The sequence below is a fragment of the Peribacillus sp. NPDC096447 genome, assembly GCF_044762725.1.
Taxonomy (GTDB): Bacteria; Bacillota; Bacilli; order Bacillales; family DSM-1321; genus Peribacillus.
This window is the reverse complement of record NZ_JBIWEV010000010.1, coordinates 1-57,671: the sequence shown is the minus strand read 5'-3', so window position 1 is coordinate 57,671 and position 57,671 is coordinate 1. Positions and strand designations below refer to the sequence as shown.

55 protein-coding genes and 3 pseudogenes (1 of these 58 running past the window's edge) are annotated in these 57,671 nt (G+C 35.6%); 17 read left to right on the top strand and 41 right to left on the bottom strand.

Going from position 1 to position 57,671, the window contains the following annotated elements; all coding sequences use genetic code 11:
- Positions 1 to 709 carry the 5' portion of a phosphotransferase enzyme family protein gene (locus ACIQZD_RS23735; protein WP_402906964.1) on the bottom strand. It extends 296 nt beyond the left edge of the window, so the window shows 709 of its 1,005 coding nt (coding positions 1-709); the start codon lies at positions 707 to 709; the stop codon falls past the left edge of the window.
- Between the two features lie 262 nt (positions 710 to 971).
- On the opposite strand from ACIQZD_RS23735, the gene mntA reads away from it, so the two are divergent.
- Together mntA and hepT are read left to right on the top strand one after the other, a co-directional pair.
- Positions 972 to 1,379 carry a type VII toxin-antitoxin system MntA family adenylyltransferase antitoxin gene (mntA, locus tag ACIQZD_RS23730; RefSeq protein ID WP_402906962.1) on the top strand — a complete coding sequence of 136 codons (408 nt, stop codon included), beginning with the start codon at positions 972 to 974 and terminating at the stop codon, positions 1,377 to 1,379.
- Complete coding sequence (hepT, locus tag ACIQZD_RS23725) at positions 1,369 to 1,773, top strand: type VII toxin-antitoxin system HepT family RNase toxin (RefSeq protein ID WP_402906960.1); 405 nt, start codon at positions 1,369 to 1,371, stop codon at positions 1,771 to 1,773. The genes mntA and hepT overlap by 11 nt, the downstream gene beginning before the upstream one ends.
- Before the next feature lie 115 nt (positions 1,774 to 1,888).
- Here hepT and ACIQZD_RS23720 read toward each other — a convergent pair whose 3' ends face one another.
- The 4 genes from ACIQZD_RS23720 to ACIQZD_RS23705 form a co-directional block, all read right to left on the bottom strand.
- Positions 1,889 to 2,083, bottom strand: coding sequence for a hypothetical protein (locus tag ACIQZD_RS23720; RefSeq protein ID WP_350301425.1), 195 nt, complete (start codon positions 2,081 to 2,083; stop codon positions 1,889 to 1,891).
- A gap of 62 nt (positions 2,084 to 2,145) precedes the next feature.
- Positions 2,146 to 2,409 carry a hypothetical protein gene (locus ACIQZD_RS23715; protein WP_402906958.1) on the bottom strand — a complete coding sequence of 88 codons (264 nt, stop codon included), beginning with the start codon at positions 2,407 to 2,409 and terminating at the stop codon, positions 2,146 to 2,148.
- Positions 2,410 to 2,918: 509 nt separating this feature from the next.
- Positions 2,919 to 3,128 carry a hypothetical protein gene (locus ACIQZD_RS23710; RefSeq protein ID WP_402906956.1) on the bottom strand — a complete coding sequence of 70 codons (210 nt, stop codon included), beginning with the start codon at positions 3,126 to 3,128 and terminating at the stop codon, positions 2,919 to 2,921.
- A 483-nt stretch (positions 3,129 to 3,611) separates the two neighbouring features.
- Entirely contained in the window at positions 3,612 to 4,046 is a 435-nt protein-coding gene (locus tag ACIQZD_RS23705; protein ID WP_048683896.1) for a GNAT family N-acetyltransferase, read from the bottom strand.
- A 175-nt stretch (positions 4,047 to 4,221) separates the two neighbouring features.
- Here ACIQZD_RS23705 and ACIQZD_RS23700 point away from each other — a divergent pair, with 175 nt between their 5' ends.
- Positions 4,222 to 5,088, top strand: a complete 867-nt coding sequence (locus ACIQZD_RS23700) for an SDR family oxidoreductase (protein WP_402906953.1) — start codon at positions 4,222 to 4,224, stop codon at positions 5,086 to 5,088.
- Between the two features lie 52 nt (positions 5,089 to 5,140).
- On the opposite strand, the gene ACIQZD_RS23695 is transcribed toward ACIQZD_RS23700, so the two are convergent.
- The 5 genes from ACIQZD_RS23695 to ACIQZD_RS23675 all read right to left on the bottom strand — a co-directional run bounded on the left by ACIQZD_RS23695 (position 5,141) and on the right by ACIQZD_RS23675 (position 8,572).
- The gene (locus ACIQZD_RS23695; protein ID WP_402906951.1) at positions 5,141 to 5,560 is read right to left on the bottom strand and encodes a VOC family protein; all 420 of its coding nucleotides are present in this window, start codon (positions 5,558 to 5,560) and stop codon (positions 5,141 to 5,143) included.
- A 26-nt stretch (positions 5,561 to 5,586) separates the two neighbouring features.
- Complete coding sequence (locus tag ACIQZD_RS23690; RefSeq protein WP_402906949.1) at positions 5,587 to 6,486, bottom strand: DMT family transporter; 900 nt, start codon at positions 6,484 to 6,486, stop codon at positions 5,587 to 5,589.
- Between the two features lie 510 nt (positions 6,487 to 6,996).
- A complete protein-coding gene (locus tag ACIQZD_RS23685; RefSeq protein WP_402906947.1) occupies positions 6,997 to 7,362 on the bottom strand; it encodes an SRPBCC family protein in 366 nt (121 codons plus the stop codon).
- 155 nt (positions 7,363 to 7,517) lie between these two features.
- The gene (locus tag ACIQZD_RS23680; protein WP_402906945.1) at positions 7,518 to 7,829 is read right to left on the bottom strand and encodes a hypothetical protein; all 312 of its coding nucleotides are present in this window, start codon (positions 7,827 to 7,829) and stop codon (positions 7,518 to 7,520) included.
- A 92-nt stretch (positions 7,830 to 7,921) separates the two neighbouring features.
- On the bottom strand, positions 7,922 to 8,572 hold the full coding sequence (locus ACIQZD_RS23675) for a Type 1 glutamine amidotransferase-like domain-containing protein (RefSeq protein ID WP_402906943.1): 651 nt from the start codon (positions 8,570 to 8,572) through the stop codon (positions 7,922 to 7,924).
- A 661-nt stretch (positions 8,573 to 9,233) separates the two neighbouring features.
- On the opposite strand from ACIQZD_RS23675, the gene ACIQZD_RS23670 reads away from it, so the two are divergent.
- Genes ACIQZD_RS23670 through ACIQZD_RS23660 form a run of 3 tightly spaced genes read left to right on the top strand, consistent with a single transcriptional unit; the run spans position 9,234 to position 10,294 of the window.
- On the top strand, positions 9,234 to 9,599 hold the full coding sequence (locus tag ACIQZD_RS23670) for a DUF2089 domain-containing protein (protein WP_402906941.1): 366 nt from the start codon (positions 9,234 to 9,236) through the stop codon (positions 9,597 to 9,599).
- Positions 9,600 to 9,612: 13 nt separating this feature from the next.
- Complete coding sequence (locus ACIQZD_RS23665; protein ID WP_402906939.1) at positions 9,613 to 10,002, top strand: SHOCT-like domain-containing protein; 390 nt, start codon at positions 9,613 to 9,615, stop codon at positions 10,000 to 10,002.
- Between the two features lie 10 nt (positions 10,003 to 10,012).
- Positions 10,013 to 10,294 carry a hypothetical protein gene (locus ACIQZD_RS23660; RefSeq protein WP_402906937.1) on the top strand — a complete coding sequence of 94 codons (282 nt, stop codon included), beginning with the start codon at positions 10,013 to 10,015 and terminating at the stop codon, positions 10,292 to 10,294.
- Between the two features lie 224 nt (positions 10,295 to 10,518).
- Here ACIQZD_RS23660 and ACIQZD_RS23655 read toward each other — a convergent pair whose 3' ends face one another.
- From ACIQZD_RS23655 to ACIQZD_RS23645, 3 genes are all read right to left on the bottom strand, one after another.
- Positions 10,519 to 12,765, bottom strand: coding sequence for an AAA family ATPase (locus ACIQZD_RS23655; RefSeq protein ID WP_402906935.1), 2,247 nt, complete (start codon positions 12,763 to 12,765; stop codon positions 10,519 to 10,521).
- 13 nt (positions 12,766 to 12,778) lie between these two features.
- Complete coding sequence (locus ACIQZD_RS23650; RefSeq protein ID WP_402906933.1) at positions 12,779 to 13,249, bottom strand: DUF6530 family protein; 471 nt, start codon at positions 13,247 to 13,249, stop codon at positions 12,779 to 12,781.
- 885 nt (positions 13,250 to 14,134) lie between these two features.
- Positions 14,135 to 14,692, bottom strand: coding sequence for a cysteine hydrolase family protein (locus ACIQZD_RS23645; protein ID WP_402906931.1), 558 nt, complete (start codon positions 14,690 to 14,692; stop codon positions 14,135 to 14,137).
- 899 nt (positions 14,693 to 15,591) lie between these two features.
- On the opposite strand from ACIQZD_RS23645, the gene ACIQZD_RS23640 reads away from it, so the two are divergent.
- Entirely contained in the window at positions 15,592 to 15,720 is a 129-nt protein-coding gene (locus tag ACIQZD_RS23640; RefSeq protein WP_255264169.1) for a hypothetical protein, read from the top strand.
- A 180-nt stretch (positions 15,721 to 15,900) separates the two neighbouring features.
- Complete coding sequence (locus ACIQZD_RS23635) at positions 15,901 to 16,149, top strand: hypothetical protein (RefSeq protein ID WP_402906929.1); 249 nt, start codon at positions 15,901 to 15,903, stop codon at positions 16,147 to 16,149.
- Between the two features lie 495 nt (positions 16,150 to 16,644).
- Here ACIQZD_RS23635 and ACIQZD_RS23630 read toward each other — a convergent pair whose 3' ends face one another.
- The 19 genes and pseudogenes from ACIQZD_RS23630 to ACIQZD_RS23540 all read right to left on the bottom strand — a co-directional run bounded on the left by ACIQZD_RS23630 (position 16,645) and on the right by ACIQZD_RS23540 (position 41,130).
- The gene (locus tag ACIQZD_RS23630; RefSeq protein ID WP_402906927.1) at positions 16,645 to 17,847 is read right to left on the bottom strand and encodes an IS110 family RNA-guided transposase; all 1,203 of its coding nucleotides are present in this window, start codon (positions 17,845 to 17,847) and stop codon (positions 16,645 to 16,647) included.
- Between the two features lie 569 nt (positions 17,848 to 18,416).
- Positions 18,417 to 19,382 (bottom strand): carbohydrate kinase family protein, encoded by a 966-nt coding sequence (locus ACIQZD_RS23625; RefSeq protein WP_402906925.1) that lies wholly within the window; start codon positions 19,380 to 19,382, stop codon positions 18,417 to 18,419.
- Between the two features lie 117 nt (positions 19,383 to 19,499).
- Positions 19,500 to 20,513 (bottom strand): glycoside hydrolase family 32 protein, encoded by a 1,014-nt coding sequence (locus ACIQZD_RS23620; protein WP_402907006.1) that lies wholly within the window; start codon positions 20,511 to 20,513, stop codon positions 19,500 to 19,502.
- A 999-nt stretch (positions 20,514 to 21,512) separates the two neighbouring features.
- Positions 21,513 to 22,547 (bottom strand): annotated as a pseudogene (locus ACIQZD_RS23615) (glycoside hydrolase family 32 protein); the annotation flags it as partial.
- Between the two features lie 55 nt (positions 22,548 to 22,602).
- On the bottom strand, positions 22,603 to 23,505 hold the full coding sequence (locus ACIQZD_RS23610; RefSeq protein ID WP_225988884.1) for an ABC transporter permease: 903 nt from the start codon (positions 23,503 to 23,505) through the stop codon (positions 22,603 to 22,605).
- Positions 23,506 to 23,585: 80 nt separating this feature from the next.
- Positions 23,586 to 25,151: a sugar ABC transporter ATP-binding protein gene (locus ACIQZD_RS23605; protein WP_402906923.1), complete on the bottom strand. Its 1,566-nt coding sequence runs from the start codon at positions 25,149 to 25,151 to the stop codon at positions 23,586 to 23,588.
- A gap of 80 nt (positions 25,152 to 25,231) precedes the next feature.
- Complete coding sequence (locus ACIQZD_RS23600) at positions 25,232 to 26,212, bottom strand: substrate-binding domain-containing protein (RefSeq protein WP_402906921.1); 981 nt, start codon at positions 26,210 to 26,212, stop codon at positions 25,232 to 25,234.
- Between the two features lie 547 nt (positions 26,213 to 26,759).
- Complete coding sequence (locus ACIQZD_RS23595; protein ID WP_402906919.1) at positions 26,760 to 27,512, bottom strand: DeoR/GlpR family DNA-binding transcription regulator; 753 nt, start codon at positions 27,510 to 27,512, stop codon at positions 26,760 to 26,762.
- Between the two features lie 609 nt (positions 27,513 to 28,121).
- Positions 28,122 to 28,679: a cysteine hydrolase family protein gene (locus tag ACIQZD_RS23590; RefSeq protein ID WP_402906917.1), complete on the bottom strand. Its 558-nt coding sequence runs from the start codon at positions 28,677 to 28,679 to the stop codon at positions 28,122 to 28,124.
- A gap of 724 nt (positions 28,680 to 29,403) precedes the next feature.
- A complete protein-coding gene (locus ACIQZD_RS23585) occupies positions 29,404 to 29,823 on the bottom strand; it encodes a VOC family protein (RefSeq protein WP_402906915.1) in 420 nt (139 codons plus the stop codon).
- 318 nt (positions 29,824 to 30,141) lie between these two features.
- The gene (locus ACIQZD_RS23580; RefSeq protein ID WP_402906913.1) at positions 30,142 to 31,041 is read right to left on the bottom strand and encodes a DMT family transporter; all 900 of its coding nucleotides are present in this window, start codon (positions 31,039 to 31,041) and stop codon (positions 30,142 to 30,144) included.
- Between the two features lie 316 nt (positions 31,042 to 31,357).
- The gene (locus tag ACIQZD_RS23575; protein ID WP_402906911.1) at positions 31,358 to 32,560 is read right to left on the bottom strand and encodes an aminotransferase-like domain-containing protein; all 1,203 of its coding nucleotides are present in this window, start codon (positions 32,558 to 32,560) and stop codon (positions 31,358 to 31,360) included.
- A 184-nt stretch (positions 32,561 to 32,744) separates the two neighbouring features.
- Positions 32,745 to 34,127 carry an aminotransferase-like domain-containing protein gene (locus ACIQZD_RS23570; RefSeq protein ID WP_402906909.1) on the bottom strand — a complete coding sequence of 461 codons (1,383 nt, stop codon included), beginning with the start codon at positions 34,125 to 34,127 and terminating at the stop codon, positions 32,745 to 32,747.
- Between the two features lie 1,048 nt (positions 34,128 to 35,175).
- Positions 35,176 to 36,012 (bottom strand): alpha/beta fold hydrolase, encoded by an 837-nt coding sequence (locus tag ACIQZD_RS23565; protein ID WP_402906907.1) that lies wholly within the window; start codon positions 36,010 to 36,012, stop codon positions 35,176 to 35,178.
- 296 nt (positions 36,013 to 36,308) lie between these two features.
- Positions 36,309 to 36,915 (bottom strand): annotated as a pseudogene (locus ACIQZD_RS23560) (alpha/beta hydrolase).
- Positions 36,912 to 37,859, bottom strand: coding sequence for a ring-cleaving dioxygenase (locus ACIQZD_RS23555; protein ID WP_402906905.1), 948 nt, complete (start codon positions 37,857 to 37,859; stop codon positions 36,912 to 36,914). Before ACIQZD_RS23555 ends, ACIQZD_RS23560 begins: the two are co-directional and overlap by 4 nt.
- Positions 37,860 to 37,963: 104 nt before the next feature.
- Complete coding sequence (locus ACIQZD_RS23550; protein WP_402906903.1) at positions 37,964 to 38,905, bottom strand: ring-cleaving dioxygenase; 942 nt, start codon at positions 38,903 to 38,905, stop codon at positions 37,964 to 37,966.
- Positions 38,906 to 39,460: 555 nt separating this feature from the next.
- A complete protein-coding gene (locus tag ACIQZD_RS23545) occupies positions 39,461 to 39,907 on the bottom strand; it encodes a MarR family winged helix-turn-helix transcriptional regulator (RefSeq protein WP_402906901.1) in 447 nt (148 codons plus the stop codon).
- A gap of 131 nt (positions 39,908 to 40,038) precedes the next feature.
- Entirely contained in the window at positions 40,039 to 41,130 is a 1,092-nt protein-coding gene (locus ACIQZD_RS23540; RefSeq protein WP_402906899.1) for a low temperature requirement protein A, read from the bottom strand.
- Positions 41,131 to 41,387: 257 nt separating this feature from the next.
- Here ACIQZD_RS23540 and ACIQZD_RS23535 point away from each other — a divergent pair, with 257 nt between their 5' ends.
- The 5 genes from ACIQZD_RS23535 to ACIQZD_RS23515 all read left to right on the top strand — a co-directional run bounded on the left by ACIQZD_RS23535 (position 41,388) and on the right by ACIQZD_RS23515 (position 46,055).
- Positions 41,388 to 41,948, top strand: a complete 561-nt coding sequence (locus tag ACIQZD_RS23535; protein WP_402906897.1) for an NADPH-dependent FMN reductase — start codon at positions 41,388 to 41,390, stop codon at positions 41,946 to 41,948.
- A 173-nt stretch (positions 41,949 to 42,121) separates the two neighbouring features.
- Positions 42,122 to 42,766, top strand: coding sequence for an isochorismate family cysteine hydrolase YcaC (gene ycaC, locus ACIQZD_RS23530; RefSeq protein WP_402906895.1), 645 nt, complete (start codon positions 42,122 to 42,124; stop codon positions 42,764 to 42,766).
- Between the two features lie 208 nt (positions 42,767 to 42,974).
- On the top strand, positions 42,975 to 43,619 hold the full coding sequence (locus ACIQZD_RS23525; protein ID WP_402906893.1) for a hydrolase: 645 nt from the start codon (positions 42,975 to 42,977) through the stop codon (positions 43,617 to 43,619).
- Complete coding sequence (locus ACIQZD_RS23520; protein ID WP_402906891.1) at positions 43,616 to 44,209, top strand: antibiotic biosynthesis monooxygenase; 594 nt, start codon at positions 43,616 to 43,618, stop codon at positions 44,207 to 44,209. The genes ACIQZD_RS23525 and ACIQZD_RS23520 overlap by 4 nt, the downstream gene beginning before the upstream one ends.
- A gap of 13 nt (positions 44,210 to 44,222) precedes the next feature.
- A complete protein-coding gene (locus ACIQZD_RS23515) occupies positions 44,223 to 46,055 on the top strand; it encodes an amidohydrolase (RefSeq protein ID WP_402906889.1) in 1,833 nt (610 codons plus the stop codon).
- Between the two features lie 593 nt (positions 46,056 to 46,648).
- Here ACIQZD_RS23515 and ACIQZD_RS23510 read toward each other — a convergent pair.
- The 5 genes and pseudogenes from ACIQZD_RS23510 to ACIQZD_RS23490 form a co-directional block, all read right to left on the bottom strand.
- Positions 46,649 to 46,837, bottom strand: coding sequence for a hypothetical protein (locus ACIQZD_RS23510; protein ID WP_402906887.1), 189 nt, complete (start codon positions 46,835 to 46,837; stop codon positions 46,649 to 46,651).
- Positions 46,812 to 46,985: a hypothetical protein gene (locus ACIQZD_RS23505; RefSeq protein ID WP_402906885.1), complete on the bottom strand. Its 174-nt coding sequence runs from the start codon at positions 46,983 to 46,985 to the stop codon at positions 46,812 to 46,814. Before ACIQZD_RS23505 ends, ACIQZD_RS23510 begins: the two co-directional genes overlap by 26 nt.
- A gap of 181 nt (positions 46,986 to 47,166) precedes the next feature.
- Complete coding sequence (locus ACIQZD_RS23500; RefSeq protein ID WP_402906883.1) at positions 47,167 to 47,343, bottom strand: DUF4083 family protein; 177 nt, start codon at positions 47,341 to 47,343, stop codon at positions 47,167 to 47,169.
- A gap of 356 nt (positions 47,344 to 47,699) precedes the next feature.
- Positions 47,700 to 48,083, bottom strand: coding sequence for a YkvA family protein (locus ACIQZD_RS23495; protein ID WP_402906881.1), 384 nt, complete (start codon positions 48,081 to 48,083; stop codon positions 47,700 to 47,702).
- A 240-nt stretch (positions 48,084 to 48,323) separates the two neighbouring features.
- Positions 48,324 to 48,806, bottom strand: a pseudogene (locus ACIQZD_RS23490) (ABC transporter substrate-binding protein); the annotation flags it as partial.
- Between the two features lie 657 nt (positions 48,807 to 49,463).
- Between ACIQZD_RS23490 and ACIQZD_RS23485 the strand changes: the two are divergent.
- Entirely contained in the window at positions 49,464 to 49,997 is a 534-nt protein-coding gene (locus tag ACIQZD_RS23485) for a DinB family protein (RefSeq protein ID WP_402906879.1), read from the top strand.
- Positions 49,998 to 50,434: 437 nt separating this feature from the next.
- On the opposite strand, the gene ACIQZD_RS23480 is transcribed toward ACIQZD_RS23485, so the two are convergent.
- Positions 50,435 to 51,397: a polysaccharide deacetylase family protein gene (locus ACIQZD_RS23480; RefSeq protein ID WP_402906878.1), complete on the bottom strand. Its 963-nt coding sequence runs from the start codon at positions 51,395 to 51,397 to the stop codon at positions 50,435 to 50,437.
- A 489-nt stretch (positions 51,398 to 51,886) separates the two neighbouring features.
- On the opposite strand from ACIQZD_RS23480, the gene ACIQZD_RS23475 reads away from it, so the two are divergent.
- Positions 51,887 to 53,218, top strand: a complete 1,332-nt coding sequence (locus tag ACIQZD_RS23475) for a glycosyltransferase family 2 protein (protein ID WP_402907004.1) — start codon at positions 51,887 to 51,889, stop codon at positions 53,216 to 53,218.
- Between the two features lie 94 nt (positions 53,219 to 53,312).
- Positions 53,313 to 54,248, top strand: coding sequence for a polyisoprenyl-teichoic acid--peptidoglycan teichoic acid transferase TagU (gene tagU, locus ACIQZD_RS23470; protein ID WP_402906876.1), 936 nt, complete (start codon positions 53,313 to 53,315; stop codon positions 54,246 to 54,248).
- A 451-nt stretch (positions 54,249 to 54,699) separates the two neighbouring features.
- On the opposite strand, the gene ACIQZD_RS23465 is transcribed toward tagU, so the two are convergent.
- The gene (locus ACIQZD_RS23465) at positions 54,700 to 54,900 is read right to left on the bottom strand and encodes an aspartyl-phosphate phosphatase Spo0E family protein (RefSeq protein ID WP_402907002.1); all 201 of its coding nucleotides are present in this window, start codon (positions 54,898 to 54,900) and stop codon (positions 54,700 to 54,702) included.
- A 196-nt stretch (positions 54,901 to 55,096) separates the two neighbouring features.
- On the opposite strand from ACIQZD_RS23465, the gene ACIQZD_RS23460 reads away from it, so the two are divergent.
- Positions 55,097 to 55,309 (top strand): hypothetical protein, encoded by a 213-nt coding sequence (locus tag ACIQZD_RS23460; RefSeq protein ID WP_402906874.1) that lies wholly within the window; start codon positions 55,097 to 55,099, stop codon positions 55,307 to 55,309.
- Between the two features lie 313 nt (positions 55,310 to 55,622).
- On the opposite strand, the gene ACIQZD_RS23455 is transcribed toward ACIQZD_RS23460, so the two are convergent.
- Positions 55,623 to 56,705, bottom strand: a complete 1,083-nt coding sequence (locus ACIQZD_RS23455) for an ABC transporter permease (protein WP_402906872.1) — start codon at positions 56,703 to 56,705, stop codon at positions 55,623 to 55,625.
- Positions 56,695 to 57,399 carry an ABC transporter ATP-binding protein gene (locus ACIQZD_RS23450; RefSeq protein ID WP_402906870.1) on the bottom strand — a complete coding sequence of 235 codons (705 nt, stop codon included), beginning with the start codon at positions 57,397 to 57,399 and terminating at the stop codon, positions 56,695 to 56,697. Before ACIQZD_RS23450 ends, ACIQZD_RS23455 begins: the two co-directional genes overlap by 11 nt.
- Positions 57,400 to 57,671 lie beyond the last annotated feature (272 nt).

Genomic DNA, 57,671 nt, shown 5'->3' with positions numbered 1-57,671 from the left:
ACAGAGGTATGGCCAAATCGCTGGCAAACCAATGATAAGAACAGTCATCAAAGTCAAAAACATGAATCTTCCCCTCATGATAATGGAAATTGCCGTTATGTATATCAGAATGAATCAAGCCAAAATTATCTTGATGAACGGGAAGGGCATTTAATTTCTCCTTGATTACTTCTTGTTGGTGCATCATTTGCTCCGGTACATCGGATTGATAGAGCTGGACATTCAATAATTCTTCTTCATGCCAATCCAGCCTTTTATATTCCGCTTCTGGCTTATAACTTTTAGTTTGTTTATGCATTTGGCCAATGGTTCTTCCCCATTCAAAAAATAAATGTTCGTTGAATTTTTCATCGGTGACTTTCATTCTTACACCAGGAGCTTTTTCAAACAGGCAACAATAAAATTCCGTACCATCCGAGCCCTTTACAATTTCAACTAAGTTATTATCTTTCGAAAAGAGAACTTTAGGAATTTCACTACCATTATTCTGTAAATGCTCAATCCACTTTAACTCAGCAAGCACTTGAACTTTTGTACGATGTGATTGATGTGTCATTCTTAAGATGTATGGCGTTCCATCCCTGTAAACCTCAAATACGTAGTTCTCTGCATCTCCAAGTTTAACCGGATTCCCCGCATTCACTTGAAAAAAATCTCCAGCCAACTTCACCAATTCATTAGAAAAAATCCGCTCTACCGCTGCTTCCATGATACTCACTCCCAATATTGATATTGCTAACTTATTAATAAAAATGATTTATACTATGCTTTATACGATACCAAGATGCCTTTTCCCTTTATTTGTATATTATTGTTTTTTATAAATCTTTGGACTTTGCTCCCTTCCCTGAAGCAACGCTCGCTCTTCAGCCAACAAAGAATCCATATTTTTTATAGGATTCTTTGTGGCCAGTACAAAGGAAAACTAATGTTTGTTATACTATTCGTATTATCATTAGGGAGCGTGTCTTATGAAAACAGAGATGTTTCAAAGTATCCAAAAGTTCCTAATAGACAAAATTGATCCTTCCTTTATCATTGTGTTTGGTTCTTACGCAAAGAACACTACACATAGTGATAGTGACATCGATGTGGCGTTCTACAGTCAAGATTCATCACATATTACATATGAGTTATTCTTATTGGCCCAGGAACTGGCAGATACCCTTAAAATAGATGTGGACCTGATTAATCTAAGGACAGCATCAACCGTTTTTCAGGCACAAATTTACACAACCGGTATAGTAATTTATTCAAAAGATGACACACTTCTAAAAAACCAACAAATGATTGCTCTTAGCATGTACGCTAAATTGAATGAGGAACGTGAAATCATCTTAAAAAAAATATGGGAAAGTGGGTCCATTTATGAAGAATGATGTGATTTTGAACAAGATCAGTATAATCGAGCGGTGCATAAACCGCGTTAAAGTTGTATTCGCGAATAATTCAGAAAACCTAAAGGACTATACGAAACAAGATTCGATCATCCTTAATATACAACGTGCATGCGAATCCTCGATTGACTTGGCCATGCATATTGTAGCTGATCAAAGACTTGGGTTGCCTCAATCAAGCAGGGATGCTTTTGATATGCTGAAGGATCATTCGGTTATTGATGAAGATATAGCTTGGCGCTTAAAAGCTATGGTTGGATTTAGAAACATTGCTGTACATGATTACCAAAACATTAATTTAGACATTTTAGAACAAATCGTAATAAATCATCTCAGTGATTTCACAGCTTTTACAAAACAAATCCTGAATTTCTAAGGCGATTTCATCTCTCGTCTTATTAAGCGGCATCCGGGTGAAAGAAGTATTCAACGAAAAGCTCTTACTTTTTCATACTTCAAAAAAAAAACGCCCTATAGGGCGCGTCCAAAAATCAAGTTTCCTTTTCTTCTTCATTCGCTATTTTATTGAACTTCAAGATCGTTTCTTCAATTACTGGATTATTGAATTCCTCTTGGATGGCTGATTGTACAAATTTATCTTCACCATTCATTTCATCCCAAGCATTAACTCTGTAATCTGGATCCCGACGATTTGATTTACCGTTTTGTTCCTCATTATTTGACAACTAATTTCACCTCTTCAACATAGTGGAGTTCGAACCATTCATAAGCAGGAAAAGTATAACTTTTAATAATCTTCCTTGATTGAAATCGGTGAACCCGTTGAGGTATGTTGATTAACCCAGTCGAGCGACACTTTTGAAACGGCATCCCACTCAGGTATTTGGGCTTTATGCTGTTCCACCCAACTCATGCAATATTGCGGATCTATATTGCTTTCTTCAGATTTTGCCAAGAATGACTGAATTGTGGTTTCCGTACAATTTTCCCATGATCCACATGTATCCTGCCAAATATGTTCCATTTTCATTTGTATATTTTCGTTAGCCATTGGGTTTCCTCCTTAATTAAATGTTACTTATTGATATCTTAATTAAGTATGTCCAAGGCTAAATAAATCATTACAAAAATTTGGGTTTTTCAGTGAAAGAATGAATTTTCAGTCGTAAAAATGATGAATAAACTGATTACGATAAACAAAATCCGCCAGAACCAATAACTGCTTATGAAAGGAAAATCATTGTCTTCTTCAATCTCCTTTACACCTTTATACAGCCAATTGTATTGAAACAAACCAAAATATAGAAATACGACTCCCGTTATAAAAACAAAAAACAAACTAGCATTTCCAACACTTCATCGAACTCCTCACTTTTCATCCTGACGTAATTTTTAGTATGTACGATGTTCCATATGAAAAAAGGCTGCCGCAGCAACCTGAAGCTTAATTAACTATCTGGCTGGCTTCTACGTAGAAAATTATTCATTGTGTCCCTTGGAACCTTCGTCATCTTTCATTGGGGCGAACCCATCCCTCGAATCTACACACTAGCCCATCAATTAGTACTCCCTTTTTTGAATCGAGCTGAACTTTTCCTCAATGCGGTTAAATTGTTCTTTTTTAATTTTGGATGAACGCCAAAATACCAATAAAATTATTTTAAAAAATACCGGCACTCCAATGGATAATAATTGAAAAATAATATCCCCGACATTTACTCCTGCAATCATCGTTCCCTCCACTTTCGTATCATCAAATTTTTTAGGCATTCAACATCAAAATAAGGACTTTTGTTCAAACTCTGCAGCAGAAGGATATTCTCGTTAGTAAGATGAGTAGTTCAATATATTTTTTCAAAGGAATTGGATTCGTTATTATTTTTGCAATAAACGTGCCAATTTCTATAAGGGGTTGAATTTCGTGGGTTTTGGAGCATTTGCTGTGAGTTTGGGGCTTATTCTCGTGAGTAACTTTTACTTGCGAATCGGCGTTTACTCGTGAGTTTTAGCGATTTACTCGTGAATTTAGCCGATTTACTCGTGAATTTTGGCAATTTACTCGTGAATTTTGGCAATTTACTCGTGAATTTCTCGCTTTTACTCGTGAATTTATTTTTAATTGATTTATTCTTACTAAAAATGTTTATAAACAAATACACATAGTGGACAATGTGTCTTACATTCACTCCATTTACTCCATCAATGGTACAAAAAAAAGCTGAATACTCAGCTCTTTTACGTCGCTATACCTACTCACAGCGTTTTTCTAAATGAGTAGCACCATTTATCATAATCTAATTTCTCTTCATAGAAACGGTGGGCTTCGTTTCGCTGGATCCCAGATTCCAATGCCACATATGCAGCTCCGTTTTCTTTTGCCCAGTTATGAATATAACTTAATAACTTCTCTCCATATCCAAATGAGCGGTGTGCAGAATCAGTTACAAGGTCATAAATAAATACATGACGTTTATTATAAAAGTTAACTCTCCAGCTTAAACCAGCCAAGGATACAACCTGGTTATCCTTATATAATGCATACAGACAATACCCGTCCTTCCTCATTTCTTCAAGTAACTCCAAATATGTCTTTTGAGTTAAGTCAGTACGCAACTGATTCATGATTGGAAAGGCTTCTAACCATTGTTCTTTATTTGTTAATTCTTGTATTGTTTCTATCGAATTCACATTAACACCCCTGAAAGTTTTATTTAAATGTAATTCAACTTTGAATACCGTAATTCCTTCTACACTATATTTTTGTAACCGTTTGCAGTTGGAATCGGTGGGAATGACGATGTTTAACCGTACTTTTTAACGGCTAAAGTAGACTAGATCAATAGTTTAAGAGGAGGAGATTTCTTTGAATATATATGAACAGCAAAAAAATGGACAGCCCGGGCAAACACAGGACAGACAGCCTGGCATTGAATCTGAGATGACTCCACTTCCGATTCAGCCAAAGGATTACATTGGGAGCGGTAAGCTAAAGGACCGCGTTGCCTTGATTACAGGCGGAGATAGCGGCATCGGACGTGCGGTTGCCATTGCTTATGCAAAGGAAGGCGCCCATGTAGTTGTGAATTATTTAGATGAGCACGGTGATGCCGAAGAAACAAAGCAGCTGATTGAAGCGGAAGGCGTTCGCTGCCTCCTACTTCCAAGTGACGTTTCCGTGGAGGCGAATTGTAAGGAATTGATTACGAAGACGCTGGACGAGTTCGGAAAGCTGGACATCCTCGTCAATAATGCTGCGGTGCAATTCCCGACGGAAAACATTGAGGATATCACGGACGAGCAATGGGATAAAACGTTCCGTACCAATATTTATTCAGTATTTTACATGAGTAAGCACGCGGTTCCTCATATGAAACAAGGCAACTCGGTCATCAACACAACATCGATCAATCCATACAGAGGTCATGCAACTTTGATGGATTATACAGCGACAAAAGGGGCAATCGTCGGATTCACACGCAGCCTTGCACAGAATGTGGCTAAAAAAGGGATCCGGGTCAATATGGTTGCACCAGGACCGATTTGGACTCCACTCATCCCGGCGACGTTCGACGAACAATCCGTTGCCGAATTTGGTACCGAAGCACCACTTGGCCGCCCTGGGCAGCCGGCAGATCATGCAGGTGCCTACGTGCTGCTAGCATCTGATGAAGGTGCTTATATTACAGGACAGTGCATTCACATCAATGGCGGGATCACGATGTCCTCATAAACCCAAAACGACCGAAAAGCATGATGCTTTTCGGTCGTTTTCATTTCGAAATTTAATTTCCAATGCCGGGAGTATTCATCAATACAATTCTCCAACCATCCGGATCTTCAATAGTAACACCTAATTTTTCCCAATATGGATTTTCCGGAGTAACCGGTTCATAGCCCATACCTTTCAACCTATTCGTGATTTCCTCAATGGTTTTACGTTCAGGAATATAAAAGACAAGCAGATTATCTTTTGATGGGGCAGGACAAGGACTGCCATCCTTATGTTGGGTAAACTCCAGATGATAGCTGGAATCAGGAAGCCCGATCATGATACCGTCATATCCCTCGTGCCCTTCAAAAGAACCGATTTTTTTCAAACCTAATCCTTCACAATAGAATTTTACAACCTTTTTTAGTTGATCAGTAGGACGTGCAACCCGCATTTGCGCTACTTTCATATCATTTGGCCATTTACTTTCCATTGTCCCATCCCTCTCTGTAAATCGAATTAAATTTCTTCTTTCAAATTACTTTTACCAATATTCATGCCAAAACCTAATGCAATAGCGGCACCTAAACAACTGAAAAGACAGCCAACTCCCAAGAAAATGGATGGATCTGATTCGCCAATCATCACTGAAGCTATACCTCCAATTGCCGGAAAAAGGGCGACCATGTATCCACTTTTCGCCCCACCTATTTTTTCTACAAGCTTAAGGTAGAATAGCCAAGCTCCAAAGGAAGCGAATATAGTTAAATAGAACAAAGCAGATAAATATGTAATAGATGTCGGTAAAGTGACTGCTTGTCCTTGAATGAACACAATTGCCGCTAAAAGAAGTCCTCCTGCTGTAAATCCAAGTACATTAGCATAGATTGGGTTCACTTTCTTCCTGGCATTTCTAGCTGAGCTTGCATCGCCCAATGCAGTAAGGATGGTACCAAGAACAGCCATCATGATACCCTTTATATCATTGAATCCATGAATATTATTTAAACTCGGATAAATAACAATACAAACAGCCAGCACACCAATTATCCCCCCAATTAAGATACGTGAATGTAATGGTTCCTTCAAAAAAACACGAAGGGCAATGGGTGTTAAAATGACTTTCAATGAAAATATTAAAGTAACCATTGCCGCTGAACTTAAGATAGTGGCGTAATAAAGGCATAAATAGCTTAAAGCAAAATTAAAAATTCCAAACACAATTATAAATGGAACATCCTTTTTCTTGGGTTTCCCTTTAGGTCTAAGAATGCACAATAAAATGAAAAATAGGATTGCCGTCAAACCTAAACGATATGTTAAAGATAATTCTAAACTCACAGGTGTACCTTGAATCTTAACAGCAATAAAATTAAGTCCCCATACTAATAAACAAAATATGTACATAAAGTTAGTCATAATAAAATGACCAATTTGCGATATTGCCCACCTTCTATCAGTTTATTAAACTCGTCGTAAATGACTTTCCCATCCATAATTTAACCGCCTTATATTAAAAATCAAATATGTAATAAAGTAAATATTACCAATCCATAGGGGATTGTCAATATATATAAATACCGAAAAAGCCCTCCAGTTAATTTGGAGAGCTTATCATTGGCTAACGACTATTAACCTCAGACTGTAGACAAACTCGGTAATAATTAAGTTTGTCTACAGTTTTGAAAAACTTTGCAGTTGATTTCAAAAATCCGCTCCCTTTCCGCCGACTGTCTGCCAAGCCTCCTCGACTCAGGCGTCTGTGGGGTCTTGACTAGCCAGTTATTCGGCAGTAGTGTCGCAAATTTCTTCAATCTATTCAGGGTTTCATCTTATATAAAACAGTAAAAAAATCATGTAGTATAACCAAGTCTTCTTTATGAGCCCATTCCGAACTCCCTTTTGTCTATAAACTGCGGCTAACGACTATTAGCCTTTATAGCTAACTTGTCCAGTTTCAACTAATTCCTTCAGTCCCATAAACATTAAGTTCCAGCCATGTTCAGATCCATCGTGATACTCTCCAAGAGCTTTTTCGATATCAGATTCTATCCAATTTTCTTCATGAGGAACGATGATTTTTTGTGAAAATGTCATTTCACAGCCCTTTTGAAGTTCTTTCAGCTCAACTGTAATTGTATCTACTGATTCACTGAATTGCGGCATTTTAAAAGTGAACACTATTTTATTGGGAGGGTCCATTTCAAGGTACTCCCCTATCGCCCGATAATCTTTTCCATCGCGATGATCAATAATTTCCCAAATACCTCCCACTTGAAAATCATTTTGTGCCACCTTATTTGTCCTTCCAATGTAAAAAACCATTTTCTCATCATCTCAGGGTTCAACAACCATTGCAGGCACTACATCAAAATTTCTTTCATCTTTAAAGTGGTTGTTGAGTATTTTTCCATTTACATACTTCTAACGTCATTAATGGGTTTACCTTTTTACATACTTTTCAATTCTTCTTTTGAGACAGCACGCCAACCGTTTGCTTCCAGTTTCTCTATATAGGTTTCCATCCTGATTTCCTCAATCTCAATCGCAAGCGGGTGAAGTGATACAAAACATTCATTCGAAGCATAATTTATGGTAACCTTTACAACTTCATATCCATTATGAAAACCTGGATCGAACCCAGGATCATCTATTATATCCCCTTTAACAGGACGAATATCAGATTCAAATGTTTTCATCATTAGCATATTCTTTTCTTGTTCTTTTATTGTTGTAATGAAAATCATTAAATTTATATTCATCGCGTTCTCCTTTTCGCTATCCTTTAGCGCCCGGCGACCTTGATTCTGAAATAGGAAAAATGCTGCCGCAGCTTATTGGGATAAAGCGCCTGCTAGTTCTTTATGACTTTGGAATTCACTATTTCCTTTTTCATATTTTGAAAGGAATAGATATCATTTGCAACTTTAAATAGTTCCCCGTTCTTGGAGAAAATCGCACTTCCATTTGGTATTGCATATATCTTTCGTTCATTTGATAGGGGAAATAATTCTCCATCTATACTTTCATTGTAATGGACCTCAACGCTAAACCCAACTAATCCTAAGCCGTTGATCACTACCGTTTCTGGATAGTCTTTATCTTTTGTTATTATGCAATCATTACAGAAGGCTAATGAACCCGCACTATATCCGATGATTAAACCTTGAAAGTCTTTGATAATTGGGACAAGTCCTTTTTCTTCTATAACATGGATTAACCTTTCTGGCTTTCCACCAATAAAGTAAAGAATATCATGTTCTTTTATAGACTTTTTCATTTCTTTGTCTGAAAGGTCTTCGTTTAATAATTCAATACTTAAATTCTCCATGATTGAAAAGGCTTGTTTGATACTTGCCATCCAACTTTCATACCTGGAATTGTCGGTTGCAAAAGGAATTATTAAAAGCTTAGTATCACGTTTAATCATTTTTGAAAGTTCCAGGAACACTTCACCTAATTCATTATTCGTGTGATTTCCGCCACCTATAAAACAAATATCCATATATGTCCTCCATTTATTCACATGCTATTCTCTTAAAATATTCTATGTAAATAGGACAATACCTTTATATGTCACTACTCTTCTAATATGCACTTTTGGCTGCATTAGTGAAGGCAGCCCGAGCAAAATTCCTTATTTAACCAAAGGTCCACTATTTCGCTTCTATACCCATAAAGAAAAAGCTGCCTTAAAGACAGCTCTGATCTTAAGCTACGCACCCGTTAGTTAATTAAGAAAAGAGATTCTTATTAAAGAATCGCGCCCTATACTGGAATAACTAAAATAAAGACTAAGTCCTCAAATCACTGCATAATCGGAGATTAATCAACCCGTAAGCTTAATAATTTTCAAGTTCTAAATCAATAAATAATACATCAATGCCAACGACTGCTGAATCATCATAGTTGGAATATTAATATCAAATATCTATGGATTATTAATCAGCATCTCAAAGACTAAGTAATCGTGCTCATTATGTAACTTGGTATTTCAACCATTATGGTAAATATAATACCTGAATGAATAATAAAAATGGATAATCAATAATATTAAATGTTAAATTAATATTATTGATTTTTTTTAATAAAAATTTAAATTTAATTATTTATATTTTTAATTCCTTGATTTATAATCGAATTAACTAAAAGGAAGGGATTTCATTATGGCTTATAAATTAATCACAAATTGTCCTGTCTGCTGTAAAACATTGAAAATTACAAAGTTGCAGTGCTCTCATTGTCACACTACGATTGAAAATGAGTTTGAAATATCTAAGCTGGCCTCCTTATCAAAGGATCAGCTTCATTTTGTGGAAGTATTTTTAACATGCAGAGGAAATATCAAAGAAGTTGAAAAGGAACTGGGGATTTCGTATCCAACGGTTCGAGGCAAGCTAACAGACATCATTTCATCCCTTGGATATGTGCAGAAGAAGAAAAATGAAGTGGACGAGAAAAAAGTTGTCACCATGTTGGAAAATGGCGAAATAACACCAGAAGAAGCCATTAAGCTTTTAAAAGAGGAATAGGGAGGAATTTATCATGAAAGAGGAAATTACAAGAGTGTTAACAATGGTTCAAGAAGGGAAGATTGATGCAGATAAGGGATCAGAACTGATTCAAGTATTAAAAGAGAAAGAAGAAACAGGTAATAAGCTTCTTGAAAAACCGACTAAATATTTAGATAAAACCTTAAAAGTTCGTGTTGTATCAGCCGAAAATGATAATGTCACGGTCAATTTGCCTATAAAACTTGTCAAGGCAGTATTAGTGGCTGGACACAGCATCGCAGCGAGTATTCCTCAATCGGAAAAATACGTTAAAGATATAGACATGAGCCTTATTATTGAAGCAATCGAAAACGAATTAGATGGCCAAATTGTTGATATTAAATCGGCAAACGGGGATACCGTTTCGGTCATCATTGATTAGTAATTTGCTTATGATGCATGTAAAAGTGAAAGCGAAAGGCGTTCGGTTTACCATCCCAATTCCATATGCTATTTTAAACATTGTTATTTCAATTTTATCTTCAAAATTTATTCAGCAAAATGCAAACAAATGGACAAAAGAGCACTTCGAAAGAAAAAAACTGGACTTTAGCTTTCCACTAATAGACAAAAAAACGCTAAAGCCTATCGTCAAGGAACTGAAAAATTATAAGGGGATCGTGCTAGTAGATGTTAAAGCTAAGGACGGCACTGAGGTTAAGGTTAGACTATAATTTATCATGGAATACACCGACCACTGACTGGCATATTGAAGGAAAGGCCTATTTCTCGTTTACAATACCGAGAAAATTGTAAAAAGACAATAAAGTTATTTAATTTTAAAAGCTCAAACAAGCATACCCCGTTCTAAATTAGGACGGGGTTAAAAAAACGGAAAAATCTTCATTGATACCGTACCAGTGCCTTTTTGCGTTTTCCATCCATTTTTAAATCCCTCCTATAAAAAGCGACTGATTGTTTCCACTAATTTTTGAGGAAACGATTTAAGGTCTGTCATATCGAGAAATCTCTCTCTACCGTGTAATTCTGCAATCTTTTCTTTATCTTCTCCAATAGCAACAGATAGGAATAGCACGTCTTTTCTTTCATATTCTCTAATAACTGATTGGATATCCACCCTCGCTGCATCTCCAGAATAATTAGGCATGGCTTTTGGTTGTCCATCACTAATATTTATCAATAGCTTGGTAGAAGCGATTTGTTTCGATAATTTTTCTGCCAATATTCGTAAATTAACACCATCACGATTATTTTGGCGAGGCTTCATTGTCGCAATTTTTCCTATAACACCTTCGTACCCATCATCAAACTCTTTGTACGAGTATAGTGAAGTCATTTCCCTTTTACTAATATCTGCAGTGTCTCCATAAATCATCAAAGGAACATTTAACATTCTACAAAACTCTGTTAAAGCGATTATTGCTTTTTTGGCACTCTCCATTCGTTGAGCCCGAACCATGGAACCAGATTCATCTATACGTATTGCTACAGCTAGAGAGGGATTTTCAGTTGGAGGATTTTTTTTATCAAAGTAACGATAATCTCCTATCACAACTTTAGAAGCGTTAAATCGCGTACCGTAGAACTTCCCTTGAGTATATGTTTCTGACTCTTCTTTTTCTAATACAGCAAGAATTTTTCTTGCCATACTCTCTACAAGAGGTGTTATTTCCTTTTTAATACTTTCTGCTTCACTCATACTTTCCTTCGTTGCAGGAGGACGGTGGATAATGATCCCTTCTTTTTGATGAATCGTGTTTTTCATAAGCGTTCGAGCTTCTTTATTCAACTCTTTTTTCTTATCAGCTTCTTGCTTCTCTAGTATTTCCGGTAACTGTTTTACTTGTTGCTGAGAAATGCCTGTTTGAGATTCCTCATGCTCTTTTCCTTTATTACTATCGATTTCAATGTCCTTTGATCTCTTTTCAGAAAAAATTTCTAATGGTTTCCCTTTTTCTTGTTGAGGCAGAGCGGAATCACTATTTTGGATTTTCTCCTCTTCTTTTGGAAAATCAAAGGAAGATGTATCTTTTTGAAGGTCCTCCTCACCTTCTTGTTGTTCCTCATATTTATCTACCATTGGTGACACTAGAGGAGCTTGCGGTTTGTTCATTGGATTCTTTTGATCCAGTAAATAAGATTGAATACGCTCCAATAATTGACTGCTTTCTAATTCTTTTTCTAGAATTCTAATCTCAGTTTCATCGGTAGTGATTTTATAGATAACCTTTTGATAAATAGAATCAAAGATATTTTCTCCTTGATGCACTGCATTCACCCAATAGAAATAACTTCTCATTCCTGCTACACCTTTGATTCCATTAGCTTTTGAAGTAGCATCTAATAAAATAATGATTTCAGCCATCATTTCTAATAGCACTTCATCTGCAAAACCGACTTTACTGAAAGCCCGTTTGACCATCACTTCCTTAGAAGGAAGATTCATTCGTTCCGTGTGTTGAACTCGATCACGTAATGATTCATTAAGAGGTCTATTCCCCTGATAATTTCTATTGGTTGTAATAACTACTACAGCATCATGGTGCCGTTTGATCATTCCAGTTGGAGTATTTAAAATACCATCAATTTCAAGAGCGGAATTCAATGCAACTAGAACCGATGCATCTCTAATGACAGTAGGTTCTTGTATCTCTAGCAAGTAGCCTTCTTGTAGTGCACGAACGATTTCTGATGGATAGTACTTATACGTGACATTCTTACCGGTGCCTTTGATTTTCCTTTCAAGTTTTTCCAGGTATTCTTTCGTTCCTGCCATATTTAACTGTAGATAGGAAGACAAATTTTCTAAAAGCTGCTGCGTCGTGCTATTATTTTCAAAAAACTGAATTATTTTTTTATCTTCCACTTGTGCTTCTTCCATTACAGGCAAAAGTGAGCCGAAAACATCTGATTTATCCATGTCGGCAAAACAGGTAATTTTCGTATATGGCAATTGAAGATCATGAGAGAGAGCTTTGGCAAGTTGTGTTTTACCTGAGCCGGCATCCCCCTCTAGCAGTACATTGATGACTCGCAGTTCTCCATTATGCCAATTCCTATTGATTGTATCGGCAACACGTAATTCCTCCACACTTTCTTGGTGACTAGGAGACTTTTTCCAAATCATTTGTTTTTCTTCTTCTGTAAATTTTCTGCCATCTGAAACGACAAATCCTCTTATCATTTTATAATTCTCCTTACCGATATCCCATATCTTTCATAATATCGTTGATGATTCTAAATCTTTCTCCCAAAATTTCGCCATCCGATTGCAACATATCATAAAAATATTGAATATCTTTATCTAAATTCTCATTTTTTGTGTCAATTTCTAATTGCATCTTATTTCCCTGCAATCCTAAAGCAGTAACGATTGGATCTTCAGGATCATACAGTTTTTCAAATTTATAAGCATCTCTAAAATATAAGTTGGTCGATAAAATAAGGATGGCTAAATCTAAAATTCTAGTGGCAGATAGCTCAATTTCTTGAGCAGAATCATCAGTCATTACAATTTTCCCAACGATATCTCCAGTCCTAGGAGATTTTCCCTGTAGCATTCCTGCGCTTAACGAATCGATTTCTTTACCATAGGCAGTCTTACCATCTACTTTGTCGTAATTTTCAACAGTGATAATTGAGTTAAACTTATATTCATCTCTATTCAAATCATTGCTCCTTTTTTATTTTTTCGTTTTAGTCCTTCACCCAATACGATGTTCCGTCAGAATTTCTGCTTAGAGATCCTTATTATCTTCTTATTTAAGATTTCTTCGAGACTTTTAGTGATTTCTTACGTTTCGAAATAGACTGTATGATAAACATAATGTAAATAGGGCAGGTGAAATTCTATTTTAAATACCACATTCTACCTCCGTTAATTAACAAACATTATATTACTTTGTTTGTTAAATCGCAAACAAAAATTGATTCCGTTTATTATTATGCGTAATAAAATTGATTATGCTTCAATAATGAAGATTTCAGATTTTTTTGGAACGCATTATTAGAAGAATTTAAACGGGGTATATTCGAGAGTCTGATTTATATATGTCTCTTATATGATGAAAAATTTGAAAAAGGAATTATTTATCCTCATGAGAGTATTCTTATGAATCTGAAAGATATACAGGTATGCATATTGAAACAACTCACCAATAGGTATTTGAATACTTAATCGGACTTGATAAGAAACTGACAGGTCTTACTTATCAGCAGAATCACCTAATTTATCTCTTCTATCAGGAAAAAAGTTATAAAGAATAACAAGAGAAAGGTCACGCACATATTTTAGTAGCTACAAATGTTAAAAATAATGGGAAGTTTGTTCTTTTCGCCAGCGATGTAGGATATGCACAAAAGTCTTGGGAGCAGATGATTCTTCAGAGGGTGTCCTTGTCAACAAGGATGAAGCTATTGAGTCGCTAAACTGGGTTAAAGATATGAGCAAAAAGCCAACTGCACAGAAGTATTAGTTAATCATGACGCCGAAAAAGCTGCCTTAAAGACAGCTCCGATCTTCAGCTAACGCACTCGTTAATTAAAGATGATTATTATCGGTAATTATTGTGAACAGGTTTAAACAATTCTTCATTAGAATTTCTAACAAGTGAAAAATTGTCTACATTATAGTGACCGTGAAGGGTTTCATTGTGATGAAGGATTATTTGTTTTGCAGATAAGTTTTTGGAATCAGAAGTAGAATGTCCATCACCAACTAATGTTACATCAAAATGATTGATTGTTGCTGTTCTAACAGCTGAATCTATACAATGTTCCGTCTTACATCCCATTATTACAATATGGTCTACATTGTTTTTACTTAAATGGTCGTGTAATGGAGTTCCATAAAATGAATTTGTGGCAGCTTTATCAAATATGATAGCAGTTGATGGTATTTTAATATCCTTGTGTATCTGGAATCCAGGTCCTTCTCCATTTGAAACATCTAAATCTCTTATAAAAACAACGGGGATACTTTCATTTATCGCTTTTTCAATTACAGTATTAATGTTATTAACGATTTTTTCTTTCTCAAAGACTCCTTGTTCTTCTTTATTACCTTCTATTAATTCCTGTTGAGCATCGATTATCAGTAACGTTTGTTTCAATATTTTCCCCCCTAAAGTTTTTAGCAGTTAGTTTTTTCCTTTTTTGAAAAAATAGTATTTTAAGCGCTTCTTACTAAGCTCTTTATATTTTCGTCAAAAGATTTACTAATACCTTCTTGAACTAACCTGCCCCTTTAGTTTAAGTACATTTTTTCACAATCTCAATAGTGTAGAGCCTTTTTAGACACAATCCAATCACCTACAAAATAGAGTTCATAATGTCCATATGACTTGTATTAGAATGCTTATCGTTGTAAATACGCATTATCCTGATGCTATCCCTATATAAGGTAATGAAGGTAGGTTGCTACTTATATCTAACTGCTACAGCTGATACAGATATGCTATTTATATGTATAGAGTCCTGGGTGGTGCTCAGAGGTACAGTGATGGCGAATCATATGTTTTATCAGTATGCTTCAATGAGTGAACAAGCAGTGACTGTGAGGTGCAGTCTGTTGTGTATCCCTACCAATGATAGATGATATGTCTAATGCGTTATGTCGTTATGCTTATGATGGTTGATGTATCATGCTATGAGTAAGCATGGAGCATGACGTTATGATGATAGGTAGTTCAATCGATGATGGATACAACATAGAGAGCACAAGAAGAGAAGCAGTTCAAGGTAAACAATGTTTACCCTCCATTGATAGAAGATTCAGTTACAAATCCGCAGAGATCCAAATGAGTTCGAGGAAAGACTTAAAGGTACGCCCTACCACTTTCATAAAAAATCACTTTTTTACCTATAATAACGTGTGAAGTGTCGTTCACACTACAGGACCCAAAACGCGGTTTGACCGTGAACTTTAAAAATCTAATCTTTACATTTTCAAAGGAAAAAACACATAAAAATATGTTATATTATGGAACAACGAAGAAGGAGGAATTGTTCAATGAAATACCATTACAATTTTATAATTGATGGAAAGCTCATCGAAGTTGAGGAAAGAAATTATGAACGTGCTGAGCAGCGTGCTAAAGAAATTCTGGCAGAAATGAATCAAATAAAAGCCAAAAAATAAAAGCCTAATCGAGACTAAAAATCTTGGTTAGGCTTTTATTTTTGCTTTTTTTTAAATAGGGCCATATCGTCATGAAGATAAAAAATATGGAGCTATACTGCTTGGGTTAAATTAAAAAGTGCAGGGGTCACTGTTGCTACCTTAAAATTAGGTAATCATTATTCTGTTGGTGATTATGGGTTGAAAATGAGATATTGTGATGTAGGAGTAACAAAAAGTACTGTTTGGACAAGTGTAGATGCTTCATGTGAAGTTTCTGATTCAAAAGCTGAAAAAGTAGGTTATGATAGGAATTCTGTAGGAACTTATAAAATAAATGGTAAACTTAATAATGGCTATATATTTCTTACTAGTTATCTCCAACTTACTTATTTAAAGAAAACTAGTAAAGTTGCTCGTGTTTATCAAAGATACACATATAGAGATTAAAATTTTTAATGGGGTTGAATTAAAATGAATGTATCTTCTTCTTATTTTATATTTGGTTTAATAAACATGATTTTAATGATTGGAGCTATACCAGCTATCATATACGCTTTATATTTATTACGAAAAATTTCAAAACACTTCCTATTATAAAATCGTAATTTTATGCCCGTAATCTCCCAACACACAAGGTGTTAAAGGTACATTCGTAAAACGTATCAATGACGGTAAATGGAGAGCTCGTGTCGATGCTGATGATGCAGGTGTTACAGCATCTGCTATTACTGGTTGGTTCACTACTGTATATAACAAAGTAATATCTATGGACTACCTTCGGTTATCTCTCTTTTTATTTGTAATCAACTAAACCAGCTAATAGGATGTCAATATCTTTCTCTAAAAATTTCATTTCCATTATGATATACTTTTTTTGGCCATGCCAAATAACCCTCCAAAACCCTTTTGGAAGGATTTTTCTCTGTTTCACAAAACCGTTAATCAGGCTAAATCTAGGAACGTTTCTTTTCTCTTTAATAGAGCGTAAATCCAATGAAGTAACTTATTTATACAGGCAACGATTGACACTTTGGCCGGTTTTCCTTCTGATTTTTTCTTATCATAGAAGGCTTTAAGCTTTTTGTTCCTTGAACTTCTTATGCCGCATAGTACGGCAAGATACAGAGAATGACGTAATCTGCTCGAACCTCTTTTAGTCATACGATTAATGGTTGCCGTAAACTTACCGGAAGAGTGAACACTTGGATCTACTCCAGCGAAGGCAACCAGTTTTTTCGGATGATTAAACCGATCGATTTCACCAATTTCAGAGATAATCGTGGCTGCGATTTTTTCTCCTATACCGGGAATCGATTGGATGATCTTATATTCTTCCAGTTCATTTGCCAGGGCCACTATACGATCTTCCAAATCAGAGAGGTGTCCCTGGTAATGAAAAAGCAACTCCATATACATACGAAGATTGATTACGTGACTTTCATACACGTTTTTTTGGAATGGATTTCGAGATGCGGAGTCCATTATTTTTTTTGCTTTTTCCCATGCCCATTGACCCGATCGGCTAGGACAGAACTCTATAACACTCTCTGCTAGCTTACTTTCCCCGGCTGTTAATACCGCCTCTGAAGTGGAATATTCCTTTAATATCAATAAAGAAACCCTTGAATATAGATCCCCAAAAACCTTCCGGTATTCAGGAAACACCTGATCTAAAATGGTGTGAAACTGAAGTTTGGCTTCCACATACATATTCGTTACGATTTCCTGTTGTCTTGACAAATTCCGAAGGTCTAATAGCTGAATTCCTCTAATTTTATGAGGGGCAAAATCCTCTTTGTAATACAGCACACACAACTGGTACGCATCGATAGCGTCTGTTTTTACCTTCCGTAAACTGGTCTTCTTTGCCTGATAAGAAATAATCGGATTTAGTAAGATATATAGAATCCCTTGTTCCTCCAAGTATTGAATAACAGGGGTATGGTAATGCCCTGTAGATTCTAAAATGACCATAGGCATCTGCCCTGTCACCTCTTCAATCTCTTTTAAAAAGTCTAAAAAATGATCTAATTCCTCTTTAATGTGCTTCATTGAAAAGCTCTTCCCATACGGTTTAGATTGATCTAAAAATGCCTGAACTTGACTCTCTCCTTTTGCCACATCCAGACCAACAACTGGATTCATTGTTTTTACCTCCTCTACTTACTAACCAGTACCCCTAATCCTCCATGTAGTGTCATAGCTTCGCTTGTTATACGAGATCTACGTCCCAACCAGCCTCAAACATGTTTCTACAAGTAGGGGGCGGACAGTTTAGTTCACGGGATCAAATCCCACGCACCCGTACGTCCTACCCTGGCTACTGATATAATAGATTCTATTAAAAAAAGGTCAACCAGTAAAAACTGGCTAACCTTATAATACGAACGCACCCGTTAGTTTAAGTACAATATTTCACAAAGTTCACATTAAGTGGGCTCATTTTTCTTAAATCACTAAATAGTGCCTTATGGGCGAGGCACTATTAGTAATTACCTAATTACTGTTCTAAGTAACGATTAAGGCATGATTTTGTTATTCATCTGTTTTTTACTAGTTAATCAAAATAAAACCTAATTCACTTCAGTTCACGGTTCTTCTTATTTATATATATATAATATTTATCCGCTAAGGGACCAATATAAACTAAAAATCGCGATGCACCTAGACCTCCTACCGCGATTTTTTCACAATCCGAAACAATACGATAGAGACTAAATCTTATATATATCTTCTTCGTTTGGTAGAGAAGAAATCGCTCCTACCTTCGTACACACGACGGCACCCACTTTATTTGCAAAAAGAATGATCTCTTTAAGTTTACTAAAATCACTAAGAATTGTGTCATAGGACTCAAGATTTGCAAATTGAAATAAAGCAGCACCGACAAATGCATCACCAGCCCCAGTTGAGTCAATTGAATTTACTTCGACGCTGTTTATTACACTCATTTCACTTCCATTTGAAAGAAGAGTGCCTTCCCATCCAAGGGTGACAGCCACTATTTTTACCCCTAAATGATGGAGCATTGCTATTCCATCATATTTATCAATTTTTCCCGTGATTAGTTCAAGCTCTACTTCGCTTAGTTTTACAAAGTCAGCCATTGATATACCCTTTCTAGCTAAACTAATAAATTCAGCCACTCTATTTTTCCATAAATCATGTCGGAAGTTAGGGTCAAACGATAGAAATATCCCCCTATTTTGTGCAAATTCCATTGCCTTTAAATAAGTTGTTTTAAAAGGGTTTTCCAGAAATGCAGTTGCAGATCCAAAGTGAATGATCTTTGCACCACTTAATCTATCTAGGTATATGTTATCCTCTGTTAAATTTCCATCCGCTCCTCTATTGAATACAAAATCCCTTTCACCATTTGCTTGTAAAGAAACAAATGCTAAAGTAGTTGGTGCTAAATCGTCAGTAACAATCATCGATGTATCAACCCCCACCTCTTTTATCGTTTCTATTAAAAATAATCCAAATGGGTCATTTCCTACTTTTCCAATAAGACTCGCTACCCCACCTAGCTTTGAAATAGTAGCTGCGACATTCGCTGGTGCACCCCCGGCTTTCTTTAGAAAATGATTACCTTCTATTAAATTAACATCAATATCTGTACAATAAAAATCGATCAAAAGCTCCCCAACGCATATGACTGCGCGGTTTGTTTTATTCATTTATATTACACTCTCCATTCTTGTGATTTAGGTAAAATGAAAGGCTATCGATCATTTTCGACAGCCTTCATAAACTCTTACTATCAACCCCTCTTTAATAGGATTGAAATATAGTCTTTATCTTTTCCAGATACTCTTTAAAGGGTATATTTTCAAAGACTTTAATGTAACTTCTCCACCCTTACTATAAATTTGTAATCCTTTACTTGATGAATCCGGGAAAATTTGATCAGAAATAACCGTTCCACCTTTGTTTCCAAACACTTCTACAGCAGATCGGTCAATGAAAACATGCATTTTCAGAGTCCCATTTAATGCATTTAACGGTCCGTCATGCTTACCGACTACATTGTTCCCATAATCAAAGCTTCCTGAACTTGAACGGTCTACGAATAACTGTTTGGTGGCAACATCATAGCCAATAGTCGTATATTCAGTTGCACCTTTACGAACTTGAAAGCCGAATTCAGTTGCTTTTATATCATCAACATCAAACTCAGCAATCATTTCAAATGTATCTTCTGATAGTTTAGATAGGAGATTACTTTCACCAGATATGACTTTATTTTTATATGAAATTTTTTCACTCTTATCTCGAATGGTTTTTAAAGAAACTGGTGTTTGTTTTAAACGTAAACCTTCATCTGTCTGGGTTAGCTCCATCTTTCTTGGCAATGTCGTTGAACTTCTCCAAGTCGAAGTTGGTGTATTATTTGCATATTGCCAATTACTCATCCAGCCAATCCAATATTTTTCGCCATTCTTACCTTCAATTCCGCTCCAATCAACTGCGGCATAATAATCTGCCCCGTAGTCAGTCCATAACACTTGATCGGAAGGGTTTTCATTCTTAAACGTTTTCCCGTCAAAGGTACCTACAAAATATTGCATACCTGACCCGCCTGCAGGAGCGCCATCATTAATGCTTACCTGTAGTACCCATTTTGTTTTTGAAGGGTCACCATCAATTGGTAATTCGATTAGAGTAGGACATTCCCAAATCCCTCCGTTACTACCATGAGTAGAAGGTATCCACTCTCCAGAAACAGCAGACCAGTCTGTAAGGATGCCGCTTTCTTTCGAATCGTCTTTCTCAGGCTCTTTGGCAACTTGGTCTACTTCATTTGGCATGGCACCTTCATTATAAACATTAACATCATCCATGTTTAAATGACCCCAACCACCTGTAGCTTGGTCTACAGCTTTAATATATAAAACTTCTCCAATGTATTTAGAAGCATCCCAGACGTATTTTTGATATTTTTCTTCTTTAAATTTGGTATTGGCTTGTCGAATTAATTCTTGATCATCAGAGGCTCTCACTAACGAAACATAGCGGTTGTTGATATCATTACCACCGCCCAACAGAAAGTTGATTTCTCCAGAGCCATCTAGTTTAAAATATGAGGAGTGCAGTTCACCTGTTGCGTCATCTCCCTTTTGAAGATCAGTAAACCCCCATAAGTGGTAGTTTCCTTGGTGGCCGAAATCCCCTCCCCAGTATGATGGTACATTTGTCACATGATCTTTTGTGAAAGCATTACCTTCGATTGTACTCCACCCAGTTAGATCACCTGTCTCAAAATCATGATTAGTAATTTCCTTCTCATTTGTCATGATGTTCTTACCAACTTGAACATCTTGGAATAACGTGGATGAATTCCAAACATTTAAGCCAAAATGCCCTGATGAAAAAGTTGAATCATTTACATCATGAATGAGATTACCATCTAAAGAAATTTTAATATTTTTCCCATGAGTGCTTGCTTTCAAATGGTACCTTTTATCTGTATCTAGATTTATTGTTTTTTCAGCTAGAATGGATATTTCTCCATTTTCGATTTTCATGATTTTTATTGTATCGTTTAAAGCATCGATATTCGCCATATAACCGTTTGTTGCATTAGGATCTGCACGAAAAACGAGCGAGCCAGCTCCATTGCCACCTTTTTCCCCAGATATCTCAATGTTTGCTTCATAAAAAAAGTTATCCCCTGTTTGACCACTCATTACAAAAGCATCCTCGGTAGAGGTTCCACTTTTTCCATTCATCGTGTTCTCCCAGCTTCCGTTTACATCTGTCCATTTTGATAAATTGGTTTCAAAGTTAGATGTATTCTTGAACTCCACATTTCGAAAGGCAGCCGTTGAATTCCACGCTGACAATCCATAGTATCCATAATCGAATTCTATATCTGTTTTTTTTATAACAGATTGATCGTTTACAGAGACTTGAATTTGATCCCCATCTGTTTCCACCTTCACATGGTAGGTAGTTGAAGTTTTGAGGGTAAAAGGTTTTCTCTCAATTTCCTCGTTTGTTCCATCTACATTCTTACTTAATGTTATGACATCGTTTTTGGCATCTAAGCTCGCAACATAGCCGTTCTTTGCACTCCTATCTGACCGAAAAACTAAACCGCCTGCCCCTTCTCTCCCATTCTTCTCATTAAGGGTAATATCTCCCTCATAGCTAAATGATTCACCTTTCTGGGATGACATGGTATAAGAAGTTCTGTCTAAGCTATTTGCTTGTATTCCACCATCTTCGCCGAATTCACTTGCATACTCCCACTCTTTTAAATTAGGTGAGGTATAAAACATGATCTTATCCTTAGCCGCTAACGACATAACCCATTGGTTTGATTCTTCATGCCAAAATACTTTAGGATCGCGCCAATCTTGTATAGGAGGGTCTGGCATTACGGGATTCCCTTTATACTTTTCCCAAGTTCTTCCTTTGTCTAGGCTATACGCTATACTTTGGACTTGCTTATCTCCTGCATGCGTAAAGATGGCAACCATTGCTTCTTTTCCAAAGCCAGCTGTATTGTTCCAATCAATAACAGCACTCCCCGAGAAAATCTGACCGTTTTCATCCGGCGATAAAGCAATCGGCAAATGCTCCCAATTAACAAGATCTTTACTGACAGCATGTCCCCAATGCATAGGTCCCCATGTCGTTCCATACGGATGATATTGATAAAACAAATGATATTCACCTTTATAAAAAACCATACCATTCGGATCATTCATCCAGTTAGCTTCAGGAGAAAAATGAAATTGATTACGGTATGGTTCATTATAATATCCAGGGTCTTCTGCATTTGCACTATTAAATGGTAAACAAGCAACAGTTGAACCTATTAGTAGAATACTAATAATCCTCTTCACTTTTATTTCACACCCCTTTTTTAAAATCTAAAATGACATGTGATCGTTATGCTGGACTATTTCCGCGCAATCGATCTAATAAAACGGCTGCTACAATAACTCCACCTTTTACAACTAACTGCCAATAATAGTTGACATCCATTAGAGTTAACCCATTACTGATTACCCCCATAATTAAAACCCCAATAATTGTTCCTATTATTTTCCCTTTTCCACCTGTTAAACTTGTTCCTCCTAGAATTACAGCAGCAATTGCGTCTAATTCATACATTTGACCAGCAGTTGGCTGTCCGGAAAACAACCTTCCCGCTAAAACGACTCCTCCTAAACCAGCTAGTAAACCACTAATCGAATACACATTGATTAAAGACTTTTCAACCTTAATTCCAGTTAACCGAGCTGCCTCTTCATTGCCACCAATCGCATAAATATGACGGCCAAACATCGTATATTTAAGAACAAAAAACATCACAACATATACTAAAGACATGATATAAATAGGAGTCGGGATTCCAAAAATACTTCCACCACCGATGAATTTAAATGTTTCGTTTTGTAAAACAATTGGATAACCGCCACTAATGACATAAGCGAGTCCACGAACATATGTGAAGCTGCCTAGTGTAACAATAAATGCTGGTAACTTTGCTTTGGCTGTGAGAAATCCATTAATCAGTCCTACTGCATACCCTACTAGTACGCCTGATAACATCGCAATTATAGGATTAACTCCTGCAGAAGAGACCATGACTGAGATAACGCCAGATAGAGCAACTGTTGCACCAACTGATAAATCAATACCACCAGTTAAAATAACAATTGTCATCCCAGCAGCTAAAATAGCAATAATAGAAACTTGTTTTAATACATTCAATAAATTAGCTGTATCTAAAAAATTTGGTGCTGTAAATGAAAGTACTACACACAATAATAATAAAATCATGATCATGCCAAGCCTATTCCATAAAGAATAAAGGACATTTCCTATATTTAGGCGTTGTGAATGTGTAATAGTTTGCGTATTCCCTCTCATTTCTCTCTCCCCCCTTTGGTAGCTAAACGCATAATTGTTTCCTGTGTAGCTTCTTCCTTCGAAAGCTCGCCTGTTAACCTTCCTTCACTCATGACAAGTATTCGATCACTTACCCCCAATACTTCAGGAAGTTCAGATGATATCATTAAAACGGCCAATCCTTCATCTGCAAGCTTTGAAACAATCTTGTGGATTTCAGTCTTGGCACCTATATCAACCCCTCGTGTTGGCTCATCAAGTAGTAATACCTTTGGTGCAATTGATAGCCACCTAGCGATCACTACCTTTTGTTGATTCCCACCACTTAAGTTTGATACTTGCTGTTCTGGGGAAGCTATTTTTATATTTAAGTCTTCAATATATTGGTTAGCGCTTTCATTTGCTTGCTTCCAACTAACAATTCCTGCTTTAGCATGTTTTTTCAATTCAGCCATTATGATGTTCTCTTTTACGGACATTGATAAAAATAACCCTTGTTCTTTCCTGCTTTCAGGTACATGTGCAATCCTATTAGCAATAGCATCTATTGAGGATTTGATTCTAACAGATTGACCATCAACCAATATTTCGCCACTTTTCAACTCGGACAATCCGAAAATGGCCCTAACCAATTCTGTTCTACCAGCTCCAACAAGCCCCGCCAAACCAACAATTTCACCTGGGTAAATTTTTAAAGATACATTCTTTACAATTGTGTTATCAGAAACATTTTTCAATTCAAGTACAGGTGAAACTTCCTTTGGATTTTTTGTGCCAAAAGCTTTTGAACGATTAAACAAGTCCTTTAAATCCCGTCCTACCATTAGCTTTACGAGATGATCAGGATTTGTCTCTTCAATCGGCCCACTTGTAATCCATTGACCGTCACGTAATACAGTGAACCTATTAGAAATTTTAAAGATTTCTTCCATTCTGTGAGAGATATATACAATAGCAACTCCCTGCTTTTTCAAATCATCAATAATTTCAAACAGCTTTTTTATTTCTTTATCTGTTAAAGAGGCGGTTGGTTCATCCATTATGAGTACCTCTGCATTAAAGGATAATGCTCGAGCGATCTCGACCATTTGTTGTTGAGCAACACTTAAGGTCGAAACCAATTGGCGTGGATTTAGATTCGACCCCATTGAATCTAACACGTCTTGGGCACGTTCATGGACCTCATCCCATTTCACCATTCCTAAACCATTTCTAGGAAAGTTCGAACCCATTAAGATATTTTCACTTATTGTTAAATTAGGAGAAAGGTTTAACTCCTGATGAATAACACTAATTCCTTTGTTCCTTGCATCAGTAGGGTCCTTCCATAAAATCGGTTGACCTTTTAAGTAGATTTTCCCACCATTGTCATCAGGTGTATGAATGCCTGCGAGGATTTTCATGAAAGTTGACTTTCCAGCGCCATTCTCTCCCATTAATGCATGTACTTCACCTGGATAAAGTTCAATTCTCACATTGTTCAATACGGTTACACTTGAGAACGTTTTACTAATCCCTTCCATATTTAACACTGGCTTTTTTAGACTTTGTTGGCCTTTAAGGGACATTTCATTGACAGCCATACCTTTATCTCACCCCTTATATTGATTTGAATAGGCTGAATAAAGGAGGAATCCTTATCAGCCTATTTATTGAAAGATTCTTACCAACCTTGGTAAGAATCTAATGTATCTTGAGTTACAATCTCAACTGGAACTTTAATAAGCTCCTCAACTTCTTCACCATTTTTCACTTTCATTCCGATTTCAACAGCTTTTTTGATCATGTTACTAGGTGACTGAGCGGAAGTTGCAGCAATTGTACTTCCTTCCTTTGCCATTGCTTTTGTTGCTTCAGGAGCACCGTCTACTCCGACAATGAAAAATTCATCTTTACGATTCGCTTGCTCTTGAGCAATTTCAACACCAATTGCTTCTGGATCATTAATCGCAAATACAGCGTCAATAGAGCCTGATGAATTAGCTTGTAAAATACTTTCCATCACCGTTAATGCCTTTTCGCGATTCCCTTCTCCATTTTGCTTCGCGATAACTTTAATTTCGGAATCCTTTATTGCATCTTCAAATCCTTGAATACGATCAGATACCGCCGAAACAGGAGGTCCATCAATAATGACTATTTTTCCTTTTCCATCTAATTTTTTAATCACATATTCGCCGGCTAGTTTACCAGCTTGATAGTTGTCTGAAGTAACAGTGGCATCGACACCACCTTCAGCATTGGTATCTACAGCAACTACTGGAATATCAGCAGCTTTGGCCTGTTGAACAGCTGCCGCAATTCCTTTAGTATCAACAGCATTTAAAAGAATGATATCTACCTTTTTCGTAATAAAGTTTTCAATTTGAGCTGCTTGTTTTGCTAAATCATATTCAGCGCTTTCAACTAGAACTTCAGCACCTAATTCTTTTCCTGCTTCTTCAGCACCTTTACCCATGGAGACGAAGAATGGGTTCGCTAAACTCCCCACCGCTACACCGATCGTTAATTGTTTGTTACCTTTTTGTCCTTCGTCACCGTCTGTTGATCCATTTGATGATTCACTAGCCCCACTACATGCCGTCATCGCGGCAATTACAAACGTCAAAAATATTATTCCTATTATTTTTACATAATTCACCATATTAATCCCCCTAGTTTTTGAAGATGAAAATAATTAGCTGCAGAACGAGAATTTGTTACCGCTCTCAACCTCTTTAACTAGATCACCTCCTTAAATGAATATTTTTGGTTGAAATAATGGAAGTATGGTTGATTTTGATAGTTATTTCACATTGACTATTTATTGATAACGCTTTCATTCCTTACAAAACAATATAATTACCCTTTAGACATTAGAATTATAATTGAATGAATTTGGTTGGTTTTGATTGATTTTGATTATATTAAAGCTGTTTGTAATTGTCAATGGTTCCAATTATTACAAAAAATATATTGATAAAATAAAATATTAAACGTTTCAAATGGAATGTTTAATAGATGGAGCAGATTTTCCCTCATTGTTAATTGGCCACATTACAATAATTTCAAGCATTCTTTATTATATTGATACAACAAAGGGGAAAATTTTCAATAAAAAATTTCAGAATTTTCAAAAAAGCTGGTATTCAAACTGTCTGAATCAGACAGTTTGAATACCAGCTTTCCTTCAACGATAGCAAATTTAGTTTTTAGTCCCTCACAATAATTATCTCCGTTTTCTCCTTATATTTTCCTAACGTTATTGTACCTTCTTCATTCGTAATAACTTTTGTCTGGTTTAAATCTGCAAACTTAGAAAATGATACTTCTCCAAATTTTGTATGATCTGCTAATACAAAGGCCTCACGTGACAAAAAAATGGCTCTTTCTTTTATTTGCGCCTCTTCTGGATCTGGGGTAGTCAATCCAAAATTATAATGAATAGCGTTCGCACCCATGAAACACTTATCAAATCTATATTTTTTTATACTTTCGTATGCATAACGCCCAACTGTTGCTTTGGTAATCTTTTTAACAAATCCACCAATAAAATATGTACAGATATCATTTTCAAGTAATGCATCTATATGATCAATTCCGTTTGTAATGACAACGATATCTTTTTGTCTTAAATGTTTGATCATCTGATACGTTGTTGTTCCAGCATCAAGATAAACACAGTCGCCGTCCAAAATTAGTTCTGCCGCATATTTTGCTATCTTAGCTTTTTCCTCAAGGTTCTGCGTTATTTTCTCAAACACACTTGGTTCGTCTCGTTTACTATGTAAAAGTGAAGCTCCACCATGTACACGTTTTAAGTAGTTCTGCTTTTCTAATTGATCTAGATCACGACGCAAAGTAGATTCTGAAGTATTTGTTAATTCTACTAGCTCATGAATCTTAACATTCTCCTTTTCTTTTAACAGCTTTAAAATTAATTGATGCCGTTCCGTAATAAGCATGATATCTCCTCCTCGTATTACACTTCTATTTAAAGGTTCTTCGTGTATTCTAGTTTAATTAATTTTAGTATATAGAATTTTGCAGTGACATGTGAGAACTATTAGGGTACCCCCATAAGAAAAAGGAGCTGTTGATCAGCTCCTGGTAATTTTAAGTAAGCACCTTTTTGTTGAATAAACAATTTAAAACCCATTACCTTGGAATATTATTCTCATTAATTCAACAGCCATAAAGTAAACTAAACCAACAAATATACTAAGACCTAAAGCTAATTTTCTCCAAAGTCCTTTCTCACTGAGAAAAGAGAAAGAGAAAGATATAATGATTCCACATATAATCAATACACGAAAAGTTGTTACTCAGGGTCAATTACTTGTGTTATATTTCCAGAAAAGAAACAAATAACCAAGGTAATTAAAGCAAACGAAATAACCCCTAAATATTTTTCATGATTAACCACCCTTCTCCTCAAGTTAATTTTACCAAATATCGTTATATATGTATTTTTTATTATCGGATTATCTTCCCCCTTTAGTTGCATAAAGAAAAAGCTGCCTTAAAAATAGCTCCGACTTTCGGCTAACGCACTTGTTAATTGAAGATCATCATTATCGATAATTATTGTGAACGGGTGCAAACAAATCTTCATTAGAATTTCTAACAAGTGAAAAATTGTCTACATTATAGTGACCGTGAAGGGTTTCATTGTGATGAAGGATTATTTGTTTTGCAGATAAGTTTTTGGAATCAGAAGTAGAATGTCCATCACCAACTAATGTTACATCAAAATGATTGATTGTTGCTGTTCTAACAGCTGAATCAATACAATGTTCCGTCTTACAACCCATTATTACAATATGGTCTACATTGTTTTTACTTAAATGTTCGTGTAATGGAGTTCCATAAAATGAATTTGTGGCAGCTTTATCAAATATGAGAGCAGTTGATGGTATTTTAATATCCCTGTGTATCTGGAATCCAGGTCCTTCACCATTTGAAACATCTAAATCTCTTATAAAAATAACGGGGATACTTTCATTTATCGCTTTTTCAATTACAGTATTAATGTTATTAACGATTTTTTCTTTCTCAAAGACTCCTTGTTCTTCTTTATTACCTTCTATTAATTCCTGTTGAGCATCGATTATCAGTAACGTTTGTTTCAATATTTTTCCCCCTAAAGTTTTTAACAGTTAGTTTTTTCCTATTTTTATTAAATGGTATTTTAAGCGCTTCTTACAAAGCTCTTTATATTTTCGTCAAAAGATTTACTAATACCTTCTTGAACTAACCTGCTCCCTTAGTTACATAAAGAAAAAAACTGCCTTAAAGACAGTCAATCGCTAACGCACCTGATATTTCAACAACGTATAAATAATAAGTTACTAAAGACCAGAATTATTTTTTAAATAAATAATACGTATTTTCCTTATATTTGCGCATATTAAAAATAATAACATTGAAAGCGAGATGGATACTTATTGTCTAAACAAGGGATGCAAAACAAGGATCAAACGAGAAAGCAAATCGAGAAACAGGATAAAAGAAATGATGTTGAACTAGGTAATGAATTTCAAATTGGAAACACAAGTTCACAGAGCACCAAAAAAAGTGGACGTCAAGTAAATAAAAAATAGCCTCGATCTATCGGGGCTATTTTTTCTATTTTGGTAAAATATCAATTATCTGAAATCAAACCGACAGCGCTGATCTTCAGCTAACGCACCCGTTAGTTCATTAAGAAAAGGGATTCTTAATGAATCCCTCCCTTTCGCGGAGTACTAATTAATCATTTGTTCGAGTAAATGATTCTGTAAAATAAATTGTACAAACCAGCGATGCGAGTAGTACAAACTGGACATGCATTAAGCTGAGTGCCCACAGTACGAATCACGCTTTTCTGGTCGATCCCAGAACCTCCAAATAGTGCTGATTGTACATAATGCCTAGGATGTTCCCAAAGGGATCAACCACTGAGGCAGTAATGAACCCCTGACCGCGAACTGTGGGTGCCTCGTGTTCTTTCGCCCCCATAGACAGCAGCTTCTCGAAAGTTGCTGTCACATCGTCGACGTGCCAGTACACGACTGCACCACCGGCCGGGCAGATCGACGAACCATCGGGCGCGTAACGGCTATCGATCAGGCCCAGCTCGTGCTGGTAGTCCCCGAGGCGAAACTCGGCATATCCTGGGCGTTCGAAGTATGGGTCGATACCCAACAGCTCGGCGTACCACTTCTTTGCCGCCACTAGATCAGCCGCCCAAAAACTGACTGTGGTGAGTCCTCGTAATGTTAATGTGTCGCTCATAATCGATTTCCTCCTTTATGTTGAGTAGTACGTCCCGATGCTAAACTAAATAATATCTTCTGATTAACTTCGACTTACTTACAAAAAACCCCTTCTCTTATTCAAGAAAATGGCTCATTTGTTGAATAAAGATCAAACAGTACTCTTCAACTATCCTGCCCCGTTAGTTCATTAAGACTTATTGTAGAGTGACATAAACTGTGCGACAGTTAAATAAAGAAGTAGTTTAGTGGAAGTAGGGTGATTAACAAAACTTAGACTTTTTATTTGGAATATAGTAAAAAGCAGTGAGGGATTTCCCCTCACTGCCCCGTTTCTTTATTTTGTTAAAATCTTCGTGTGTCGTTTCCGAAAATTAATTGAATTATTTTCACTAATAAAAGTTGAACCTAAAAGGAGTGTGCCACCTATGATTTGAACAATTGTCATTTTTTCCTGTAAGATTACAGCGGAAATCAGTATAGCTACAAAAGGATCTACATAGCTTAGCATAGCAATACTTTGCCCCTTTAACTTTAGCATACCAGAAAAAAACAACCAAAAGCCAATACCAGTGTTAACAACGCCTAAGAGTATTATGAAAGGAATGGAAGATCTTGTTGATACTTCCAAGATACCAAATCCCTCAGTGAATAATACATAGGGAAAGAGAAATAAAGCAGTCGTTCCAAGTTGAATGATTGTAATCTCTAACATGCCCATGTTTTGAATGAATTTATTTAATAACATTAAGGCTGCGTAAAATGCAGCCGCAACTAACCCGAAAAGGATTCCAAGTAGATCATCTTTACCAGAAGAGGCGCCAATGCCGTTTCCAATAATCAATAACATACCTAATATCGCTACACCAATACAAACAATTTTTTTAATTGGTAAAAGCTCCTTAAGCACAAATGGCGAGAGAACCATGACAAACACTGGCGCAAAATAATACCCAAGTGTTGCATTAGCAAGTGTTGTATGATCGTAGGATTGATAAAGAAAAATCCAATTCCCTCCCAATGCAATCGCAGAAAGAAAAAGGGTAGAAGCATTAACTTTCACTAATTTCCATGGAATGGATTTCTTCATAATGAAAAATACAAACACTAAAAAGAGACACCCAATTGAACTGCTTAGAAAAGCTGTTTCACTCGAAGATAAATCAATGTATTTCACAACTAAACCCATTGTACCGAAAATAATCATTGATAATATAAACTGAATTTTAGATTTCATCGTCTACTCCTTCGAATCTGCGAAACAGCTTATATATTTCGCAGATTCTTAATCTGTTTTATATATAAGCGTATATAAAGGAGTAAACGGTGGTGGTGGTGATGTCGAAACGGGCTTTGTAATGTATGGATTTATAAATGATATTGGCATAATAAGCCTCCTGATTATTCAAATGTAAGATTTATTAATAATACAATTAAAATCTTATTGTTTGAATTGGATTTTTTTAAAAATAGTGCTTCATTAAACATTTAGATGGTAAATATATTTATTAATGGTTTTGGTGTTTGATTTAATTATTTTTTGTTTCCTTTAGTTACAAACATATTGTCTCTTTATTTAGTTCACGATGTAATACATCACCCATACGCTTCATGCCTTCAATGATTTGGTCTTCAGGCATATTCGAGTAATTTAAACGTAAAGTGTTCTTCTGTGTGCCATTTGGAAAGAATGGAACACCAGGAACACAAGCAACATTATTTTTCAAGCACTCTGTAAATATATGTTTGGAATCAACCCCCTCTGGGAGCTCAACCCAAATAAATAAACCACCTTCTGGCTTACTGTAAGACAAATTTTCCGGAAAGAATTCTTTTATGCATTTTATCATTTTTGTACATCTTGCTTTATATACTGCTTTGATTTTTTTAATATGCTCTTCCATATCGTATAGTTCCATATACTTAGCTGTTATCCTTTGAGCAAAGCTGTCGGTATGTAAATCAGCTGTTTGCTTGAAAGCCACGTACTTATCAATAAATGATTGATCTGCACAAATCCATCCAATTCGCATGCCTGGAGTGAAAATTTTAGAGAACGTGCTCATATAAATTACTCTGTTCTCTGTGTCAAAATGTTTCACTGGCGGGATTCCCTCTCCAGCAAACCTAATAGCTCCATAAGGATTATCTTCTACAATCAGTACATCGTATTGATTAGCAAGTTCGATCATTCTTTTACGTCTTTGAAGTTTTAGTGTACGACCTGTAGGGTTCTGGAAATCGGGAATAGTATAGATGAATTTTGCGCTAGGTTGCTCTTGCAGTTTCCTCTCTAGCTCTTCCATTATCATCCCATCATTGTCCATAGCTACCTCCACAAAGTTTGCATTGTATGATTTAAATGCATTAATTGCTGCAAGATAGGTTGGGCTTTCACAAATTATAGTATCTCCTTCATTGATAAATAGTCTTCCAGTAAGATCTATTGCTTGCTGGGACCCTGAAGTGATAAGAACATTGTTAATAGCAGAGTTAATCCCAATGGCTTTCATCCTTTGACAAATAGCTTCTCTCAACGGACCATAACCTTCAGTAGTACTATATTGAAGAGACGCCGCGCCCTCTTCATTCAATACAACATTGCACGCAACTTTAAGGGCTTCAACAGGAAACAGCTCCGGAGCTGGAAGTCCTCCCGCAAAAGAAATGACTTCTGGCCTTTCTGTTACTTTTAATATTTCACGGGTCTCAGAAGAATTAACTAGACGGGCCCTCTCAGCAAATTTATTTTCCATTTGTAAACATTCCTTCCTTTAACATTTCAATTTTTTTACCTACCACTTTTAATTTTATTTGAATATTCAGATTTTTATATAAAGGGATAAGCCTATGACATCATCCCCAACTAAGTTTGAATTATCATAACACGTAAAAAAAAAGCCATACAATATAATTATTGTATGGCAAACAATATTTATTTTACATTTCAATTATTTTTCTAAGTATAATAAGAGCTTTTTCAAGTTCCTCTCTCGTTTCTGGAGCGCAAATCCCCACACGTACGGCATTTGCTGGTGCGACATTACCTACCGCAAATCGCCCTCCACTATATACCTGTACACCTTGTGCTGCAGCTAGTTGTTCAAATTGGTCACCTGTATACTGATGCGGCAGATGTAACCAATGAAAAATCCCTGTTTCTTCACCTAAACAGTTCTCTTTACCTAAATATTGATTGACCAACTGATTGCGGGCTTTTGTTTCCTCTTTATGAAATGCAACAATGTTTTCAAACTGATTCGATACAATTACTCGTGATGCTAACTCTGCAAGTAGTGGCGATACGGAAATATTCAAATTATAAAGAGCTTTTCGAGTAGAATCCAGGTATTTTAAAGGAACTGCCACATAAGCAAGACGGAGTCCAGGTGCCATCGATTTCGATAAACTCGCTATATAAATCGTATGCTCAGGGGCATATGTCGCTACAGCCGGCAACACTTTTTCTTGGATTAAATGATACGCTCCATCTTCAATAATAAATAAATTATACTTTACAGCAATCTCAGCAATAGCCTTACGAGTTTCAACGCTCATCGTATAAGTCATCGGATTCTGATAATCTGGAATAATATATAATCCTTTAATATTTTCATTTTTACATGCATAAAGAAGTGCTTCCGGACTCATTTCATCAGATTCTGAACGAATCGGTACAAGCTGAATTCCCAGCATGGCGGCTGCTGTCTTTAGGCCTGGATATGTATGGTGATCTACACCAATTCGATCTCCATGCTGACAAAGGCTTGCAAGTGTTGCTGTGATGGCGTTTTGTCCGCCAGTAGCAAGTAAGATATGTTCTCTAGTCGTTTCAAAACCGGCAAATTTCAATAATTTGACGCCTGCATCTTTTTGCCAAATCGCATCGCCTGGCCGACTGTATCCAAACCATCTCGCACAATCTGATTCTTGTAACATCGATTGCAATAAGTCAAATAAAGGTCCATACGACACACGATCTGGTAAAATTGCTCCCATTTCAATTAAATGCTTTGGCTTTTCTTCTGCAAGCAAATAAGCGTTCGAAATCGCATCATACGAAACATAAGTGCCACTACCAATGGTCGCACTGACCAGTCCTTTTAACTCAGATACTTTAAAAGCTTTCGAAATCGTACTTAGATTCACCTCTAAGTAATCCGCTAGCTCTCTTTGTGGTGGAAGTTTCGTGCCAGGCACTAAGCGTCCCTCTATAATATCATATTCTAACTGCTTAGCTAATGCCTGATAAATCGGTCTATCTTCTCGATTTATTGTCGGCTTCCATGTCATTGGATAATCCTCAAACGAATTAATCGGCACATTCCTCATCCTTTTTCACACAATCATTAATCATACAATTATAAAATTGTATGGCAACAAATTCAAATCCATAAATTCTTTTAAAATTTTTTACTAATAGAGTGCGGAATGCTCGTTGCCCCGGAACATACATGCAGCATGGATATTCCGGAAGGGAACCCATTAGTGGAAAAAACTGTGGAGTTACACGCAGCCTCCATATTACCTTTTTTATCCATAATCAACATTCCTTATTAATTAATAAGAGCATACTTAATAACATTTATTTCAAATTTTGATCATTTGCACAATTAGTTACTCCAGAATATGGCTCATTTAAAGATCAAACAGCACTTTACAACTATCCTGCTCCTTTAGTTCCATAAGAAAAAGCTGCCTTAAAGACAGCTCCGATCTTCAGCTAATGCACCCGTTAGTTTAAGTGTATTAAAATACAAACTTAGTTGGTTTTGTTTAATAAGAGAGGTGTGCTCATTGAATAAGAAAAAGGCTTTACTCTTTATTGAAGTAAAGCCACACGTTGAACAAGTAAATAAGATTAGTACATAAATCAAAACTATAATTCCTATTAACATAACAAAAAGGGAACTCAAGAACCCATTATTTATTAAAGATTTCCATAAATTCTTTTTCTCATTCTCATTAATTCTCATACAAAACCTCTTTCATTTTACTATTTCTTAATGAAGTAAAGCACCCGTTAGTTTAAGTACAAACCTTCACAATCTTGCTAACCTGCCCCTTTTGCATAAGAAAAAGCGATCCTTCTTAATCAAGAATCGCACTCAGTTGAATTTATTTGGATTGCGGTCAATAAACTCCTCGACATCTGCTTTTAACCTATAGACAAGGTCGAAATAACCCTCTTCTGAAAGGGAACCTTCATATCCTTCATCTAATGCTTCTTGCATTAGAATAAATTGGATATGTTTTAAAACCTAAGTGGCAACCTAACGAAAGTTGACACTTAGGTTTTATTTATCCTCATAACAACCTTGTAAAAAAGAAAGATGGCGCTTCTTTTTTAAGTAAAACTGTCATTTCTTTATTAGTCTTTTAAAAATGTTAGTAACGCTTCATTAAATTCTTTTGGATGAGTTGCGTTTAATCCATGCGGACCACCCTTTATTAGAGCGAGCTTACTACCAGGAATGGAATCATATGTACGTTTTCCACTTAACTCAAAAGGTACAGTTGCATCAGAGTCACCGTGAATAATAAGAGTAGGTATATTGAACTTTTCCAAGTCCTTTCTAAAATCTGTCTTACTAAAGGCCGTAATACAATCGAGCGTTCCCTTAGGTGATGCACTAGCTGCAATATCCCGATTATATAAACGGAATGGCTCACTAACTAAATCTGTTTGATTACCAGCCGAGAAAAATCCCTTTGTAAAATTGTCAAGAAATGCAAGGCGGTCATTTATCACGCCACTTTTGAATTCTTCAATTGTTGCATCATCTAATGCTCCTTCAGGATGATCCTCTGATTTGTATAAATAAGGAGGAACTGCTCCAGCAAAAACAGCTTTTTCAATACGATCTATTCCATATGTACTAATGTATCGAGCTACCTCACCTCCACCCATAGAAAAACCAACAAGTGTGACGTTTTGAAGATCTAAATGTTCTAACAGTTTATGTAAATCAGAAGCAAATGTATCATATTCATATCCTCCCCACGGCTGAGATGATTTTCCAAAGCCTCGACGATCATATGTTATGACTCTGTAACCTGCTTCAATAAGAGCTGGCACCTGATATTCCCAAGATCGCCCACTTAAAGGCCAACCATGTATTAAGACAACTGGTTTCCCTGAACCATGGTCCTCATAATAAAGTTCAATTGGAGCATGATTTTCATTACCTACAGTAAATTTTGCCATAAAAATTCCCTCCCATATTTTCATTATTAAACCTATATTCTTACTTTTCTGATCAAAAAAACTTTTTACTCCAAAACATTTAAAATATTTTTTTGCAAAATGTTTATAGGGTTATTATATTCCCTACTATCAAAATTTCAAAATTATGTAAGTGCATTAAATCAATTAATATATTAGATTTCAAAGCAACTCCAAATAGTTGGAATCAGGAATCACACCCCTGCTTAAAACATCAAGTCTTATTTGTCGATTTCCTCTGCAATTTTAAGTTATTACAAAAAATTTAATTTGTATTCCTAAAGTTTAAAAACCCTACGATACCAGTGAGCCGCAGCTTCAACTTCATCAACAGTCAATTGATGCCCCCTATTTTCCCAATGAATTTCAACTTTCACATTAGCCTTTTCAAATAAGGATTGAAGTTCAGTAGATTCCATCGGCGAACATATGGGATCATTTTTACCAGCAGCAATAAATACTGACTTTCCTGACAAATCAGGAAGAATAATTCCTTTTCTCGGTACCATCAGGTGATGGAGAATTGCTCCCTTTAATGCATTTTGATAGTGGAATAATAAACTAGCAGCTATATTAGCTCCATTTGAGTAACCAATAGCAATCATGTTTTCTCGATCAAAATTATACTTTGCAGCAGAATCATCAAGAAACTCATTTAATTCTTTTGTACGGAAAATCAGATCTTCCTCATCGAATACACCTTCAGCTAATCTCCGAAAGAATCGAGGCATTCCATTTTCCAATACATTTCCGTGGACACTTAGCACTGAAGCCTCGTCATCAATTCTTCCTGCTATAGGTAATAATCTAATTCATTTCCGCCAGGACCATGTAATAATACGTTGGTTTCGTTGAATCTTTACCCTTATTAAATATATGTTTCATGTTTGATCTCCCTCCAGAACGCGAACTTCCACAGTAGGTAAGGCTTCTTCTAATGCTTCACGTTTTGGCTCCAGCCAAGATGGTAACATCAGTTTATTACCAAGCTCAGCGACAGCTTCATCAACGGAAAAGCCTGGCGGATCGGTCGCTATTTCAAAAAGGATACCGCCTTGTTCATGGAAATACACAGCTTTGAAGTAGTTTCGATCACGAATCTCAGTCGGATAATACTCCTTATCTTGAAGAAGTGTTCTCCATCTCAAAAGATCTTGGTCATCCTTTGCCCTCCATGCGATATGGTGAACAGTTCCAGCCCCTTTTAACCCGCGTACCGAAGGAGTTAACTTAATATCAATTGTATTTCCAAACTGACCATCCGATTTAAACCTAAGGAAGCTCGCTTCTTGCCCAAGACATTCGAGCCCTAATACGTTTTCAAGCACATTCGCAGTTTTATTAGGCTGAGTTGAAATTAAAATAGCTCCACCAAAACCTTTAATTGCAACCTCTGAATCGACTTCTCCAAAACTCCAATTATTTTTTGGTCCTTCATTTCGTTCCACTAATTCAATTTCGAGACCATCTGGATCTTGAAATTGTAAATATTTTTCTCCAAAACGTACTGATTGAATAAACCTAATTCTAAATTTTTTCAAACGATTTTCCCAAAATTTAATTGATTGATTCGGGATGATAAAACTGGTTACTCCAACCTGTCCTGTTCCAATTCGACCTTTTAACTGCTTTGGCCACGGAAAAAAAGTTATAACAGACCCAGGTTGACCAGTTTCATTTCCAAAATAAAGATGATAGACTTCTGGACGATCAAAGTTTATCGTCTTTTTTACAAGTCTTAACCCCAGTATGCCAGCATAAAAATCAATACTTCTTTGGGCATCGTTCACCATTGCTGTTATATGATGGATCCCTGTTGTTTTTTGCAACCTCACCATTCCCATTCTTTTCATTACTTTGATCAAGAAATTAATTAGGTCTCTCTATGGAAAAAATCTCACCTAATTTTGCATAATTTGTCCAGCTAACCAACTCACAACTTTAATTCTCTTACCTCAAATGGTAATAAACTTTGTTTAATCTGCCCTCTAAACTGTTCGTACTGCTCTGGCAACATTAATTTTTCTCCCATCGTCGCTTCGGATTCATCGTGGGCAAATCCTGGAGGATCTGTTGCAATCTCAAAGAGAATTTCCCCGTGTTCTCTAAAGTAAATCGCATTAAAATAGTTTCGATCTCGTACAGCAGTTACCCCATATCCGTTTTCCTCAACATATTTTTGCCATTCCAATTGGTCTTGATCATCCTTTGCCCGCCATGCAATGTGGTGTACGGTTCCAGCACCCATTGTCCCGCGTCCTATTGGCGTTAATTTTAAGTCAATGACATTGCCAATTTCTGCTGAAGAACGGTAACGTGCAAAGTCGCCTTCCTTGCCGATTAATTCTAGTCCCAATATGTTTTCTAACAATGCAGCCGTTTTGTCAGGATGGGTCGATAATAAAGTAGCACCGCCAAAGCCTTTAATAGCTACCTCAGGTGTTACCCCGCCAAAGGTCCATGTATTTACTTCTCCTTCTTCCCTTTCAACAATTTCCAAGTGTAGCCCATGAGGGTCATCAAATTCCAAGTATTCCTCACTAAAGCGCTCCTTTATAGTAAAAGGAATATTGAAGGATTCCAGTCTTTTTTTCCAGAACTTCATAGATCCTTTTGGAACAACATAAGATGTAACGCCTACTTGACCATCACCAATTTTCCCTTGACTAGCTCCTGCCCATGGAAAAAATGTCATGATTGTTCCTGGTTTTCCACCCTCATTACCAAAATAAAGATGGTAGGTACCTGGGTCATCAAAATTGACAGTTTTTTTCACTAAACGTAAACCTAATACACCTGCATAGAAATCAACATTCTCTTGAGGATGACCAACAATTGCAGTAATGTGGTGAATACCCATCGTTGTTTTACTCATTTTATTTTCACTCCTATTTTTATTTCTGGTTAGACAACTAACCTTAAAAAAAGCATCGCCAATTTGTCGATAATTGTATATACGACTTTCAGGGTGTTTTTTCCTCTGTCTGAAGTTTTTTCCTTTGTCTGAAGTTTTTTATTTCTATAAATATTGGATCTCTATTTTTATTGAAAACAGAATCATGAAAATTATTCACAATATCTATTATTAAGTTAGTTATTAGCCATTCGTAAAACATTAAGATAATAAAGGGAGTATCGCCCAACATTTTGGATATCAAAGTGAGTATTAATGATATATGATTTCCAATGATTCATATGAAATAGGTCAGAAGGAGAAAAAGTTATAGTTGGGGTTGACATTATTGAAGTTTTCACAGGAAGCTATATTGAATTAGCGATTACTATTTGAAATAGCAAGAAAATTCACCTTTATTCAATCAGAGAATAGATAGCTTCGCAACAAAACTCCTTTTTATCACTTACCAGAAATTGAAAAGTGGTTTTAAGTTTACAGGTGCTTTTACCATTAATGCTGATATGTCATTACCTCCTATGGTTTTTGAATTTTCCTAAGTAAATCTAGAAGCTGTTTTTTTTCCTTGTAATTTAAGTTGGAAAATTGTGATGCCTGAAATTGTTCTTGTTTTGAAACAATTTCATAAAAAAACTCTTTTCCAACCTCAGTCAATGAAAGGTATTTTGTTTTCCATTCCTGTTCCCGATTAATCAATCCCAACTCTTCCATTTTCTTTAATAGTTGAGTGATATTGCCTTTCGTCACAAAAAGCTTGTTTGCAAGTTCTTGTTGAGACAAGCGCTCATGCGAACCCACTTGAACCAAGATATCGAATTGTGCTGTCGTTAGATTCCATTTCTTTAAATGTTGATTGGATTCCCGGATACTCTGGTTATATATTCGAGTTATTCGAAACCATAACATTAATCCTAGTCGTTCCTCTTTTTTAGTTGAGGAGCGATTCGTTATATTATCTTTCATGAATGTCACCTCATTCTAATTTTATTACAATCAAATTATGGATAAACAGATTTAATGTCAAATGTAAAAAATACTATATATACAAATAAACCAGCACTATAGTTTGATACTGGTTTAATTGATGCTTTTATTTATGTAGTTGTTAATTTAGCATAGATGATAAAAAACAGGGTTAATTGTCCTATTATCATAATATTTGGTATTACTACAATCAAATTAATAACAAAAAAGACTGCTAAAATCCCTAAAAATAAGCATAAATGATAAATTTTCAAACGGTGTTGTTCAAACCTGTATTGATGAAAAACAATTGTAGTTGACAGGAAATAGAGCAATACAGCACCAAAAACAAAATATAGGATAAAAGAATATTGGACCTCATCTAAAAATAATAGTCTAATGGATGCTGCAACCATACTCAAAGACATTAAAATAAACAGATGACCGTAAATAATAATTTGACCAGAAGTTTGTCTAGACTTGTTGAGTTTCTTCTCCATGTTATCGAAATATTGCCACCACATCGAAATAATGAGGATAAATGAAATGATCGCAAAGCTTATTGAATCCCAATTTCCTTGTTTAGGTTGAATGACCGCAAGAGTGCTTATAAGAGCTTCCCCAAAGAGAATAATGGAAAATAGACCAAATCTCTCTAACAAGTGGGCTGTATTAGTTGGGACCTTTTCTAAACACTTTCTTCCAAGCAGTGGAATAATAATATCGATAAGAATTCCGAAATACAACACAGCATACCGAATCCAAGAATCAAAAAAGACGGATAATAATGAAATAACGATTCCAATCCAAAAATATCTTCCTAGAAAGAGTGCTGCTTGCTTACGAACTCCTGCTTCTATCCGCTGGACAATAAGATATTGGATCGCAGTCACAGCCCTTAACCCAATATAACCTATTAAAAAAGAAAGATAATGAGGATCAAAATCAGCTGATAAGCTTGATGTCATTATTAGGACAAAAAACATTTGCAGGATCAAAAAGATTCGTTGATAAAATAAATCTTTTCCGAATCGGTTAACAAAGATGGTTTGCCCTACCCAAGCCCACCAGATCGGAATAAAAATTAAGACAAACTTTACTAAATACTCTACATGGATATGACCATCTTCAACATGAAGTAAAACATGAGTTGCAGCCGCAACCGCCGCCACAAATAACAAATCATAAAAGAGTTCTAACCACGTGACTTTCTTTTCTTCCATTTCTGCACTCCCTCCAATTTTTTTATAGTTACTAGTATGCTGGAAATATAAAGTGATTGGAAGAAAATAATATAGACATAATCTATTTGGCATAGTCACAAAGACTAGAAAGAAAACTAATGAGAAATCCTTACATCCTAGATTTTTTGTAATAAATACTTCATTAAATTAAACAGTTTAAGATTAGGCATAATGCCACTTTTTTCAGTTTGTTATATCATGGTAGGATGAGATGATTTTAACAAAGTAGGAAATATATGACTAAGACCATTGGCCTTATTTGTGGTAGTTTACGACAAAACTCTTATAATCGAATCATTGCTCAATCATTAACTGAGATGGATGATTCCCATCAATTTCGTTGGATTGAGATAAATAACCTACCTTTTTTTAATGAAGACTTAGAAATAAGTGTTCCAGAAACAGTGACATCATTTAAATCTGCTATCCAGGACGTTGACGGTATCATTATTGTAAGTCCAGAGTACAATTCTGGAATTCCAGGCGTATTAAAGAATGCATTGGACTGGGCATCAAGACCTCGGGAATCCGCTGTTCTTAGCAGAAAACCGGTTGGCCTAATTGGAGCAACTCCTGGGGGGTTAGGTACTGTTTATGCTCAGATGCAAATCAGAGAAATACTAGAAACTATGCAAGTTCATGTTCTTCCATTTCAAAAAGTGCTGATTTCTCAAGTACATGAAAAGATTGATTCCGATCAGAAAGTGCTTACTGACGAACAAACAAAACGTTATCTTCAGCGTTATTTACAACAATTTATAAATTGGATAGATAAAACTCTTGTTTTAGATAAATAGAAGTAGAGCAAGCATTTTTAAAAATAAATCTGACGTTTTTTCTGATTTTCAAGAAAATTATTGACGTCAATATAAGTTTAATTATAAACTGATTGGGAAAATGAAGAAATTCAGGATAAATACTCCAATGTTTAAACTTTCTTCATTACCTTAATTATTAGGAGGAATACATAATGTCTGATCTCTATTCTCGTATTCGTAAAGATGATGCTGTCGTTCTTTTAGTGGATCATCAAACTGGCCTTATGGCTGGACTAGTTCGTGACTATGGTGTTGATGAATTCAAGAACAATGTTTTGGCTCTTGCTCACACTGCTAAGTTTTTTGATTTACCAGTTATTTTAACAACAAGCTTTGAACACGGACCTAATGGACCATTAATGCAAGAATTGGTTGATCTCTTTCCTGATGCACCAAAAATAGCTCGACCTGGACAAATTAACGCATGGGATAATGATGATTTTGTAAAAGCAATCGAAGAAACTGGAAAAAAACAACTTATCATCGCGGGCGTAGTTACAGATGTTTGCGTTGCGTTCCCATCACTTTCCGCTATAAAAGCTGGGTATGAAGTATTTGCTGTTACTGATGCTTCAGGCACTTTCAGTAAACAAGTTGCAGAAGCTGCCAATACGCGTATGGCACATAATGGCGTGCAACTTATGAACTGGTTTAGCGTAGCGTGCGAACTACAACGCGATTGGCGCAACGATGTCGAAGGTTTTGGCAATTTGCTTGCTAGTAATCTTCCAGGTTATCAAAATGTAATTGGAAGCTATATGGGAGCTCAGCGAGATCTTAGTAAACAAAATGCATAAATTTATTCCTAAGAAATAGCTATCAATCACTTTTTTTAAAGTGGATAGCATAAATTTAGCGCTGATTTAATCAGCGCTCCTTTTTTCAATAAGAAGTATAGCAGGGCTTTTATTTTTACGATTACAGCTGAAATTAATAATTGCCTTTAAGAAAACATTAAAATTGTTTCAAAAAACTTTATTATTTTAAAAAAAGGAGTGTTTTATTATGAGTAATTTAGAATTGTTAACTCCGGAGAACAGTGCATTAATTTTGATTGATTTTCAGCCTCAAATGACTTTTGGAGTTGCAAGCATTGACAGACAAACATTAATGAATAACGTTATGCTGCTTGCTAAATCAGCAAAAGCTTTTAACGTACCTACTATTCTTACTACCGTTGAAACACAAAGCTTTTCTGGTTATTTTTGGCCACAAATTCTTGACATATTCCCAAACCATGAAATTATAGAACGTAGTTCAATGAACTCTTGGGAAGATTCAAAATTTGTTGAGGCAGTTAAAGCAACAGGTAGAAAGAAATTGATATTTGCAGCACTTTGGACTGAAGTTTGCCTTGCATTCCCTGTGCTTGAAGCAATTAAAGCTGGCTATGAAGTTTATGCAGTTGATGATGCTTCAGGTGGTACTAGTTTGATAGCACATAACGCTGCTATGCGTCGTGTAGAACAAGCTGGAGCAATTCCAGTGACAGCAATTCAAGTTTTACTTGAATACCAACGTGACTGGGCACGCAAAGACACTTATGATGCTGTTATGGAAATTGTAAAAGAACACACTGGCGCTTATGGTCAAGGCGTGGAATACGCATATACTATGGTACATGGCGCGCCTCCAAGCAGGAAAATATGAATCAAGAAAGAGTAACTGCCGGAGAAACTCATAAAGGGAACACTATGGATGCTGGTGGTCCAGTAACAACAATTGTTACATGGGAAATCCAAGAAGGTAGAGAAAAACAGTTTGAAACGTGGAGACATGAAGTCGAAGCTGCCGCTACTAAATTCCCAGGGCATTTAGGCGTAAATCTAATAGTCCCCAATAACGGATCCAGAGAGTATACTGTTGTTTTTCGCTTTGATACGTATGAGCATCTACGTGCTTGGCAAGAATCAGATATTCGTCGAGATTTGTTAAAAAAGGCAGAACCATTTCAAGCTACTAATCCAACTTACAAAACTGAAAGCAGTTTGGCTTATTGGTTTGTTACTCCGAAAACGCCAGTTCCACCGCCAAAATGGAAAATGTCTATTGTTACCGTTCTTGGTGTATGGCCTCTTAGCAAGTTGGTTCCTATAGTGATAGGGCCTATAATAAAAAATATGAATCCTATTATGTCAGCCTTTTTTGTTTCTGTATGTATAGTGTCCTTGCTATCATGGGTAGTAATGCCGATTCTCGGTAAAATATTGCATCCATGGTTACAGAATAATAGGAAGTAGGCGAGGTGTGAACATGAATTTACCGGATATGATTTTATATAACGGAAAAATCACTACTCTTGACCCATCTCAACCTGAGGTATCGGCTATCGCCATAACTGATGGTTTAATCACTGCAGTAGGTGGAGATGAGCTTCTTAATAGTGCCACAGAAAAAACAAAAAAAATAGACCTTAAAAGAAAGAGAGCTATTCCGGGCTTGAATGACTCTCATATACACGTTATTCGTGGCGGTCTTCATTATAATATGGAATTGCGCTGGGAAGGTGTGCCATCACTTGCTATTGCTCTGGAAATGCTTAGAGAGCAGGCAAGGCGTACACCTGCTCCTCAGTGGGTAAGAGTAGTTGGAGGTTGGTCTGAATTTCAATTTAAAGAAAGACGGATGCCAACTTTGGAAGAGATTAATGCTGTCTCTGAAGACACGCCTGTCTTTGTGCTACATCTTTACGATAGAGCACTTGTAAATCGTGCAGGGCTGCGTGCACTGGGATACACAAAAGATACCCCAGACCCTCCGGGCTGTTTAATTGAGCGAGATAAACGAGGTAATCCAACGGGTCTTTTAATTGCCAATCCTAACGCTTCTATTCTTTATTCAAGTTTGGGTAGAGCTCCAGTACTTAATTTTGACGACCAGATTAACTCAACTCGCCATTTTATGCGCGAATTAAATAGATTAGGTATCACAAGTGCCATTGACGCAGGTGGTGGATTCCAAAATTATCCTGATGATTACAAAGTTGTTGAACATTTAGCCGAGAAGGATCAATTAACTTTGCGTATTGCTTATAATCTATTTACACAAAATCCAAATCATGAATATGAAGACTTTGCTTCATGGGCAAAAATTGTTTCTCCGGGTCAAGGAAATGATAAGTATAAAATGAATGGTGCCGGAGAAATGTTAGTATTCTCGGCAGCCGATTTTGAAAAATTTCAAATGCCGCGGCCCGACCTAGCTACGGTGATGGAAGCTGACTTAAAGAAAGTAATTTCTCTATTGGTGGAAAACCGTTGGCCATTCCGTTTACATGCAACTTATGATGAGTCAATAACACGTTTCTTAAATGTTTTTGAGGAAGTCAACAGCGAAATTCCTTTTAATGGTCTACGCTGGTGGTTTGACCATGCAGAAACAATCTCAGATCGTAGTATGGAACGTGTTAAGGCTTTAAATGGCGGTATTGCCATCCAAGACCGCATGGCTTTCCAAGGTGAATACTTTGTTGATTTATACGGAAAGGAAGCTGCAAAGCATACTCCTCCGATTTATCGTATGCTAGACTTGGGTATTCCAGTTGGCGCCGGTAGTGATGCAACGAGGGTTTCCAGCTATAACCCTTGGGTTGCTCTTTACTGGATGGTTGCAGGAAAAACCATTGGTGGTCTTTCGATATATGATGAAAAGAATAAACTTGACAGAAAAGTAGCCCTGGAACTATATTCCAAAGGAAGTGCATGGTTCTCTGGTGATGAAGATAAAAAGGGAACCCTTGCAGTAGGTCAGTTTGCTGATATTGCTGTATTGTCTGCTGACTACTTTACAGTGCCAGAAGAAGAAATCAAAGACCTTGAATCATTACTCACCATTATGGGTGGGCAGGTTGTTTATGGAAATGATGAATTTAAAAATTTATCACCTGAATTGCCGCCAGCATCACCTGATTGGGCACCGACGGGAGTTTATGGTTATGGTGGTACTAACCTAGCCCACAATATACTTTCTCACGATGCCCATGATCACAAACATAGTTGCAGTAACCCTCTCCATCAACACACTCATACCGTAATAGGAAAAGATGGAACTAAATGGGGGATTGGTTGTACTTGCTTTGCTTTCTAATAAGGGTTTGGGGCCGAGGACGGACCCAAACATAAAAATGAAAAAAGCCTAACTTTCTCTTTAAAGAAAAAGTTAGGCTTTTTATATTATTTTAAATAAAGTTTTACATTTTCTATTTCAGTCCGTGATTATCTCAATTATTTTAAAATATTTAGGGATTTGTTTGATGAGATAAAATTGAAAAAACCCTGTATATCAACTAAAACACAGGGTTTGATCGGTTGTAAATTTTATCAAAATATACAAAGGTATGTAACTTCGGATGATTGGTGCATCCTTTTTAATTTTTGTATAAGAAACATTTACTTCATTTAAATATTGAAGAAATTTTATTCTAATTCCCAATTATCACTGTATCAAGAGAAGGAAAGAAAAAGTTTGCAAAATATAGTTCATCCACTGAAAGTTTTGTTAAAAAGATAAGGGCTTCCATATCACCTATTTTGTAATTTCCCTTACTAGTGGAAAACAATTTCCGAAAGATATTCGCCTCTACTCGATTTAAGCAACTTAATATATATTTGAACACTTCTTTTCCCAAACCTTTTTTATAAATGTGTACATACACCTCATTCTCTTCTATATGAAAAAGATTACTTTAAATTATGACTTCTCCCCAATAACTCACTTGCCTCTTCTTCATTAAGAATTCGATTATATACATCCATAATATCGATATGATTGTATAACTCACTTGGTTCTTCAAGAAGATGAGTATTGAATTTTTTAAACTTTGAATGCAGCATATTAATTTCTTCATTTGTTGCCAATTTTATATTCACATTTTACCCCCGATGTTAATTTTGTGACTTGATAAACTACTTTTCCTTCTTGATTATGAACTTCTTCTGCTTGAACACTTTCTGAAAAGATTAGAAATACTGCACATAAAAGAAGTACTTTTTTCAAGGTTACCTTCAACACTGACATAAAACCTCCCCCTTTTATAAATAGTTCATGTTTATTGTGTGGGGTTTATATATTTTATGTCTCTTATTTAAAAAAAGCTGAATAGCCTTATGCAACTAACCTGCCCCGTTAGTTCCATAAGAAAAGAGCTGCCTTAAAGACAGCTCCAATCTTCAGCTAACGCGCCCGTTAGAGAAAAAGATTAATTTTTCTTATCCTTTTCAAGTAAATCAATAATTCTATCAAGCTTTTGTTCGATATTTTCTGACTTGCTTGGTTGTTTAGTAACGAGAGAACGAACAAGAATAAACACACCAAAAAATACCCCAAATAGACAAATAAACGTAAATAGTTGAAATATTACATCACCAATATTCATATTAATTCCTACCTTTCCCTAGTTAAAAAAATAAAGACTAACCAAAATGATTAGTCCTATGAAGAAGAAATTAATTGTTACCAAGTTTTTCTTGGTAATAACTCCAAGCTGAAATTGCCCATGCCGTTGTTATTTCACCAACAAAAGATAGTAGTCCGACAACAAGTTCCATAGTTATCAACTCCTTCAATATTATTATATGTGGTGTTTTTTATTCGTTTCCTTTATTAATTTTAGTTTAGATTCTAAGAAAAAGTTATTGTGTCACAGTTCGAATACACTACGCTTATTGAACTAACCTGCCTCGTTAGTGCCATAAGAAAAGCGTCACTTCCTTCTAAAAGTAACGCCACCCTTTAATTTAAGAAATTATAGATTGTAATAATTCCCCATATTAAAATTAAACCCCAAATTAATATTATTATTGAGCCGACTATCCAATTCTTAGGTTTACCTTTTTTCATCAACTCTTCTGCCTTTTCTTCACAGTCGGTTAATACACTCGCTGGAATCATCTTTAATCCAAGCATTATACCTAATGGAACGATAATTACATCGTCTATATAGCCAAGAATCGGTATAAAGTCAGGTATTAAGTCAATTGGACTGAATGCATAAGCAACTACACAAGCAGCGAATAACTTTGCATACCAGGGTACTCTATTATCTTTATAAGCAAAGTAAAGTATAAAAACCTGTTTCTTCAAATTCCTTGTCCACGCTTTAATTTTTTTAAGCATTTTATTCTCCAAATAACATTTATTTTTATTCAATTATATCAAAAGTAAGATTAATAAATGTTTTTTCTTATAGAACTAACCTGCCAGTTAAATAAGGTCTAGCATCAATCTAAGGATATCTTTGTCACCCACATTGAAACAACACTTCTGTTAACTAATAATTTGCGAAAAAAGAGCAAAAACCAGAAAGTATGAATATACTTTCCGTTTTTTCCCTAAAGTGATAGAACCTTTGAAATTTTACTTACTAGTCATGATCTCTTCAAGTTCTTCTAACATTTTGTTAGCTGCAATTACACCGCCAGCAGTATTCCAAACGGCGTCACTCACCTCATATGCATTTCCTTTTTTTACTGCATTTAGATTATTCCAAAGAGCTTCACTTGTCCATTCTTTTGCAGTTTTTATTGCTTCTTTATCTCCACCTGGAGCATATGTAAAGTAAAATAGAATATCTCCATCCATTTTAGGAATAACTTCTTTACCTACTTCCAAAGAAAAATTACCAAGCTTATTGGCGTTAAATAATTCTTTTTGTTGCTCAGCACGTTTAAATCCTAATTGGTCAAAAATCACGCCTGAAAATGAATCTGTGTAATAAATATATGAAGTGCCTGCTAGGAAACGCACAACAGATACTTCTTGGTTTACCTTATCACCTAGCTTTTCTTTTACATCTGCAATGTGTTCATTGAATTGCTGTAATACTTCATTCCCTTTATCCTTGTTACCACAAGCTGCTAAACAAACTAAGCAAAAGACTGATAACAATAGAAAAATAGTTTTTGAATATGTACTTATTGTAAATCTCATTGTAAACCTTCTTGTACAATTAAATATTGGTATAATGACGTTTCTTGTACTCTAAGACCATTATGAGTGTATATAACTTAATTTCAATCTATTAACTGAACATAGATAAAGAGATGAGTTAATGAACCTACAACAGAGATAAACCCTTATAAATCCACTAACGATAAGGTGTTAAGAAACTTACGAGTTTTGGTACATAGATGGCAGATATACAATCTAAAAATGTACGTTGTTAAAAGAAATATAAAGTCATTGAAATTTACTATTAAAAATGTAAAGGAGGCACTACTTAAATTGTAGTACCTCCTTCTAAAGTTCTTTAAAAATATTCAGTTCAACTTTAATTCAGAAATCAAAACAGCTAATAAAGTTTTTTAAAAACATAATAAAACTGTTTGAAAACGTCAGTCATGTTATTCCATAAAAGGGCCATTTTCTTGAATAAAAGAGAAGGGATTATTTGTAGGTAAGTCGAAGTTAATGTCAGAAGATGTTATTTTGTTTAGCATTGGGACGTACTACTCAACATTAAGGAGAAAGAAAATTATAAAGAAAGTGGGAGATCTATTGGATACAAAAGAGATATTGAAGCGATTCGAACAGGTGGCTACATACTATATTGAAGAGTTAAGTAAATATTCCCTAGATGAGTTTACGAGGAAGCCTTCTGAGGATGAATGGTCATTAGGACAAATGTACAATCATTTAATAAAGGGCACCCTTTATCTTCATTTGAAAGCCATTAAGCAATGTGCTAATGGCACTACTTCCGATGGCGGTAAAAAAACAGAAATAGGCGAATCGATTTTCAAAGAAGGAACGTTTCCCCCAATCAGGGTAAAAGGTCCGGATACACCGGATTTCACACCGCCAAATCCTACAGGAAAAGAAGAAGTAAAGGAAGGACTGCTTCAAATCATTGAGAAAATGCAAGAGATAGAGAGAAAGCTCTCTGACATCCCGGCCAGTCAGAAAGTTCAGCACCGGAGAATGGGATATTTAAATGCAGAGGAATATTTTCAGCTAATCGAAATGCATTTCCGGCACCACTTACGGCAAAAAGAACGTATCGATCAGTTTCTTTTAAAAGTAAGTAAGTAATTTATCTTTATTGTTGAAGCAGTTATTGACCGTCGGAATATCAGCAGGAGCCCAGTTGAGGGAGTTTAAAGAGCTGAGAAGGTGCCATTCAAGTTAAACCAATAAGCAGTTTACAACGAAGGTTGATTATAAAACCGTTGAATGACGAATAGAATTGTTCCGTTAAAGGCCGCGTTGCTAAACGATGAGCAGTCGCTTTTTTACTAGGCGGAACCGAATAGTTCTATAAATGATTGGATGTAAATAATTAAGAAGCCCAGCTAATCTTCTCATGTGAAGGTAGCTGGGTTTTTAAAATTGGATGTGCAAAATACCACTTAAAATATACGCAAAAAATCTCCTAAAGTGACAACTCTAATTATAGTAATCTTAAGAAAACAAAAGCATCCCCAATAGGGTAAACCTATTGGGATGCTTTTTATTTTTATAGTTGATTCTTATTTACCTAAGAGTGTTGGAACGGTAACAAATTCATAGCCCTGTGCACGTAATTGGTCAATGATTTGAGGCAATGCCTTAACAGTTTCAAATTTCCCGGATGCATGGTAGTTATGTTGAAGGACTATGACCCCAGGGCTTGCATTTTGCTTCACTCTTGATTGAATATCTTCGGCAGACACTCCGCTCCAATCCATTGTATCTGCCGTCCACATGATCGAACGGTATCCACGATTATTAAGCAGTGCTACCTGTTGATCTTGAATTTCACCATATGGGGGTCGGAATAAATCTGTTTTTAACCCTGTAATTTTCTCAATTTCTGCGGTAGTGAACTGTACATTTTCGATAAATTGTTGGTTCGTGAGATCTGGTAAATGCTGGTGACCCCAAGTGTGGTTACCTATTGCATGCCCCTCTCTGTAAATTTGTTTTAGAAGTTCAGGATACTCCCTTGCCTGCTTCCCTACCACAAAGAAAGTTGCCTTCACACTTTTTTGTCTTAAGATATCTAAAATTTGCGGAGTATAGATATCTTCTGGACCGTCGTCAAAAGTAAGGGCGATTCTTTTCTTACTGGGATTACCCATATAAATCATTTCATTTTTTATTGGAACATTTATTATTTGTCCAGGATAAATCCAATGAGGATTTTTAATTTGGGGGTTAGCTGCTCGTATTAACTCAGGTATAGAAACACCGAGTTTAATTGAAATATTATAAAGTGTTTCCCCTTTACTAATGTACGTTTTAGGAACTTCTAATTGTTGTCCTGGCTCAAGTATAGTAGATAGTAATTTGTTCAGGTTTACCACCTTATCTACTGATGTTCCATACTTGTCGGAAATTTTCGAAAGGGTATCTCCCGGTTGAACTGTGTAAGTTACAGCCATTGAAGGTTTTTCGAAAATAGGAAGAAAAACTAAGATAAATACTATTAAACCGGTCACTTTTTTAAGCATGATTTCACCACGTCCTGATCACAATACTTTGAAACACTACACTTTAATGAAAAATGGAAAGCAATCTTCTAAACTTTTATTATATTAACTACTTGGAATCTTTAACCCATCTCATTGCGGATGATAGGCAACCCTTTTACAAGAAAAAAATAAAACGTCCTCCATATAAGGAGGACGGAAAATCATCGTCGAGAAAATCATAGCACACTATAGTGACAAAACAATACAGTCTTATTATCTAAAAAAAGCCTCATTGTGTGTAGGGCAACCTAATTATCCGGAGAAAATTTTCCCATTTTTTTCGACACATATCCTCAAATTACATCAAAATTCGTGGGCATTTGGTATTCTTTTACCATTGAACCCTCGTAAAAAAATATTCTTTATGCAAATATTATTAGTAAAGTGGGGTTATTTTTTCTTTACTTATGTCAATAAAGGAGTGTTTTTTTGGATATTTTTGTCGAATTTTTGTTATTTTTATGTATTGTGTTTCCTGTGCTTCATTTATTCCATTGTTTACCTTGGTTTCGTGAACAAAACGAAGGGCTCAAAAAAAACCTTAAAATAGATAAGGGAATTAGCATCTTAGTCCCTTGTTACAACGAACAGGGAATTATAGAAACTTCGATTAAGAGCATGAAATCATTATCTTATTCCCAATTTGAGGTCATTTATATCAATGACGGTTCAACGGACTCAACAATGATTCTTTTGAATAGATTTCTAAAGTTAAGACCATGTTCAAAATCTCCGCTCAAAAGACTGTCTCATAAAAAAGTTGAGGAATTTTATCAGTCCGAGCTGTACCCTAATATTTACGTCATAGATAAATTGAATGGCGGAAAAGCTGATTCCTTAAATGCAGGGATTGAATATTCAAGTCAAAGTTTAGTGGTCACATTAGATGCCGACACCATCCTGACAAATCAGGCCTTATCAGTTGTTAACGATACTTTTGAGGATGAGGATGTCGTTGCAGCCGGCGGAATGGTGCATGTTTTGCAAACAAAAACAGCTAAACCTTTAAATCGCTTGTCTTTACTCCATGCAAACATGCTAATACGAGTTCAAACTTTGGATTTCCTAAAAGCATTCTATATTACAAAGATGTCTCTTTCACGCTTTCATGCTCTAGCAATCATATCGGGAGCATTTGGTATTTTCAAAAAACAAGTGCTTCTAGATGTGGGTGGTTACCGATCAACAATAGGAGAAGACATTGACATCACACTGCGCATCCATAGGCACATATCGAAACATAAAAACAAGAAAATTATTTTTATACCGGAAGCTATTTGTTATACCGAATTGCCTGAAACCTGGAAGGATTTAATCAAGCAGCGCGTACGCTGGCAAAAAGCATTTATTGATTGCTTTATCCATTTCCGGTCCTTTTTCGGGAAAACTTTATTTACTAAATCCGTCTCTTTCTTTTACATATTCGAGTCATTTCTAGTAGGCACCATCGCTCCTTATGTGATGACAGGTATAGTTGTGCTAAATGGGATCTTAAACCCTCCATCTTCCTATGTTCATTACATATTATTTTATTTGCTTTACATTTTTTTATTTGGAATAGCGTATGACTTGGTGGCAATTGGAATGGGTAAGTATTACGGGTTTTCGTTTCAAAAGAAGGATGCATCCCGCTTACTATTTGCCATCATCTTTGATATTTATGTCTATCGATTTGTAACGATGTACATCGTATTGTATGGAAGTATTTCTTATTTCTTCAACAAAAAATGGAACAAGGTTGCTCGAACAGGACGAAATTATCAAACTGATTCTAAACCTGATTCTAAACCTGCAGCATAGTCATGATTATTTTCAAAATGTTTTTTATAACTTAACAGGGAACAAAAAACTGTGAAAATGCTCAATTTTAATAGCTTTTAAAGTGAGGTGCAAAATGGGTACTAGAAAGAGAAAAAAAGTTCTACTAATGATTTTAACAATAATTTGTGTATTAATTATAGGGTCAGGCAGTTATACATATTATTTATGGCACATGGTAACCTCAACAGTAGCAAATATTGAAGAAAATATCGATCGTGATAAATCTGAAAAACGATTAGAAAAAATTAACTTCAAAGAAGGTGATCCGATAACTGTTTTGCTAATGGGGATTGATAATCCAGCAGGTCAAAAACGTGGGCGGTCCGATTCATTGATCTTATTAACGATTAACCCTCACTCCGAATCGATGCACATGGTAAGTATTCCTCGCGATACGTACACAAAGATAAAAGGGAGCTGGAAGACAGACAAAATTAACCACGCTTATGCGATCGGCGGCACTGAGATGACCATTCGTTCTGTGGAAAATCTCTTAGATGTTCCTGTTGATTATTTTGTGAAGGTAAATATGAAAAGTTTTAAAGAAATTGTTGATACAGTAGGAGGAGTGGAAGTAAATAATGATTTAGATTTCACTTATTACAATGTGCATTACCCAAAAGGTCCTCTCCATTTGGATGGTGAAAGAGCACTGAGGTATTCTCGGATGAGAAGTAAAGATCCGCGAGGAGACTTCGGCCGGCAAATGCGACAACGTCAAGTAATTGAAGCTATAATACAAAAAGGCGCAAACATATCCTCTATCACGAAATTTGGCGAGATGGTTAAAGTCGTTGAAAATAACGTAAAAACGAACTTGACTTTCGATGATATGTGGGATATTCAATCAAATTATAAAGATGCTCGGAAAAATATAGAGCAGCATAAAATTGAAGGAAAAAGTAAGGAAATAAAGGGTACTTACTATTATATACCTGATAAGGAAAATCTTCGTACAGTTTCTAATGAACTGAAAAAACACATTGAGATAAACAATAAAACTCCGTAATAAATTATTTAATCATTTGTTAATTCAGTTCTGGTGCAAAAACTCCAAGATAAATTGCAATTAATCCTTAAATCATGGACATTTTTTTGGTTTAAGTCTCTGTTATCAAACTGTTATTTTTCATTAACTAAACTGTAAACAAGCTATGATATGGTAGATACTCCAAGGAATTTCCTTTAGTAAAAAGCCGGCAATCCTTTATCAGAGGAAAGCCGGCTTTTTCATTCAAAGAAATTAAGGGTAGTTGCCATGTTTAAGCCCTAAACAAAAGGTCCTTTCACATTAGACTACTGAACGGAAAAAAATGACGTTTTCCAGTATCCACAATTTAGCAACTTTATTGTGATTACATGCTTTAATGAATACACCTTTGATATGAAGAAAGTGTCAAGTTTACATTCACTGCGCCCTCTTACCAATAAAAATAAAAGCCAATGATTCCTTAGCGATACTAGAAGGGCTTAGTATTATCAATCAAATAGATTAGGCGATTAACTTGTATATCCTGTTTTTTTGCCTTTTCAAATAACAGATAATTAAGAAGACGATCTAGCTGATGACTTGCATTAATTGTTGCCGGGGACGTTAGTCCATGCAGATTTCCAAGGAGGATCATTTCTTCTCTCTTTCTATTAATTTGAACAAACAACATCTCATATGGATTTTGCACCATCACTTTATCCCCTTATATATACATAAGTGAGGAATGTTTTTTTGTGAGGTTCTTTATTAATTACGAACATCCATTGCAAGTTACCTAGTAAGACTAGGGCGGTGCTTGATTGGAGAAGATTAAACATACTATAGGGAGAGGTATAATTCAATAGTATTATGGAGGGGACAATAGTATGAAAACATTAAGCAAAATAGAAGAAGAATATCAGGAAATCATTCTTTTAGTAAAAGAGCCTATGAGAAGCCATCTATTGATGGAGTTAATGACCGAAATGGAAAGGGAATATCATATCCCTTTGATACGTACTGAAGATTGGGAAATTAAAAATAAACCAGTTATTGCATTATATAGAAAGATCAATTTAAACAATAACTTAAATTTTTAACCATTTCTAATATGGTTAAAAAAAGTCCATTTTCGGGCCATTCTTTTAAGGATGGCATTTTTTCCCTGGAACTAATTATAAAGTAAAAAAGATCTTATGTAACTAACCTGCCCCGATATTTCCATTAGAAAAAGGCTGCCTCAGCAACCTTCCTTATTGAAGTAAAGCACCTGTTAGTTCATTAAGAAAAGCGATTCTTATTAAAGAATCGCGCCCTTTTCTGGAATAAACAAGGAGCTTACTCAAATACATTAGAATTATCCAATTAGCCCCAATATAGTTAATAAAAAAGTTAATACACCTGTTAAAATAATTACAGGAAGAGACACCCACTTTTTGAATGTATCCATACTGTATTTAACAAATCTTTATTATAAGGAACAACAAAAAAAAAATGACTGGCTAACATTTTTTTGTATAGACTTCTTAACCAAGAATTAATAAAAAAGGTAAAACAAATAAAAACCACCCATTTTAACCAAACAGGTAATACGATTATTGCTGAGATTGTAATAATCATAAGATGACAATAGGAGGTTAGATAGCTTTTATTCCGCAAAAATACTTTTAATAGTATTTCCAAAAGTCCATTCTCTTTGGTACGTGTCTTAAAGATCCTCCTTGATTCTCGAAAAAAAAGAAGGGGTCTTTTTTTCTGATTGTTTATTTCTTTTTCTACTTCCATAGAAAAATTTAAAATGAGTTTAATATATCTAATCCGTTCAATATTCTCAATTTCTATTTCTTTTAAAAACCATCGATTTGTTTTTGTTATTTGAGTTAAATGGAAAATGAAAATAACAAAAATACATAAGATACTTCCAATTCCGTATATGACAGAATTTATGTTTAATATCATTAAAATTGAAACAATAAATGTTAAGGGATAGATCATCCACTTATAGAGAGTTCGATTGATTATTTTCTTTAAAGTCAAGAAAAGGAACCGAAAAGCATTAACTGCCAAGTACAATAATAATATTTCCGTTAGTAAAAATTTATAAATTAAAATAAATATAGGCAAGATCAAAATAAAAACAAGGGTTACACCTAGGATCATCAGTAAAAATGAAGAAAGAAAACCATATAGCTTTAACTGGTGAAGGATTGTTTTTCGTTGCATCAGATACAATAAATCTGCTTCCAAAAGGTACGTTCTAAAGTTTCCACTAACAGACAATAAAAATACCACAAGCAATAGTACAGATATAGGAAGTTTCTCATTCCAATAAAGGTGGACGTATTGCCATGCATCAACATAGAGAAAAGGGACAATGAGAATTACCGGAATGACTAAATATAACATAATCGACCAATCTAAAACGGACCGTATAACTTCCCATTGAAAATTCCACTCTTGAACGAACCTTTTTGTAAATAATTTTCTACCTGACATATGAATCATTCTCTGTAAGAACATCAAAGCAATCAAATAAAGAACCTTGCTTTAATCCACTATCTTTTCGAATATCTTCAAGTGTTCCTTGTATGACGAGTTTTCCGTTTGAAATTAAAACAAATCTATCACAGGTCTTTTCAGCCGTATCAAGTACATGTGTGGACATTAAAATACCTGCTCCCCTATCCTTTTCTTTTTTTATCATTTGCAATAGTTTTTTGATTGCTTTCGGGTCAAGACCCATAAATGGTTCATCAATGATATATAAATCTGGTTTTTTTAGAAATGCAAGAATTAGCATGACTTTTTGCTGCATCCCTTTTGAGAAATTCTCTGGAAAATGGTGAAGCACATGTGATAAATGAAAAAGTTCTAATAGTTCATTCGCTTTAAGTTTAAAGAGTTCTTCGTCAACATTTAATGTGGATAAAAGAAAATCCACATGTTCCCACAATGTCAATCTATCATAAAAGATTGGTCTTTCTGGTATATAAGCATATTCATTTACATGGATATTACCCTTTACATAGTTAAGGATTCCAAGTATTGATTTTATTGTTGAACTTTTACCTGCTCCATTTGGACCAATCAACCCTACAAGTTCTCCTGAATCAATAGAAAACTGAATATCCTTCAACACAGGTGAAACATTAGAATAACCAGCTTCCTTAATATCTAATGATAATAACAATATGTTTCTCCCCCGATTCCAGTTATTAAGTATGTAATCATGACAAGTATTATCTAAAATACGAATAGATGGATAAATAGTTTCATTTATATAATTTTTAATGCAGCACCTTCTTCCACTAAATGGCCCAATTGTTGAAGAAAGATCAAACAGCGACTCTTCAACTATCCTGCCCCGTTCGTATTATAAGGTCAGCCAGATATTTCTGGTTGAACAATTTTTATATCGATATATGATAACGGTAGCTGGGGTAGAACGTTCCTGCCCGTGGG

Coding starts and splice junctions, on each gene's coding strand:
- ACIQZD_RS23545 (WP_402906901.1), bottom strand. CDS start 39,907: ATGAAAGATAATATAACGAATCGCTCCTCAACTAAAAAAGAGGAACGA.
- ACIQZD_RS23540 (WP_402906899.1), bottom strand. CDS start 41,130: ATGGAAGAAAAGAAAGTCACGTGGTTAGAACTCTTTTATGATTTGTTA.
- ACIQZD_RS23610 (WP_225988884.1), bottom strand. CDS start 23,505: ATGATCATGATTTTATTATTATTGTGTGTAGTACTTTCATTTACAGCA.
- ACIQZD_RS23455 (WP_402906872.1), bottom strand. CDS start 56,705: ATGTCAGGTAGAAAATTATTTACAAAAAGGTTCGTTCAAGAGTGGAAT.
- mntA (WP_402906962.1), top strand. CDS start 972: ATGAAAACAGAGATGTTTCAAAGTATCCAAAAGTTCCTAATAGACAAA.
- ycaC (WP_402906895.1), top strand. CDS start 42,122: ATGTCTGATCTCTATTCTCGTATTCGTAAAGATGATGCTGTCGTTCTT.
- hepT (WP_402906960.1), top strand. CDS start 1,369: ATGAAGAATGATGTGATTTTGAACAAGATCAGTATAATCGAGCGGTGC.
- ACIQZD_RS23515 (WP_402906889.1), top strand. CDS start 44,223: ATGAATTTACCGGATATGATTTTATATAACGGAAAAATCACTACTCTT.
- ACIQZD_RS23535 (WP_402906897.1), top strand. CDS start 41,388: ATGACTAAGACCATTGGCCTTATTTGTGGTAGTTTACGACAAAACTCT.
- ACIQZD_RS23675 (WP_402906943.1), bottom strand. CDS start 8,572: ATGGATATTTGTTTTATAGGTGGCGGAAATCACACGAATAATGAATTA.
- ACIQZD_RS23670 (WP_402906941.1), top strand. CDS start 9,234: ATGGCTTATAAATTAATCACAAATTGTCCTGTCTGCTGTAAAACATTG.
- ACIQZD_RS23550 (WP_402906903.1), bottom strand. CDS start 38,905: ATGAGTAAAACAACGATGGGTATTCACCACATTACTGCAATTGTTGGT.
- ACIQZD_RS23690 (WP_402906949.1), bottom strand. CDS start 6,486: ATGACTAACTTTATGTACATATTTTGTTTATTAGTATGGGGACTTAAT.
- ACIQZD_RS23660 (WP_402906937.1), top strand. CDS start 10,013: ATGATGCATGTAAAAGTGAAAGCGAAAGGCGTTCGGTTTACCATCCCA.
- ACIQZD_RS23520 (WP_402906891.1), top strand. CDS start 43,616: ATGAATCAAGAAAGAGTAACTGCCGGAGAAACTCATAAAGGGAACACT.
- ACIQZD_RS23565 (WP_402906907.1), bottom strand. CDS start 36,012: ATGGCAAAATTTACTGTAGGTAATGAAAATCATGCTCCAATTGAACTT.
- ACIQZD_RS23465 (WP_402907002.1), bottom strand. CDS start 54,900: ATGTTGTTTGTTCAAATTAATAGAAAGAGAGAAGAAATGATCCTCCTT.
- ACIQZD_RS23480 (WP_402906878.1), bottom strand. CDS start 51,397: ATGCTTAAAAAAGTGACCGGTTTAATAGTATTTATCTTAGTTTTTCTT.
- ACIQZD_RS23580 (WP_402906913.1), bottom strand. CDS start 31,041: ATGAAATCTAAAATTCAGTTTATATTATCAATGATTATTTTCGGTACA.
- ACIQZD_RS23525 (WP_402906893.1), top strand. CDS start 42,975: ATGAGTAATTTAGAATTGTTAACTCCGGAGAACAGTGCATTAATTTTG.
- ACIQZD_RS23460 (WP_402906874.1), top strand. CDS start 55,097: ATGAAAACATTAAGCAAAATAGAAGAAGAATATCAGGAAATCATTCTT.
- ACIQZD_RS23640 (WP_255264169.1), top strand. CDS start 15,592: ATGAAATACCATTACAATTTTATAATTGATGGAAAGCTCATCGAAGTT.
- tagU (WP_402906876.1), top strand. CDS start 53,313: ATGGGTACTAGAAAGAGAAAAAAAGTTCTACTAATGATTTTAACAATA.
- ACIQZD_RS23500 (WP_402906883.1), bottom strand. CDS start 47,343: ATGAATATTGGTGATGTAATATTTCAACTATTTACGTTTATTTGTCTA.
- ACIQZD_RS23715 (WP_402906958.1), bottom strand. CDS start 2,409: ATGGCTAACGAAAATATACAAATGAAAATGGAACATATTTGGCAGGAT.
- ACIQZD_RS23630 (WP_402906927.1), bottom strand. CDS start 17,847: ATGAATCCAGTTGTTGGTCTGGATGTGGCAAAAGGAGAGAGTCAAGTT.
- ACIQZD_RS23595 (WP_402906919.1), bottom strand. CDS start 27,512: ATGCTTATTACGGAACGGCATCAATTAATTTTAAAGCTGTTAAAAGAA.
- ACIQZD_RS23585 (WP_402906915.1), bottom strand. CDS start 29,823: ATGAGCGACACATTAACATTACGAGGACTCACCACAGTCAGTTTTTGG.
- ACIQZD_RS23680 (WP_402906945.1), bottom strand. CDS start 7,829: ATGAATATAAATTTAATGATTTTCATTACAACAATAAAAGAACAAGAA.
- ACIQZD_RS23495 (WP_402906881.1), bottom strand. CDS start 48,083: ATGCTTAAAAAAATTAAAGCGTGGACAAGGAATTTGAAGAAACAGGTT.
- ACIQZD_RS23710 (WP_402906956.1), bottom strand. CDS start 3,128: ATGCCTAAAAAATTTGATGATACGAAAGTGGAGGGAACGATGATTGCA.
- ACIQZD_RS23655 (WP_402906935.1), bottom strand. CDS start 12,765: ATGATAAGAGGATTTGTCGTTTCAGATGGCAGAAAATTTACAGAAGAA.
- ACIQZD_RS23695 (WP_402906951.1), bottom strand. CDS start 5,560: ATGGAAAGTAAATGGCCAAATGATATGAAAGTAGCGCAAATGCGGGTT.
- ACIQZD_RS23625 (WP_402906925.1), bottom strand. CDS start 19,382: ATGAATAAAACAAACCGCGCAGTCATATGCGTTGGGGAGCTTTTGATC.
- ACIQZD_RS23665 (WP_402906939.1), top strand. CDS start 9,613: ATGAAAGAGGAAATTACAAGAGTGTTAACAATGGTTCAAGAAGGGAAG.
- ACIQZD_RS23600 (WP_402906921.1), bottom strand. CDS start 26,212: ATGGTGAATTATGTAAAAATAATAGGAATAATATTTTTGACGTTTGTA.
- ACIQZD_RS23605 (WP_402906923.1), bottom strand. CDS start 25,151: ATGGCTGTCAATGAAATGTCCCTTAAAGGCCAACAAAGTCTAAAAAAG.
- ACIQZD_RS23575 (WP_402906911.1), bottom strand. CDS start 32,560: ATGGAAAATAAATTTGCTGAGAGGGCCCGTCTAGTTAATTCTTCTGAG.
- ACIQZD_RS23620 (WP_402907006.1), bottom strand. CDS start 20,513: ATGCCAAATGAAGTAGACCAAGTTGCCAAAGAGCCTGAGAAAGACGAT.
- ACIQZD_RS23505 (WP_402906885.1), bottom strand. CDS start 46,985: ATGTCAGTGTTGAAGGTAACCTTGAAAAAAGTACTTCTTTTATGTGCA.